This window comes from Haloarcula sp. CGMCC 1.2071 (genome assembly GCF_037078445.1).
GTDB lineage: Archaea > Halobacteriota > Halobacteria > Halobacteriales > Haloarculaceae > Haloarcula > Haloarcula amylolytica.
In genome coordinates this window covers 55,709-107,210 of record NZ_JAYMGY010000007.1, presented here as the reverse complement: position 1 = coordinate 107,210, position 51,502 = coordinate 55,709, and the positions used below count along the sequence as shown (strand labels likewise).

Annotated in this window: 68 protein-coding genes (2 of these 68 cut by a window edge); 40 read left to right on the top strand and 28 right to left on the bottom strand. The window is 65.7% G+C overall.

Annotated elements, in window-relative coordinates:
- The 5 genes in view from VI234_RS13995 to VI234_RS13975 are tightly spaced (at most 44 nt apart) and all read left to right on the top strand, a layout consistent with a single transcriptional unit that may run on beyond the window.
- A protein-coding gene (locus VI234_RS13995) for a transglutaminaseTgpA domain-containing protein (protein WP_336330357.1) crosses the window boundary here: on the top strand, positions 1 to 514 show its 3' end. The gene continues 2,264 nt to the left of window position 1, outside the view; 514 of the gene's 2,778 nt are visible here — the last part of the coding sequence; its start codon lies beyond the left edge, outside the window; it ends in the stop codon at positions 512 to 514.
- A complete protein-coding gene (locus VI234_RS13990) occupies positions 514 to 1,113 on the top strand; it encodes a DUF7269 family protein (protein WP_008311284.1) in 600 nt (199 codons plus the stop codon). Before VI234_RS13995 ends, VI234_RS13990 begins: the two co-directional genes overlap by 1 nt.
- Before the next feature lie 2 nt (positions 1,114 to 1,115).
- Positions 1,116 to 2,504 carry a DUF58 domain-containing protein gene (locus VI234_RS13985; protein ID WP_008311283.1) on the top strand — a complete coding sequence of 463 codons (1,389 nt, stop codon included), beginning with the start codon at positions 1,116 to 1,118 and terminating at the stop codon, positions 2,502 to 2,504.
- A 2-nt stretch (positions 2,505 to 2,506) separates the two neighbouring features.
- Positions 2,507 to 4,120, top strand: coding sequence for a DUF7519 family protein (locus VI234_RS13980; RefSeq protein WP_008311281.1), 1,614 nt, complete (start codon positions 2,507 to 2,509; stop codon positions 4,118 to 4,120).
- 44 nt (positions 4,121 to 4,164) lie between these two features.
- Entirely contained in the window at positions 4,165 to 4,560 is a 396-nt protein-coding gene (locus VI234_RS13975; RefSeq protein ID WP_008311278.1) for an SHOCT domain-containing protein, read from the top strand.
- 101 nt (positions 4,561 to 4,661) lie between these two features.
- Here VI234_RS13975 and VI234_RS13970 read toward each other — a convergent pair whose 3' ends face one another.
- On the bottom strand, positions 4,662 to 4,994 hold the full coding sequence (locus VI234_RS13970; RefSeq protein WP_049942979.1) for a DMT family transporter: 333 nt from the start codon (positions 4,992 to 4,994) through the stop codon (positions 4,662 to 4,664).
- 194 nt (positions 4,995 to 5,188) lie between these two features.
- Here VI234_RS13970 and VI234_RS13965 point away from each other — a divergent pair, with 194 nt between their 5' ends.
- Complete coding sequence (locus VI234_RS13965; protein ID WP_049942978.1) at positions 5,189 to 5,974, top strand: TrmB family transcriptional regulator; 786 nt, start codon at positions 5,189 to 5,191, stop codon at positions 5,972 to 5,974.
- Between the two features lie 27 nt (positions 5,975 to 6,001).
- Here VI234_RS13965 and VI234_RS13960 read toward each other — a convergent pair whose 3' ends face one another.
- A complete protein-coding gene (locus tag VI234_RS13960) occupies positions 6,002 to 6,961 on the bottom strand; it encodes an AAA family ATPase (protein ID WP_336330356.1) in 960 nt (319 codons plus the stop codon).
- A 143-nt stretch (positions 6,962 to 7,104) separates the two neighbouring features.
- On the opposite strand from VI234_RS13960, the gene VI234_RS13955 reads away from it, so the two are divergent.
- The 3 genes from VI234_RS13955 to VI234_RS13945 all read left to right on the top strand — a co-directional run bounded on the left by VI234_RS13955 (position 7,105) and on the right by VI234_RS13945 (position 10,011).
- Positions 7,105 to 8,391, top strand: a complete 1,287-nt coding sequence (locus VI234_RS13955) for an O-acetylhomoserine aminocarboxypropyltransferase/cysteine synthase family protein (RefSeq protein WP_336330355.1) — start codon at positions 7,105 to 7,107, stop codon at positions 8,389 to 8,391.
- Complete coding sequence (gene metX, locus VI234_RS13950; protein WP_008311271.1) at positions 8,388 to 9,596, top strand: homoserine O-acetyltransferase MetX; 1,209 nt, start codon at positions 8,388 to 8,390, stop codon at positions 9,594 to 9,596. The genes VI234_RS13955 and metX overlap by 4 nt, the downstream gene beginning before the upstream one ends.
- 112 nt (positions 9,597 to 9,708) lie before the next feature.
- The gene (locus VI234_RS13945; RefSeq protein WP_008311270.1) at positions 9,709 to 10,011 is read left to right on the top strand and encodes a DUF7130 family rubredoxin-like protein; all 303 of its coding nucleotides are present in this window, start codon (positions 9,709 to 9,711) and stop codon (positions 10,009 to 10,011) included.
- A gap of 24 nt (positions 10,012 to 10,035) precedes the next feature.
- On the opposite strand, the gene VI234_RS13940 is transcribed toward VI234_RS13945, so the two are convergent.
- Positions 10,036 to 10,593, bottom strand: coding sequence for a hypothetical protein (locus VI234_RS13940; RefSeq protein ID WP_008311269.1), 558 nt, complete (start codon positions 10,591 to 10,593; stop codon positions 10,036 to 10,038).
- A gap of 89 nt (positions 10,594 to 10,682) precedes the next feature.
- On the opposite strand from VI234_RS13940, the gene VI234_RS13935 reads away from it, so the two are divergent.
- The 3 genes from VI234_RS13935 (at position 10,683) to VI234_RS13925 (ending at position 13,721) form a co-directional block, all read left to right on the top strand.
- Entirely contained in the window at positions 10,683 to 11,567 is an 885-nt protein-coding gene (locus tag VI234_RS13935) for a ketopantoate reductase family protein (RefSeq protein ID WP_336330354.1), read from the top strand.
- 142 nt (positions 11,568 to 11,709) lie between these two features.
- Entirely contained in the window at positions 11,710 to 12,885 is a 1,176-nt protein-coding gene (gene dgoD / locus VI234_RS13930) for a galactonate dehydratase (protein WP_336330353.1), read from the top strand.
- 176 nt (positions 12,886 to 13,061) lie between these two features.
- Positions 13,062 to 13,721: a DUF502 domain-containing protein gene (locus VI234_RS13925; RefSeq protein WP_008311266.1), complete on the top strand. Its 660-nt coding sequence runs from the start codon at positions 13,062 to 13,064 to the stop codon at positions 13,719 to 13,721.
- A gap of 20 nt (positions 13,722 to 13,741) precedes the next feature.
- Here VI234_RS13925 and VI234_RS13920 read toward each other — a convergent pair whose 3' ends face one another.
- From VI234_RS13920 to VI234_RS13900, 5 genes are all read right to left on the bottom strand, one after another.
- Positions 13,742 to 14,674 carry a branched-chain amino acid transaminase gene (locus VI234_RS13920; RefSeq protein ID WP_336330352.1) on the bottom strand — a complete coding sequence of 311 codons (933 nt, stop codon included), beginning with the start codon at positions 14,672 to 14,674 and terminating at the stop codon, positions 13,742 to 13,744.
- A 176-nt stretch (positions 14,675 to 14,850) separates the two neighbouring features.
- A complete protein-coding gene (gene ribB, locus VI234_RS13915; RefSeq protein ID WP_014039325.1) occupies positions 14,851 to 15,525 on the bottom strand; it encodes a 3,4-dihydroxy-2-butanone-4-phosphate synthase in 675 nt (224 codons plus the stop codon).
- Entirely contained in the window at positions 15,512 to 16,210 is a 699-nt protein-coding gene (locus VI234_RS13910; RefSeq protein WP_008311261.1) for a DUF120 domain-containing protein, read from the bottom strand. The genes ribB and VI234_RS13910 overlap by 14 nt, the downstream gene beginning before the upstream one ends.
- Positions 16,211 to 16,407: 197 nt before the next feature.
- Entirely contained in the window at positions 16,408 to 17,388 is a 981-nt protein-coding gene (twy1, locus tag VI234_RS13905; RefSeq protein WP_008311259.1) for a 4-demethylwyosine synthase TYW1, read from the bottom strand.
- A gap of 74 nt (positions 17,389 to 17,462) precedes the next feature.
- Positions 17,463 to 17,600 (bottom strand): hypothetical protein, encoded by a 138-nt coding sequence (locus tag VI234_RS13900; protein ID WP_004964745.1) that lies wholly within the window; start codon positions 17,598 to 17,600, stop codon positions 17,463 to 17,465.
- Between the two features lie 143 nt (positions 17,601 to 17,743).
- Here VI234_RS13900 and VI234_RS13895 point away from each other — a divergent pair, with 143 nt between their 5' ends.
- Positions 17,744 to 17,911 carry an FmdB family zinc ribbon protein gene (locus VI234_RS13895; RefSeq protein ID WP_336330351.1) on the top strand — a complete coding sequence of 56 codons (168 nt, stop codon included), beginning with the start codon at positions 17,744 to 17,746 and terminating at the stop codon, positions 17,909 to 17,911.
- Between the two features lie 27 nt (positions 17,912 to 17,938).
- On the opposite strand, the gene VI234_RS13890 is transcribed toward VI234_RS13895, so the two are convergent.
- Entirely contained in the window at positions 17,939 to 18,511 is a 573-nt protein-coding gene (locus VI234_RS13890) for a peroxidase-related enzyme (protein WP_008311251.1), read from the bottom strand.
- A gap of 148 nt (positions 18,512 to 18,659) precedes the next feature.
- Here VI234_RS13890 and VI234_RS13885 point away from each other — a divergent pair, with 148 nt between their 5' ends.
- Positions 18,660 to 19,133 carry a DUF6789 family protein gene (locus tag VI234_RS13885; protein WP_008311249.1) on the top strand — a complete coding sequence of 158 codons (474 nt, stop codon included), beginning with the start codon at positions 18,660 to 18,662 and terminating at the stop codon, positions 19,131 to 19,133.
- A gap of 32 nt (positions 19,134 to 19,165) precedes the next feature.
- Here the strand turns inward: VI234_RS13885 and VI234_RS13880 are convergent, their stop codons facing one another.
- Positions 19,166 to 19,690 carry a helix-turn-helix domain-containing protein gene (locus VI234_RS13880; RefSeq protein ID WP_008311246.1) on the bottom strand — a complete coding sequence of 175 codons (525 nt, stop codon included), beginning with the start codon at positions 19,688 to 19,690 and terminating at the stop codon, positions 19,166 to 19,168.
- Positions 19,691 to 19,835: 145 nt separating this feature from the next.
- Between VI234_RS13880 and VI234_RS13875 the strand changes: the two genes are divergently transcribed.
- The 5 genes from VI234_RS13875 to VI234_RS13855 all read left to right on the top strand — a co-directional run bounded on the left by VI234_RS13875 (position 19,836) and on the right by VI234_RS13855 (position 23,730).
- Entirely contained in the window at positions 19,836 to 20,210 is a 375-nt protein-coding gene (locus tag VI234_RS13875) for a NifU family protein (protein ID WP_008311244.1), read from the top strand.
- 209 nt (positions 20,211 to 20,419) lie between these two features.
- Positions 20,420 to 20,965 (top strand): CDP-2,3-bis-(O-geranylgeranyl)-sn-glycerol synthase, encoded by a 546-nt coding sequence (locus VI234_RS13870; protein ID WP_008311242.1) that lies wholly within the window; start codon positions 20,420 to 20,422, stop codon positions 20,963 to 20,965.
- A 70-nt stretch (positions 20,966 to 21,035) separates the two neighbouring features.
- Complete coding sequence (gene hemC / locus VI234_RS13865; RefSeq protein ID WP_336330350.1) at positions 21,036 to 22,190, top strand: hydroxymethylbilane synthase; 1,155 nt, start codon at positions 21,036 to 21,038, stop codon at positions 22,188 to 22,190.
- The gene (gene cobA, locus VI234_RS13860) at positions 22,187 to 22,939 is read left to right on the top strand and encodes a uroporphyrinogen-III C-methyltransferase (protein ID WP_336330349.1); all 753 of its coding nucleotides are present in this window, start codon (positions 22,187 to 22,189) and stop codon (positions 22,937 to 22,939) included. The genes hemC and cobA overlap by 4 nt, the downstream gene beginning before the upstream one ends.
- The gene (locus tag VI234_RS13855) at positions 22,939 to 23,730 is read left to right on the top strand and encodes a uroporphyrinogen-III synthase (RefSeq protein ID WP_336330348.1); all 792 of its coding nucleotides are present in this window, start codon (positions 22,939 to 22,941) and stop codon (positions 23,728 to 23,730) included. The genes cobA and VI234_RS13855 overlap by 1 nt, the downstream gene beginning before the upstream one ends.
- A 36-nt stretch (positions 23,731 to 23,766) precedes the next feature.
- Here VI234_RS13855 and VI234_RS13850 read toward each other — a convergent pair whose 3' ends face one another.
- Positions 23,767 to 24,492, bottom strand: coding sequence for a PspA/IM30 family protein (locus tag VI234_RS13850; RefSeq protein WP_336330347.1), 726 nt, complete (start codon positions 24,490 to 24,492; stop codon positions 23,767 to 23,769).
- A 216-nt stretch (positions 24,493 to 24,708) separates the two neighbouring features.
- Here VI234_RS13850 and VI234_RS13845 point away from each other — a divergent pair, with 216 nt between their 5' ends.
- The 5 genes from VI234_RS13845 to VI234_RS13825 all read left to right on the top strand — a co-directional run bounded on the left by VI234_RS13845 (position 24,709) and on the right by VI234_RS13825 (position 27,822).
- On the top strand, positions 24,709 to 24,963 hold the full coding sequence (locus VI234_RS13845) for a hypothetical protein (protein ID WP_008311233.1): 255 nt from the start codon (positions 24,709 to 24,711) through the stop codon (positions 24,961 to 24,963).
- A 4-nt stretch (positions 24,964 to 24,967) separates the two neighbouring features.
- Positions 24,968 to 25,513, top strand: a complete 546-nt coding sequence (locus VI234_RS13840; protein ID WP_008311230.1) for a hypothetical protein — start codon at positions 24,968 to 24,970, stop codon at positions 25,511 to 25,513.
- Between the two features lie 75 nt (positions 25,514 to 25,588).
- Entirely contained in the window at positions 25,589 to 27,052 is a 1,464-nt protein-coding gene (locus VI234_RS13835) for a DHH family phosphoesterase (RefSeq protein WP_336330346.1), read from the top strand.
- Positions 27,053 to 27,147: 95 nt separating this feature from the next.
- Positions 27,148 to 27,381, top strand: coding sequence for a hypothetical protein (locus VI234_RS13830; protein WP_008311227.1), 234 nt, complete (start codon positions 27,148 to 27,150; stop codon positions 27,379 to 27,381).
- A gap of 123 nt (positions 27,382 to 27,504) precedes the next feature.
- A complete protein-coding gene (locus VI234_RS13825; protein ID WP_008311226.1) occupies positions 27,505 to 27,822 on the top strand; it encodes a DUF5783 family protein in 318 nt (105 codons plus the stop codon).
- A 78-nt stretch (positions 27,823 to 27,900) separates the two neighbouring features.
- Here the strand turns inward: VI234_RS13825 and VI234_RS13820 are convergent, their stop codons facing one another.
- Together VI234_RS13820 and VI234_RS13815 are read right to left on the bottom strand one after the other, a co-directional pair.
- Positions 27,901 to 28,983, bottom strand: coding sequence for a DUF4350 domain-containing protein (locus tag VI234_RS13820; protein WP_336330345.1), 1,083 nt, complete (start codon positions 28,981 to 28,983; stop codon positions 27,901 to 27,903).
- 1 nt (position 28,984) lies between these two features.
- Positions 28,985 to 29,911 (bottom strand): S49 family peptidase, encoded by a 927-nt coding sequence (locus tag VI234_RS13815; protein WP_336330344.1) that lies wholly within the window; start codon positions 29,909 to 29,911, stop codon positions 28,985 to 28,987.
- A gap of 123 nt (positions 29,912 to 30,034) precedes the next feature.
- Between VI234_RS13815 and VI234_RS13810 the strand changes: the two genes are divergently transcribed.
- Complete coding sequence (locus VI234_RS13810; protein ID WP_336330343.1) at positions 30,035 to 32,044, top strand: heme-binding protein; 2,010 nt, start codon at positions 30,035 to 30,037, stop codon at positions 32,042 to 32,044.
- Between the two features lie 19 nt (positions 32,045 to 32,063).
- Here VI234_RS13810 and VI234_RS13805 read toward each other — a convergent pair whose 3' ends face one another.
- Both VI234_RS13805 and VI234_RS13800 read right to left on the bottom strand, forming a co-directional pair.
- On the bottom strand, positions 32,064 to 32,825 hold the full coding sequence (locus VI234_RS13805) for a class I SAM-dependent methyltransferase (RefSeq protein WP_336330342.1): 762 nt from the start codon (positions 32,823 to 32,825) through the stop codon (positions 32,064 to 32,066).
- 57 nt (positions 32,826 to 32,882) lie between these two features.
- Positions 32,883 to 33,311, bottom strand: a complete 429-nt coding sequence (locus VI234_RS13800; RefSeq protein ID WP_008311217.1) for an iron-sulfur cluster assembly scaffold protein — start codon at positions 33,309 to 33,311, stop codon at positions 32,883 to 32,885.
- A gap of 160 nt (positions 33,312 to 33,471) precedes the next feature.
- On the opposite strand from VI234_RS13800, the gene VI234_RS13795 reads away from it, so the two are divergent.
- Positions 33,472 to 33,948 carry a dual specificity protein phosphatase family protein gene (locus VI234_RS13795; protein ID WP_336330341.1) on the top strand — a complete coding sequence of 159 codons (477 nt, stop codon included), beginning with the start codon at positions 33,472 to 33,474 and terminating at the stop codon, positions 33,946 to 33,948.
- Between the two features lie 24 nt (positions 33,949 to 33,972).
- Here VI234_RS13795 and VI234_RS13790 read toward each other — a convergent pair whose 3' ends face one another.
- From VI234_RS13790 to VI234_RS13770, 5 genes are all read right to left on the bottom strand, one after another.
- Positions 33,973 to 34,512: a cupin domain-containing protein gene (locus VI234_RS13790; protein WP_151102843.1), complete on the bottom strand. Its 540-nt coding sequence runs from the start codon at positions 34,510 to 34,512 to the stop codon at positions 33,973 to 33,975.
- A 109-nt stretch (positions 34,513 to 34,621) separates the two neighbouring features.
- A complete protein-coding gene (locus VI234_RS13785) occupies positions 34,622 to 35,869 on the bottom strand; it encodes an aminotransferase class V-fold PLP-dependent enzyme (RefSeq protein WP_336330340.1) in 1,248 nt (415 codons plus the stop codon).
- A gap of 77 nt (positions 35,870 to 35,946) precedes the next feature.
- Positions 35,947 to 36,393 carry a hypothetical protein gene (locus VI234_RS13780; RefSeq protein ID WP_336330339.1) on the bottom strand — a complete coding sequence of 149 codons (447 nt, stop codon included), beginning with the start codon at positions 36,391 to 36,393 and terminating at the stop codon, positions 35,947 to 35,949.
- A 62-nt stretch (positions 36,394 to 36,455) separates the two neighbouring features.
- Complete coding sequence (locus VI234_RS13775) at positions 36,456 to 36,746, bottom strand: DUF424 domain-containing protein (RefSeq protein WP_137683004.1); 291 nt, start codon at positions 36,744 to 36,746, stop codon at positions 36,456 to 36,458.
- Entirely contained in the window at positions 36,743 to 37,471 is a 729-nt protein-coding gene (locus VI234_RS13770; protein ID WP_336330338.1) for a tetratricopeptide repeat protein, read from the bottom strand. The genes VI234_RS13775 and VI234_RS13770 overlap by 4 nt, the downstream gene beginning before the upstream one ends.
- 84 nt (positions 37,472 to 37,555) lie before the next feature.
- Between VI234_RS13770 and VI234_RS13765 the strand changes: the two genes are divergently transcribed.
- The 3 genes from VI234_RS13765 to VI234_RS13755 all read left to right on the top strand — a co-directional run bounded on the left by VI234_RS13765 (position 37,556) and on the right by VI234_RS13755 (position 39,629).
- A complete protein-coding gene (locus VI234_RS13765; protein ID WP_336330337.1) occupies positions 37,556 to 37,954 on the top strand; it encodes a hypothetical protein in 399 nt (132 codons plus the stop codon).
- A 44-nt stretch (positions 37,955 to 37,998) separates the two neighbouring features.
- Positions 37,999 to 38,562, top strand: a complete 564-nt coding sequence (gene thpR, locus VI234_RS13760; protein WP_336330336.1) for an RNA 2',3'-cyclic phosphodiesterase — start codon at positions 37,999 to 38,001, stop codon at positions 38,560 to 38,562.
- A 254-nt stretch (positions 38,563 to 38,816) separates the two neighbouring features.
- Positions 38,817 to 39,629: a ZIP family metal transporter gene (locus VI234_RS13755; protein WP_336330335.1), complete on the top strand. Its 813-nt coding sequence runs from the start codon at positions 38,817 to 38,819 to the stop codon at positions 39,627 to 39,629.
- Here the strand turns inward: VI234_RS13755 and VI234_RS13750 are convergent.
- On the bottom strand, positions 39,626 to 40,078 hold the full coding sequence (locus VI234_RS13750) for a hypothetical protein (protein WP_336330401.1): 453 nt from the start codon (positions 40,076 to 40,078) through the stop codon (positions 39,626 to 39,628). The genes VI234_RS13755 and VI234_RS13750 overlap by 4 nt on opposite strands.
- A 186-nt stretch (positions 40,079 to 40,264) precedes the next feature.
- Between VI234_RS13750 and VI234_RS13745 the strand changes: the two genes are divergently transcribed.
- Genes VI234_RS13745 through VI234_RS13735 form a run of 3 tightly spaced genes read left to right on the top strand, consistent with a single transcriptional unit; the run spans position 40,265 to position 41,363 of the window.
- Complete coding sequence (locus VI234_RS13745; RefSeq protein ID WP_004518346.1) at positions 40,265 to 40,417, top strand: 50S ribosomal protein L39e; 153 nt, start codon at positions 40,265 to 40,267, stop codon at positions 40,415 to 40,417.
- A complete protein-coding gene (locus tag VI234_RS13740) occupies positions 40,417 to 40,695 on the top strand; it encodes a 50S ribosomal protein L31e (RefSeq protein ID WP_004518347.1) in 279 nt (92 codons plus the stop codon). Before VI234_RS13745 ends, VI234_RS13740 begins: the two co-directional genes overlap by 1 nt.
- A gap of 2 nt (positions 40,696 to 40,697) precedes the next feature.
- Positions 40,698 to 41,363 carry a translation initiation factor IF-6 gene (locus VI234_RS13735; protein WP_336330334.1) on the top strand — a complete coding sequence of 222 codons (666 nt, stop codon included), beginning with the start codon at positions 40,698 to 40,700 and terminating at the stop codon, positions 41,361 to 41,363.
- A 24-nt stretch (positions 41,364 to 41,387) separates the two neighbouring features.
- On the opposite strand, the gene VI234_RS13730 is transcribed toward VI234_RS13735, so the two are convergent.
- Entirely contained in the window at positions 41,388 to 41,552 is a 165-nt protein-coding gene (locus VI234_RS13730) for a hypothetical protein (RefSeq protein ID WP_336330333.1), read from the bottom strand.
- A gap of 89 nt (positions 41,553 to 41,641) precedes the next feature.
- Here VI234_RS13730 and VI234_RS13725 point away from each other — a divergent pair, with 89 nt between their 5' ends.
- The 6 genes from VI234_RS13725 (at position 41,642) to VI234_RS13700 (ending at position 45,306) form a co-directional block, all read left to right on the top strand.
- On the top strand, positions 41,642 to 41,779 hold the full coding sequence (locus VI234_RS13725) for a hypothetical protein (protein WP_336330332.1): 138 nt from the start codon (positions 41,642 to 41,644) through the stop codon (positions 41,777 to 41,779).
- Between the two features lie 129 nt (positions 41,780 to 41,908).
- Positions 41,909 to 42,082: a 50S ribosomal protein L18Ae gene (rpl18a, locus tag VI234_RS13720; protein ID WP_004594032.1), complete on the top strand. Its 174-nt coding sequence runs from the start codon at positions 41,909 to 41,911 to the stop codon at positions 42,080 to 42,082.
- The gene (gene pfdA / locus VI234_RS13715; protein WP_336330400.1) at positions 42,082 to 42,543 is read left to right on the top strand and encodes a prefoldin subunit alpha; all 462 of its coding nucleotides are present in this window, start codon (positions 42,082 to 42,084) and stop codon (positions 42,541 to 42,543) included. Before rpl18a ends, pfdA begins: the two co-directional genes overlap by 1 nt.
- Before the next feature lie 7 nt (positions 42,544 to 42,550).
- The gene (gene ftsY / locus VI234_RS13710) at positions 42,551 to 43,849 is read left to right on the top strand and encodes a signal recognition particle-docking protein FtsY (protein ID WP_336330331.1); all 1,299 of its coding nucleotides are present in this window, start codon (positions 42,551 to 42,553) and stop codon (positions 43,847 to 43,849) included.
- Positions 43,850 to 44,157: 308 nt separating this feature from the next.
- Positions 44,158 to 44,355, top strand: a complete 198-nt coding sequence (locus tag VI234_RS13705) for a hypothetical protein (RefSeq protein ID WP_336330330.1) — start codon at positions 44,158 to 44,160, stop codon at positions 44,353 to 44,355.
- Positions 44,356 to 44,751: 396 nt separating this feature from the next.
- Positions 44,752 to 45,306 carry a hypothetical protein gene (locus VI234_RS13700; protein WP_008311164.1) on the top strand — a complete coding sequence of 185 codons (555 nt, stop codon included), beginning with the start codon at positions 44,752 to 44,754 and terminating at the stop codon, positions 45,304 to 45,306.
- Positions 45,307 to 45,344: 38 nt separating this feature from the next.
- On the opposite strand, the gene VI234_RS13695 is transcribed toward VI234_RS13700, so the two are convergent.
- Genes VI234_RS13695 through VI234_RS13685 form a run of 3 tightly spaced genes read right to left on the bottom strand, consistent with a single transcriptional unit; the run spans position 45,345 to position 47,382 of the window.
- Positions 45,345 to 45,995 carry a bifunctional 4-hydroxy-2-oxoglutarate aldolase/2-dehydro-3-deoxy-phosphogluconate aldolase gene (locus VI234_RS13695; protein WP_008311163.1) on the bottom strand — a complete coding sequence of 217 codons (651 nt, stop codon included), beginning with the start codon at positions 45,993 to 45,995 and terminating at the stop codon, positions 45,345 to 45,347.
- Between the two features lie 55 nt (positions 45,996 to 46,050).
- Positions 46,051 to 46,425: a cupin domain-containing protein gene (locus tag VI234_RS13690; protein WP_336330329.1), complete on the bottom strand. Its 375-nt coding sequence runs from the start codon at positions 46,423 to 46,425 to the stop codon at positions 46,051 to 46,053.
- A gap of 48 nt (positions 46,426 to 46,473) precedes the next feature.
- A complete protein-coding gene (locus VI234_RS13685) occupies positions 46,474 to 47,382 on the bottom strand; it encodes an AEC family transporter (RefSeq protein ID WP_336330328.1) in 909 nt (302 codons plus the stop codon).
- 259 nt (positions 47,383 to 47,641) lie between these two features.
- Between VI234_RS13685 and VI234_RS13680 the strand changes: the two genes are divergently transcribed.
- Complete coding sequence (locus VI234_RS13680; RefSeq protein ID WP_008311158.1) at positions 47,642 to 49,051, top strand: signal recognition particle protein Srp54; 1,410 nt, start codon at positions 47,642 to 47,644, stop codon at positions 49,049 to 49,051.
- 109 nt (positions 49,052 to 49,160) lie between these two features.
- A complete protein-coding gene (locus VI234_RS13675; protein ID WP_336330327.1) occupies positions 49,161 to 49,559 on the top strand; it encodes a universal stress protein in 399 nt (132 codons plus the stop codon).
- An 8-nt stretch (positions 49,560 to 49,567) separates the two neighbouring features.
- On the opposite strand, the gene VI234_RS13670 is transcribed toward VI234_RS13675, so the two are convergent.
- The 3 genes in view from VI234_RS13670 to VI234_RS13660 are tightly spaced (each overlapping or abutting the next) and all read right to left on the bottom strand, a layout consistent with a single transcriptional unit that may run on beyond the window.
- Complete coding sequence (locus VI234_RS13670; RefSeq protein ID WP_008311154.1) at positions 49,568 to 50,251, bottom strand: thioredoxin family protein; 684 nt, start codon at positions 50,249 to 50,251, stop codon at positions 49,568 to 49,570.
- Positions 50,252 to 50,995, bottom strand: a complete 744-nt coding sequence (locus tag VI234_RS13665; RefSeq protein WP_336330326.1) for an ABC transporter ATP-binding protein — start codon at positions 50,993 to 50,995, stop codon at positions 50,252 to 50,254.
- Positions 50,992 to 51,502, bottom strand: partial view of an ABC transporter ATP-binding protein gene (locus tag VI234_RS13660; protein ID WP_336330325.1) — the 3' portion only. The gene runs 248 nt beyond the window's last position; the window shows 511 of its 759 coding nt (coding positions 249-759); the start codon falls outside the window, past its right edge; the stop codon is at positions 50,992 to 50,994. Before VI234_RS13660 ends, VI234_RS13665 begins: the two co-directional genes overlap by 4 nt.

The following is a 51,502-nucleotide window of genomic DNA, read 5'->3' as shown; positions in this document are numbered from 1 at the left end:
GGTGATGGCCGATGACCTGCTGGGCCGCCTCCGAACGCGACTCGAACGCACTGTCACGGCGCTCCGGGACCTGCTCGCCGGCCGCCGGTCCCCTTCGGCATTGCTCGACGCGTTGCGAGTGTGGGTCAACGAACGCCTTTCAGCGGCCGAAGAGGCAGCCAGCGATGCGGTGGCGGCCGTCTCCACCACTGAATCGAACGGGGGCGACGGAACGCCCGCGGCCCGCGTCACCATCCGCGAGGCGTGGACGCGTTTTCTGACCCACGTCTCGCTCCGTCGGTACTGGATGCGGACGCCCGGTGAAATCGCGACCCACGCCATCGAACGGGACGGCCTTCCGCCGGCCGCGGTTCGGACGGTCCGGGACGCGTTCCGGGCGGTCGAGTACGGTCAGCGAGACCCACAGGAGCACGTCGCGGCCGTCGAGGACGCGATTCGGACTATCGAGGCGGCCGCCGGGCAGCAGTCCAGCGCGACCGACGACACTGACGACGCGACGGAGGGGCGGCCCTGATGCGCTTGCGAACGGTCGTCTTCGGGACTGTGGGGCTGCTGGCGACCGCCGTCGCGGCCGCCCTCATTGTTGCGCCGACGGCCGCCGGCGAGTCCCTGGTCGCCGTGTTCGGCAGTGTTGCCCCGACGACCGCCCTCCTCGCCGGGAGCCTGACCGTTGGGCTCTGTGCGGTTCTTGCCGGCTGGCTCGGTGGGCTCTTCGGCGGTGGCTCGGCGACCGCCTTCGACGTGGCTATCGACACCCCGCCGGAAGACGTGACGGCCACGGGGAGTCGGCTGTTCGCCGCCGACATCGACGCGGCCATCGACGACGCGGTTGCGGGCGACGACGAGGCGATGGACACGGTCACCGAGCGACTCGCCGCGGCGGCGACGACGGCCTACGCTGTCGGCAGCAGTGTCTCGCAGGCGTCCGCCCACCAGGCAGTACGCGCAGGGACGTGGACCGACGACGCCGTCGCGGCGGCACTCCTTTCCCCGACAGAGTCTCAGTCGTTGCTGGCCCGGCTCCGGCTGTGGCTCGACCCGGAGAGCGAGCGCCGCCGCCGCATCCGCCGGACGGTCGACGCCATCGAGCGGATGTCGGGGGGTGAGCGCTGACGATGCATCGCCGCGTGCGGCGCTGGAGCGGCGGCCTCGCGGCGGCGCTGTTTCTCGTCAGCGTCTCGCTTTTGACCGCCGAGCCGCTGTTGCTCGCGGCGACCGCAATCCCCCTCATCTACGTCGCCTACGGCGCGTTGTCGAGGATGCCGGCGGGAACCGACTTGCAGGCGGCACGGTCCGTCTCCGACGCCCAGCCGACGCCCGGCGAACCGGTCGAGGTCGAACTCACCGTGACCAATACGGGCAGCAGTTCGCTGACCGACGTGCGGGTCATCGACGGCGTGCCCGAGGAACTGGCTGTCGTCGAGGGGTCGCCGCGGCTCTGTACGTCACTGCGGCCAAACGAGAGCGCCACGCTGTCGTACGCCGTGATGGCCAAGCGCGGGACCTACACGTTCGGCGCCGCCGCGGTGCGGGTGCGGACGCTGTCGGCCAGCGACGAGGTGACCGTCGACCTGCCCGTCGCCGGCGACGGGACGCTGACGTGCTCGAACACCGTCTCCGAAGTGCCGATGGCCGACGCCACGCTCCCGCGGGCGGGGACGCTTCCGACCGACTCCGGCGGGAGCGGCCTCGAGTTCCACTCCACGCGGAGCTACCAGCCCGGTGACCCGGTCAACCGCATCGACTGGCGGCGCTACGCCAAGACCGACGAGCTGACGACCATCGACTACCGGGAAGAACAGGCTGTCAGGACGGTGCTGGTCGTCGACGCGCGGCCGCCGGCCCGCGTGACACCGGAGCCCGGGTTCCCGACCGGAGCCGAACTGTCGGCCTACGCCGCCGAGCGCCTGTTCGATGCCCTCTCCCGGACCAGCGTCGTCGCGAGCGTCTGTGCCGTCGGACTGGCCCCGGAGGATGTCCCCGGCGGGCTCGGTCCCGATGGACTGGCGTGGGTCGACGCCTCGGGCGGCCACGCGGCCGCCCACGCGAGACAGATATTCGATAGCGTTGGCCGCGCTGCGGCCCGGCAGTCGGATACCGACGCGGCCGATGTCGCTGATGTGTCCGAGGACGAGTCCTCAGAGCAGTCCCAGGGCGGAGATGTGAAGGTGACGACAGCTGATGGCGGCACAATCGAGGACTCGGACCTGCTCGCCGTGCTCGCTCGGCTCCCGCCGACCGCGCAGGTGGTCGTGTTCTCGCCGGCCGCCGACGACTGGCCCGTCTCGCTGGTATCGTCACTTGCGGTCCGTGACTACCCGACGACCCTGGTCAGTCCGTCACTGGCCCGCGGGGACTCGCTCGGTGCAGCCGTCGCTGGCACCGAACGCACCGCCCGCCTACAGCGGGCTGAACTATCCGGCGCGACCGTCATCGACTGGGACCTCGACAGCCCCATCGACGTAGCGCTCCGTGCCTCGCTCGCGGACCTGTTCAGCGTGTAACTATGGACGACACGATCTCACTCCCGACCCGGATGCCCTGGACCAGCCTCGCAACCGTCGTCGGCGTGACGGCGCTGCTGGTCGCGGGACTGCTGGGGACCGTCTCCGCCGACCGGGCCGCGCTCGTCGGCGTGGCCACCGGCGTCTTGCTGGCGCTGTCGCTGTGGCTGAGCGGCTGGGACCGCTGGCAGGCGGTCGGGACGGCTCTGGCCAGCGCCCTCGCGCTGCCGGTCGCCGTCGGGCTCATGGTCGCCACCGGCGGCACGGTCGCCTCGCTCGGCGCCGAACTGTTTCCCGTCACCTCGCAGACTGGCGTCCGACCGGCGGTCGTCACACTGCTGTCGCAGGTGGTCGTCGTCCTCGGCTGCCTGACCGCCGTCTTCGGTGCGACCGCGGCCACCCGCGGCGTCGTCGACACTGAGCGGGTTGGGGCCTACGGCGGCCTCGTCGTGCGGACGACCGCCGTTCCGTTCGCTGTTGCCCTCGTGCTGTTCACGCGAGGGGCCGTCGACTTCCTGCAGTCCAACACTGGGACGCCGGGCGTCCAGCAACTGACCGGCGAACTGCTCACTCGGGTGCTGGAACCGATTTTCGACCCGGTTCCCGGGCGGACGCACATCGCTATCTTCAGCCTGCTGCTCGCCCTCGCCGCCGCGGCGCTGGCCCGCGGTCTCGACGCCTTGCCGCTTGCCGAACTCGTCCCGGAGACGAGCGACGCGCCCGACGTCGACAGGGCCGTCGCCGCCGTCGAGCGAACGCTCCGGTGGACGGGCCGGCTCGCCTTGCTGGTCGCACCGGTCGCCGGCCTGTTCGAACTGGGCCTCGGTCAGGAACCCATGGCCGAACTGCTCCCTGTCGGGCTGTACGACCTGCTCGTCACAGTTACGGCCGCGCCGGGCCTCCGCGGGCTCCTCTGGTGGCTGTTCCTCACTGGGACGGCCGTCTCGGTGGCTGTCTGGTTCCTCCGGCGGACGGTCCAGAGTTCGGCCGACCGCGTCGGGACCGTTCTCGCACCGTACGTCGGCGGCGGCGTCATCACGCTCGCCGCGGTGGGGGTCGCGGGGCCGGCAGTCGATGCCATCGAAACGGCGCTCCGGGCGACGCCGGCCGCGGCGGCCGCCGAACAGTTCTTCGTTCCGATACTGGACGTGTACGGCCCCGAGACCGTCACGCTGTCACTGGCCGTCGTGGCGCTGTTTACCGTCGTCGGCGCAGTTGGACAGCTGTGGCTGGCGCTGGCGACGAATTATCTGCGTGAGCGGACGGCCGGCGTCACGCTCGCCGCGGCCGGCCTGTTCGGTGCGAGCGCGTTCGCGGCGACGCTTGACACCTCGGCGTGGCTGGTGCTCGCGGGGCTGGTCGGTGCGGTCGTCGTCTGGGACGCCGGTTCCTTCGGGACGACGCTGGGACACGAGGTCGGCACCGGGGCCGCGACGCGCCGCACCGAACTCGTCCACACCGGCGGAACCGTCGCGGTCGGCGGCGTCGGCGCGGCGGTGACGCTGGGTCTGGCCGGCGTCGCCCGGGGTTCTATCGCTGTCGAGCCGTCGGTCGCCGTGGCTGGTCTCGTGGTCTGTCTCGTCGCCGTGCTGGCACTCGTGGCCGCGATACGGTAGGGCGCACCGAACAATCCATTGTGGTGTGGTGACAAGCAAGTAGCATGACCGACCGGTCCCCGCTGGAGCGAGCCAGAGACAACGTGACGGAACTCACCTCTCTGGCGGTCACCGGGTTCTGGCTCGTTGCTCTCCTCACCGGGCAGGAGTGGTGGCTCGTGGCGCTGCTCGTCGGCTACGTCGTGGTCGTTCCGCTGACCGAACTGCTGTACGGCGATGCGGACGAGGAGGCGGAAGATATCGAGGAAGCGGACCCAGCGCCGTCGAGCGATACTGGCGACGAAACACCGCTGGAGCGCCTGCGCTGCCGCTACGCCGAGGGCGAACTGACCGACGAGCAGTTCGAGCGGAAACTGGAGCGGCTGCTGGAGACGGAGACGCTGGAGGACGCCGAGGACGCGACTCGGGACGAGCGGGAACGGGAGTTCGAGCGGAGCTGAGTGGGTGTAGCGTAGCCGGTCGGTGTCGTTCTCAGTCCGAGCGGATGTCGGGCATCGACTTCCTCGGCGAAAGCGATGGGTTTCGCCGCCAATCCTATGAGTCAGTGGGCGGCCATCGAGGACAGGACGTTGAGGCAGTACACGCCGGCGACGATGAGCGCGATCCCGACGACGCCGACGGGGTCGACCGGTTCGTCGAACACGACGGTTCCGATGGCCGCGACACCGACGATACCCAGGGCGGCCCACGTCCCGTAGACGACGCCGATGGGGAGCTCCTCCAGGGTCAGCGAGACGAGGTAGAACGCCGCGCCGTAGCCGAGAACGACGCCGAGGCTGGGAACGGGCTTCGAGAACCCCTCCGAGAGCTTGAGCGCGGTCGTTCCGAGCAGTTCCGAGGCGATTGCCGCTCCGAGCAACACGTACGGATTCATAGTGAGAACGCCGGCCGACGGTGGGATGAATGTACTGAAACGCCCCGCCACTTTCGGTGTGTTTCGGCCGCTCGGCGGCCCTGGCGGCGCTTCCGGTGGCAGGGAATCCACGTCGGGGGCGCTCCTCGCGCCGGCCGCACCCGCGTCGAGTCCGGTCCTGTGGACCTTTGTACCGGCCGCTCGACCACCCGACGATGACCGAACTGGCCGAACTCGGGCTCTCGAACTACGAGGAGACGGCGTATCGGACGCTGCTGGTGACCGGTGCGGTGTCCGCGAGCGACCTCTCCGACGCGAGCGGCGTCCCTCGGGGGCGGATCTACGACGTGCTCAACGGCCTCGAAGCCCGCGGGATAGTCCGGACCCAGTCGACTGACCCGACGCGGTACACCCCCGTCGACCCGGAGACGGTTGTCGACAGGCTGCTCTCGGAGCGGACCCGCGAACTGGCGTCGGAGTTCGATCGGTACCGGTCCGTCGCCGCGTCCGTCAGGGCGGACCTCCTGCCCGCGCCGCCCGTCGACAGCAGTTTCTGGCTCGGATCGCTCGGAAGCGAGGAGATGCGGGCGGCGATGAACCGGCACGTCAGGACCGCCCGAGAGCACGTCCGGGCGACCGTCGGTCCGCCGTACGAGCGCGCGTCGTGGGAGACGCTCCAGACCGAGGTCGACGCGTTCCTCGACGGTGTGGGCGAGGACGTGCGGGTCGACCTGCTCTGTAGCGAGGCGGTACTCGACGTGCTTCCCGAGTCTTTCCCCGACCTGCTCGCCGACCGCAACGCGGCGGTCCGGGCGGTGCCGACGGTCGGGGTCTCCTTCGACGTGATCGACGCCGCGGCGGTGACGGTCGACGTTCCGGACCCGCTCTCGCCCGCCGACAGGCTCGGCGTGGTCGGGATCACCGATTCGGAGGTCGCGGCGGCGTTCGAGGCCCGCTTCGAGCGACTGTGGGTCGAGGCGGAGCCGTTGCTGGGGCGGTAATCCGGAACCGACTGACGGCCCCCCGTCTCAGCGGCCGGGGCTGACTGCGGGCACCTCGACGCGGTCCAGCACATCATCGACGACGGTCGCCGGGTCGACCCCGCGAACGCCCGCGTCGGCGGTCAGGACGAGTCGGTGAGCGAACGCTTCCTCGACGACGCTTTTCACGTCGTCCGGGACGGCGTAGTCGCGGCCGTCCAGAACCGCGGCGGCGCGAGTCGCCTCGAACAGCCGCTGAATACCACGCGGGGAGACGCCGACGTCCACGCGGTCGTCCTCGCGGGTGGCGCGGCCGAGTTCGACGACGTAGTCCCGGAGCGTGCCGTCGACGGTGACCGATTCGACTGTCCGCTGGAGCGCCGGCAGGCGCTCGCCGTCGATGACGCTGGTGACGCTCGGGGCCTGTGCCGTCCGGTCGGCCCGCCGGTCGATGAGTTCGCGTTCGCCGCCGAAGTCGGGGTAGCCCATCGTGGTTTTGACGATGAAACGGTCCCGCTGGGCCTCTGGCAGGCCGAAGGTCCCCTCCTGCTCGACGGGGTTCTGCGTGGCGATGACGAAGAACGGGTCGGGGAGGTCGTGGGTCACGCCGTCGACGGTCACTTGCTTCTCGCCCATCGCTTCCAGCAGCGCGGCCTGCGTCTTGGGCGGTGCGCGGTTGATCTCGTCGGCCAGCACGACGTTGGCGAAGACGGGACCGGGCTGGAAGTCGAACTCGCCGGTGGCCTCGTTGAACACGTTCGAGCCGGTGATGTCGGACGGCAGCAGGTCCGGCGTGAACTGCACCCGTTTGAAAGAGAGGTCAAGCGCCGTCGCGAACGACTGGGCGGTGAGCGTCTTCCCCGTGCCCGGCACGTCTTCCAGCAGGACGTGCCCCCGGGCGAGAATCCCGGTCATGACGGTTTCGAGGAAGTGGTCGTCAGCGATAACGGCACTGCCGACGGCGTCGAGAATCTGTCGGCTGGTTCGTCCGGCAGTGTCGTGGTCCATACCGGCGTGTAGACAGCCACCGACAAATACCCTCTCCCTCGGGTCCACAGGTCGGCGGACTGATACCGTGCTACCCTATCACAATAAGAGAGTATTGCCGTAACTCTGAGTTATAGATAGCTAGAGATATATGCATACTGCACATGACCGACGACTACGGATTCGGGACGCGCTGTGTCCATGCCGGCCAGGAGGAGCCGGATCCGGCCACAGGGGCACGCGCGCCGCCCATCTATCAGACCTCGTCGTACGTCTTCGAGGACGCCGACACCGCGGCCGACCGGTACGCTCTGGATGACGACGGCAACGTCTACTCGCGGTTCGACAACCCCACTGTCAGGATGCTCGAAAACCGCATTGCGTCGCTCGAAAACGCCGTCGACGCCGTCGCGACGGGGTCGGGGATGGCCGCGCTCGACGCCGGGACGTTCGTCCTCGCGGCCAACGGCGACAACATCGTGACGGCCTCCTCCATCTACGGCGGCACGCACTCGTACTTCTCGAAGGCCGCCAGTCGGCGGGGCATCGAGACGCGGTTCGTCGACACGCTCGACCCGGACGCCTACGCCGCGGCCATCGACGAGGACACGGCCTACGTCCACTTCGAGACCATCGGGAACCCCTCGCTCGTGGTCCCGCCGATGGAAGACATCGCCGAGGTGGCGCACGACCACGGCGTCCCCGTCTTCGTCGACAACACGTTCGGGACACCGGCGCTCTGTAACCCGCTCGATCACGGCGTGGACCTCCTCTGGGAGTCGACGACGAAGTGGATTCACGGCTCCGGCACAACTGTCGGCGGCGTCCTCGTCGACGGGGGCTCGTTCCCCTGGGACGAGTACCCCGAGAAGTTCCCGGAACTGGGCGGCGAGAACGAGGCCTTCGGCAAGAACTTCGCCGAGGCCTTCGGCGACCGCGCCTTTTCGGTCGCTGCCCGCCAGCGCGCCCTCCGATCGCTGGGCGACGGCCAGAAGCCCTTCGACGCGTGGGCGACGCTCCAGGGTGCTGAGACGCTCTCCCTGCGAATGGAACGCCACTGCGAGAACGCGATGACCGTCGCACAGCACCTTCAGGACCACCCCGAGGTCGCCTGGGTCACCTATCCCGGACTGGAGAGTCACGAGACCCACGACCTGGCACAGCAGTACCTCTCGGGTGGGTTCGGCGGCATCGTCACCTTCGGGCTGGAGGACGGCTACGACGCCGGCCGACGGTTCTGCGAGGAGACGGACCTCGCCCAGTTCCTCGCCAACATCGGCGACGCGAAGACGCTGGTCATCCACCCGGCCTCGACCACCCACGCCCAACTCAGCGAGGCGGAACAGCGCGCCAGCGGCGTGACGCCGGACCTCCTCCGGTTCAGCGTCGGCATCGAGGACCCGGAAGACATCATCGGGGACATCGACGACGCCATCGAACGAGTCACATGAACGTCGAACACAACACTGTCTCGCTGGGCGAGTTCGAGTTCGACTGCGGCGAGACGATTCCGGACCTCGAAATCACCTACGAGGCCTACGGCGAGTTCGACGGCGACAACGCGGTGCTGGTCTGTCACGCCCTGACCGGCAGCGCCCACGTCGCAGGCCGCGACCGGGTCGACAGCGCCGACCAGGCCCGCGCCTGGTGGGACGACATCGTCGGACCTGGCAAGGCCATCGACACCACGGAGTACTACGTCGTCTGTGCGAACGTGCCCGGCTCGTGCTACGGGTCGACGGGGCCGAAAAGCGAGAACCCGGAGACGGGCGAGCCCTACGGCACCGACTTCCCGCCGGTCACTGTCACGGACTGGACTGAGGCCCAGCGCGCGCTGCTTGACGAACTCGGGATTCCGCACCTCCACGCGGTCGTCGGCGGCAGCGTCGGCGGCATGAACGTCATCGAGTGGGCCAAGCGTCACCCGGACCACGTCGACCGCATCGTCCCCATCGCCGCGGCCGCGCGACTGGACACGCAGTGCCTCTCGCTCGACGCCATCGCCCGCCGGGCCATCACGACCGACCCGAACTGGAACCAGGGCCACTACTACGGCGAGGACCAGGACCCACCGAACGACGGGCTGGCGCTGGCCCGCCAACTGGGCCATGTGATGTACCTCTCGAAGGCGTCGATGGAGCGCCGCTTCGGCCGCCGCGCCGCTGGCCGGGACGCCGTCCGCACGTTCCCCACCGATGCCGCGGGCGCGTTCTTCCCGTACCGCGACGTGGAGTCGTATCTCGACTACAACGCCGAGAAGTTCACCGAGCGCTTCGACGCCAACAGCTATCTCTACCTGACGCGGGCGATGGACAACTACGACCTCGCCGCTGGGTTCGAGTCCGACGCGGACGCGCTGGCGGCGTTCGACGGCGACGCGCTGGTGATGTCTTTCACCGCCGACTGGCACTTCACCACCCAGCAGGCGGAGGCGCTGGCCGACTCGCTCCGGGAAGCCGACGCGAACGTCGCCCACCACGTCATCGACTCCGACCACGGCCACGACGCGTTCCTCGTGGAACCGGACAACGTCGGGCCGCCGCTCGCGGACTTCCTCGACGACGGCGTCGCGGGCAAGGCCGTCACCGATTCGGTGGTCGAGGACTCACAGGAGAGTGACTTCGCACCGGTCCACAATAGCCTCTTCTCGCGGTAGCGACGCGAGTGCCGTTCGCCGACAGGCGGGTTCGCTGGCCCCGATTCGGCTCGCTAATCATGCACAAATCCACGCTAGCATTTAACATATATCGGCACGACTAGTTCTATGTATGGCTGACATGACCACGAACATCGAAAGTGAAGAGTACTCGTTCGGACAGACGGTGTACGACGAGGACGGGGACGCACTTGGCACAATTCGCGGGTTCGACGAACACGGCTTCTACGTCACGGTCGAGGACGGCATCGAGTCGCTGTCGAGCGAGCATCTCAGCGCCGGGGCCGCGGGCGAGGCCGAACTGATGTGGCGCTGCTGGGAATGCGGCGAGATGGGCCAGATAGAGGACATCCCCGACGAATGCCCGTCCTGCAACGCGCCAAAAGAGGATATCTACTACTGGCAGGAGGATTGAGGCGACGCCCGCGTGACAGGCCGCTTACGCCTGCTCGAATCGCTCGGCGACGGCCGGTCCGACTGACTCCCGCACGGTCTCAACGGCCGACGACGGGAGCGAGAACCGCAGCGTCGTCCAGTCGAGTTCGAGAATTGCGTGCCCGTCCGCATCACCGATGACTACGTACACCAGTGTCCCCCCGTAGACCCGCGCCAGCGCGTCGAACGTTTCTGCCGTCACCGGCACCGCTCCGGTCGTGTGGGTGTCGGTAGCTGAAACGTCGGTGTGGCCCGCGAATGTCTCGACAGCGAACCGCTCGCGCTGGGGAGTGTCTCGCCGGCCGACACCGAGGTGGACAAAGGCCTTTTCGGGGGACCGCGGTGACGCGTCCAGCACCGCCGCGAGTACGTCTAGCCCGACCGCTTCGTCGGGCTCGGTCAGTTCGAACCGACGTATGGTTTCGTCTTCAGGCCAGGTCGGCCCCGGTTCGACGCCGCCGCCGATACCCTCCCACGCCGTGACGATTGTCTCGGTCAGCCGGCCGATGCCGATTTCGTCGATAGCCCGAACTACCGCCTCGGCGTCGTCGGAGTCGCCCATGGCCGCTCGTTCGTCGCTCGCGGCAAAGTGCGTGCTGATTCCGGCGCGCCGGTGGTAGGTTTTTGTCCCGGCCGTCCCTGCTCGTCGGTATGGATATCGTCGTCGTCGGGGCCGGAAGCCTCGGCAGCCTCGTCGGTGGCTTGCTCGCCCGCGAACACGACGTGACGCTCGTGGGCCGCGAGCCACACGTCGGCAGCGTTAGCGAGAACGGTCTGTCGGTAGTGGGAACCGAGGAGTTCCGGGTCCGGCCGGGCGCACAGACGACGATTCCGCAGCGTGCCGACCTCGCGCTGGTGACGGTCAAGGCCTACGACACCGCCGCCGTTGCGACGGACCTCGCGGACTGCACCCTCGACGCTTGCCTCTCGCTCCAGAACGGGATGGGCAACGAGGAGCGGTTAGCCGCCGAACTCGACTGTCCGGTGCTGGCGGGGACATGTTCCTACGGTGCGCGGCTCCGGGAACCGGGCACCGTCGCCTTCACCGGCCGCGGCGAAATCGTGCTGGGGGACCGCAACGGCGGCCGGTCCGCGGTCGCCGACGAGGTCGGGGCGGCGTTCCGTGCGGCCGGCATCGAGACGACCGTCGCAGTGGACATGCCGACCCGTCTCTGGGAGAAACTCGCGGTCAACGCCGGTATCAACGCTGTGACCGCGCTCGCCCGCGTGGCGAACGGCGCGCTGGCCGACTCGCCGGCCGACGCCATCGCCGCGGACGCCGCCCGTGAGACGGTCGCCGTCGCCCGCGAGCAGGGGATCGACCTCTCGGACGAGCGTGCAGTATCGCTCGTCGAACGTGTCGTCGGCGACACCGCCGCCAACCACTCGTCGATGTACCAGGACATCTCGGACGGCCGCCAAACGGAGATCGCCGCTATCAACGGGTACGTCGCCGACACCGCGACCAGGTCGGTCCCCGTGAACGAGACGCTTGCCGGGCTCGTCCGTACGTGGGAGCGACACCGCGAGCGGTAGGTTCTGGAATCACACAACGACTATATACACGTCTCCTATGTGTGTCTCACATGACTCCACAGACCGACGGAGCACGGCTCGATGCGCCGCGTAGTGCTCCCAGCGGGACTGCTTCGTGTACTACAGCGAGGAGGCCACTGGTATGACAGCCGACGACGCGGGCGGGAACCGCATCGTCGACTACGAACTGTTCGAGGTGCCGCCCCGGTGGCTCTTCCTGCGTCTGGAGACGGCCGACGGCACCGTCGGCTGGGGCGAACCCGTCGTCGAGGGCCGGGCCCACACCGTGCGTGCGGGCGTCGAGGAACTGCTCGACAGCTATCTCATTGGGGAGAACCCCGAGAACATCCAGGACCACTGGCAGGCGATGTACCGGGGCGGCTTCTACCGCGGCGGGCCGGTCCTGATGTCGGCCATCGCCGGCATCGACCAGGCGCTGTGGGACATCAAAGGGAAGCAACTCGGCGCACCCGTCCACCAGCTCCTTGGCGGCCAGGCCCGGGACCGGATTCGAGTGTACCAGTGGATCGGCGGCGACGAGCCCTCAGACGTGGCCAGCGCCGCCCGGGAGCAGGTCGATGCCGGATTCACGGCGCTGAAGATGAACGCGACGCCCGAAATCGAGCGCGTCGACAACCCGGCCATGGTCGAGGCCGCCGCGACGCGACTCCGAGAGGTCAGGGAGGCTGTCGGTCCAGAGGTCGACATCGGCGTCGACTTCCACGGCCGCGTCACGAAGCCGATGGTCAAACGGCTCGCGTCCGCGCTGGAGCCCCACGAGCCGATGTTCATCGAGGAACCGGTGTTGCCCGAACACAATGACGCGCTGCCGGCGCTCGCGGCCCACACTGACATCCCCATCGCGACCGGCGAGCGGATGTACTCCCGTTGGGACTACAAGGAGGTGTTCGAGGACGGTGCCGTCGACGTGATCCAGCCGGACCTCTCCCACGCCGGCGGCATCACCGAGGTGTACAAGATCGCGTCGATGGCCGAGGCCTACGACGTGGCGATGGCACCCCACTGCCCGCTCGGCCCGGTCGCGCTGGCGTCCTGTGTCCAGGTCGACGCCTGCTCGCCCAACGCTCTCATTCAGGAGCAGAGCATCGACATCCACTACAACGAGACCACCGACGTGCTGGACTACCTGGCTGACCCGTCGGTGTTCGACTACGAGGACGGGTTCGTTACGGTGCCCACCGACCCTGGCCTGGGAATCGACATCGACGAGGCGTTCCTCCGGGAGCAGTCCCAGCAGGACGTCGACTGGCACAACCCCGTCTGGCGACACGACGACGGCAGCGTCGCCGAGTGGTAGCCCGGTGGCTCCCCCTCGGTAACTGGCTAGGTGGCTCCCCCTCGGTAACTGGCTAGGCGGCTCCCCCTCGGTAACTGGCTATCCCCTCGCACTCTCTCACCGGACAACTGTGAGACCGGCAGCACGGACACGCACCAAAGGAAAGGGCTCATATTCCGCGCCCGATACGTACCTGTATGGCCTCCTCAACGTCGTGGAAGCGCGATTTCGCGAGCGGCCTTATTATCCTGTTGCCGCTGCTGGTGACGGTTTACGTTATCATCTATCTCTACTCTATCCTCGCGTCCGCGGCGGTCATCCCGGCGATTGACGGCGAACTGCTAGCGACGCTCGGACTCCCCTCGGGAACGTCGTCTGTCGAACTCGCACGGGTGTTCACGACGCTGATTATCTTCATCCTCATCGTGTTCTCCATCGGCTATCTGATGCGGACGGCCTTCGGCGACATCGTCGAACGGGCCATCGACGACGCGATGAACCACGTCCCCGGGCTCCGGGTGGTGTACAACGCCTCGAAGATGGCGGTCGAGACGGCTGTCGGTGGAACCGAAGAACTTCAGGCACCGGTGAAAATCGAAGTGTGGGACGGGATGCGGATGACCGCGTTCAAAACGGGACAGACGACCGAGGACGGCCGCGAGGTGCTTTTCCTGCCGACAGCGCCGAACATCACGACCGGCTACGTCGTCGAGGTCGAACCACACCGCTACGAGGAAATCGACGAGCGCGTCGAGGAAGCGTTGACGCGCATTCTCAGCGCCGGGTTCGGCGACACGGACCGGAGTACCGCCACGCCGATTCCGGTCGCCGACGAGGAAGACCTCGCGGACGACTAGCCGCGCGGTTCAGTTCCCGCTCAGACGTAGTGGAACCACTCTTCGCGGTCGCCGCTCTCGATGACGTCGAAGAAGGCCGTCTGGAGTTCGTCGGTGACCGGCCCCTTCGTCCCTTCGCCGATCTCGTTGTCGTCGACGCTTCGGATGGGCGTGACCTCCGCCGCCGTGCCGGTGAAGAACAGCTCGTCGGCGGTGTACAGCTCTCCGCGGGAGATGGTCGCTTCCTCGTGGACGGTGTAGCCCATCTCCTCGGCGAGCGTGATTGCGGTGTTGCGGGTGATGCCTTCGAGGATGCTCTCGGCCAGTCCGGGCGTGTAGATTTCGCCGTCTCGAACCATGAAGATGTTCTCACCCGGGCCTTCGGCGACGTTGCCTTCCTTGTTCAGGACGATAGCCTCGGTGTAGCCGTTCCGCCGGGCCTCCTCGCCGGCGAGCATGCTGTTGACGTACAGCCCCGTCGTCTTGATGTTCGTCGGAATCTGGCTGGAGGCGTGCTTGCGCCAGGACGACACCATCACGTCGACGCCCTCTTCCAGCGCTTCCTCGCCCAGATACGCGCCCCACGGCCACGCGGCGATGGTGGTCTTCGTCGGGCAACTCTTCGGGCTCACGCCCAGCGAGTCGAAGCCGTAGTAGACGATGGGGCGGATGTAACACGACTCGAACCCTTCCGTTTCGATGAGTTCCGTCGTCGCCTCGGTGAGTTCCGCTTTGCTGAACTCGATGTCGAGGTCGTACGGTTTCGCGGACTTGTACAGGCGGTCCAAGTGCTCTTCCCAGCGGAAGATGGCCGGCCCCTGCTCGGTGTCGTAACAGCGAACGCCCTCGAAAACGCCGGTCCCGTAGTGCAGCGCGTGCGTGAGAACGTGGGTCTGTGCGTCCTCGAAGTCGACGAACTCGCCGTCCATCCAGATGCGGTCGGTCCCCTCGAACATCTCTGGACGGTCACTCATCGCACGACCCCTCCGGTGAGTTGACAGTCGCGATGCCCGCGGGTGATGCCTCCTGCTGTCTCGTCGTGTGTCATATCTACCCCATTGATTCCCGTGGTTAAGAGTGTTGACGGTCCGAGGAGAGTTCGCCACCGAACCGACGCGGTACTGCGTTGACGCCCCTGACAGGCGCTGGTTCAGTCGAACCGCTCTAGCAGACTGGCCCCTTCGACGTACACGAGGCCCTCGCGGTCGGCGTAGGCCCGTGCCGCCGCCGGGGGTAACGCCGCGCCGGTCTCGTCGTCCAGCATCTCACAGACGACGGCGGCCTCGGGCTGGTCGGCCGCGGCCGCGAGCGCGAGCGCGAGTTCGGTGTGCCCTTCGCGGTCGGCCAGGCCGTCCGGGGCCGCACGGAGAAGGTGGACGTGACCCGGTGACCGGAAGGCATCGCTGAACGCGTCCGGGGCCGGGTCCGCCGCGACGGCGGCCAGTTCCCGAATCGTCAGCGAGCGGTCGTCGTCGGTGATCCCGGTGAACGTGTCGCGGTGGTTCACCGTCAGCGAGAACGAGGAGCGCTCGTCGTACGCGAGGTCGTGGTCGGCCGCCGTCGGATGGTCGAGGACCTCCTGCATGAACGGCAGTTCCAGCGCCTCGGCGACGCGGTCAGAGAGGGCGACACAGACGAGCCCGCCGGCGTCGTTTCGCATCCGGGCGACGGCGTCGGGGCTGACGGCACCGGCCGGATAGACGAGGTCGGTCTCGCCTTCGCGGTCGGCGGCGTCGTGGATCAGCACCGGCTCGCCGCGGGCGAAGGCGGCGACGGCGTCGGCCACGCTGTCGGCGTCGACGGCGGTTTCCTCACTCCGAGACATGCACGATCACCTCATCGCCGTCGGCCAGTTCCAGCACCTCGCGGAGCTTTTCCGGTGCAATCACTTCGAGTTGCTCCTCGCCGTGGTGGGTCCGCTCGGGCGCGATGACGTGGGCCGGCTCGTACTCGCCGTCGCTGCCCTCTATCGAGGCGGGGTAGCAGTACGCGGGGCCGTACGTCCGCTCGTCGTCCTCCCAGCCCTCGATGGTGACCGGTTCGATGGCGCTCATCCGCGCCCGCTTGCGGACGCTCTCGGCCGTGAGTTCGAGGTTGAGCGTGCCCGCGAACGGCTCGTACCCCAGCCGTTCGATGAACTGTTCCATGTAGCCCGGCAGCGTGATGTAGTGCCGCCCCTCTCCCATCCCCGAGGTGACCACGCCGGTCAGGTCGACGCTGGCGTCGGATTCGAAGATGCGCCGGTAGTCGGCGTACTCGGACTGGAGGCGTCGCTCGCCGTCCCCGGTCAGTTCGACCTCCTGTCCGTCACTGACGATGTCTCGGGCCAGCAGCCCGGCGTCTTCGAGCCGCTGGAGCCGCCGCGAGGCGGTCTGGTTCGAGGCGTCCAGTCGTTCCGCGAGATCGGCACAGGACACCTTTGCCGACTCGTCGAGCGCACCGTCGAGGGCGAGCAGTTTCAGCGTCGCCAGTTCGTCCCGACCGACGCCCTGTCCCGTTGATTCAGCCATGCACTGCAGTAGGGATTCCCGCCGGATAAGCATACCGAAGGTGGAATGCATTCCACTTTTGGAACGGAGAAAAACTGGTACGGGGTTGGTAGCAGAAGCGCGTCTTACCGTTTCTACTGGATACAATTCAAGCCGCTGCCTAACACGTTCGACCCTATCACACCGCTGTGATGGTGGTTCCTCGTCGCACGATACCGTTAGTATTCAACGAGCGAGTCCTGCTCCCAGAACTCGCTTGACTTCTCCAGTTTCGGAACCCATGTGTTCTCGTCCTCGGCGAGCATCGCCACGCGGGAGTCCTCGACCTCCTTCAGCACGTCGTGGTCGGGGAGGTACTCGCCCATCTCTCGGGTGAACTCCCGGACCTCGCTGTGGTCGGGCATGGAGTCCCGGTCGAGGCGGCCCCGCGAGTGGCCGACGTGCATGTATGCCTTCATCTCGACGAAGTCCGCATCGGCCCGGTCACACATCGCCGCGTACCACTCGGGGTGGTGCATGTTGTGGCCTTTGACCAGCGTCGTCCGGATGACGGTGCGGGTGTCGTCTTTCTCGGCCAGGACGTCCAGCGTGTCGATGAGCGAGTCCCAGGCGTCGTCGTCCATCGCCTGTACCGTCGAATCAAACGTCCCGCGGTCGGCGGCGTCGACGGAGACGTATAGCTGGGTCGGGTCACACCGCTCTAGCATCTCCGTGTTGGTCCCGTTGGAGACGAGGAACGTAGTGATGTCGCGGTCGTGGAACTCTTCGATGAGTTCCGGCAGATGCGGGTAGAGCGTCGGTTCGCCGTCCAGCGAGATGGCGACGTGGCGCGGCTCCATCGCCTGGTCGAACACCTCGCGCGGTACCTCGTCGTTGCCGCCGAAGCCGGAGAGGAGTTTCCGCTGGAGTTCCACGGAGGCGTCGGCGACCGCCGCGGGGTCGTCCCACTCCACGTCGCCGAGTTCGTAGGCGTGGCCGGCGTGGTCCCGCCAGCAGAACACGCACCGCTCGTTGCATTTGACGACCGGCGTCATCTGGATGCAGCGGTGGGACTCGATACCGTAGAAAATGTACTTGTAACACTTCCCCTCACCGCGAAGGGCGTTTTTCGTCCAGCCGCAGGTCTGGGCGGCCGTGTGGTTCTCGCTGTGGTAGGCCGGGTCCGAGACCTGTTTCGGACCGCCGTCGGCGTCACTCATTGGACACCAGTTTAACAGCCAGCGGCAAAAACTCCCGGATGTTGCGCGTCAGCCAGTTCGCTCCGTCGGGCAACTTACGTCAGCTTGACGATGGGGTTGCTCATGTGGTGGCCGACGACGTTGCCGTTCTCCATGATCCGGTCGTAGCCGTCGTCGTCAACTTCGATTCGGGTTTCGCTGTCCTTCTGCATCAGATAGAGTGTTTTGTTCATACACCTGTGGATGCCCCTGATAGGCAAGACCAGAACTACTAGGTGTATAGATACGCGCTGTGATGTATGCTATATGTATCAAACCCCGCCGAAAATGTATCTCAGCCGGAAGATTTTGGGGTTTCGACGCTGAGTGTACTAGTATGGGTGTGATTGACACAGTTTCCGAGCTGTTCGGTTCCGGGGACCAGCACTACCGGTTCCGCTGTGCTGACTGCGAGACCGAGTTCGCACAACGCGTGGCGACCGTTGAGGACCTGACCTGTCCGGAGTGTGGCGCTGGGGCGGTGCGGCCGGCCGAGGCGGCGTGAGAGTAGACAGCCAGCACGTCGGCCGTATCAGCGGCCCAGGTCGTAGAACTCGTCGTTCGGGCGGATGTCGGCGAGCTGTGCGAGGCGGTTCGAGAGATTGAAGAAGGCGGCGACGCTGCCGATGTCCCAGATAGCGCGGCGGCTGTAGCCGTGGTCCTCCAGCCGTTCGAGGTCTGCGTCCTCGATACGGGCGGGCGATTCTGTCAGCTTCACCGCGAAATCGAGCATCGCCTTGTGCGTCTCGTTGATGTCCGCAGTTCGGTGGTTCGCAGCGACCTGCTCGGCGAGTTTGGGCGCGTCGGCGTAGATCCGCAGCAGCGCACCGTGGGCGACGATGCAGTAGAGGCAGTCGTTGACGCCGCTGACGGCGACGATTATCAGCTCGACTTCCTCGCGTTCCAGCGCCGTCTCCTCGACCAGCGCGTCGTGGTACGCGAAAAAGGCCCGGAAGTGCGAGGGGCGATAGGCCATCGCCGGGAAGATGTTCGGCGTGAAGCCGGCGCGTTCGGTCTCCTCTTCGATGCGTTCCTGCAGGTCTTCGGGGAGGTCGTCGATGTCGGGGGTTTCGAACCGAGCCATCACTGTGTCGGAGTCTGCCATACCACACGTCCGTCCGGCCGCGGCTTGAAAGTTAGCTGCCTGCCTGGCCATGGCTGCCGAGAGCCGGTGTATAGTTCTTCCGGGGACGTGGCACGAGGTCGAACAGCCACGCCGGCTCTTTTGCTAGACGGCGCGACCGTTCACATGCATGTCAACGACGACAGAGACGACACAGACGTACGACGTCAGTACCGGCAACTGGAAAGCCGGCGTGCTCGGCGGTATCGCCGGGAGCGCCGTCATGGGGGCGCTGATACTGGTGATGAACACCGCGACGCTCGCCGTCGCGATCCCGTCCCTGTACGGACTCGCGCCGCCGCCGAGCCCGGCGGCCGGCCTCGTCGTCCACCTCTCCCATGGGGCTGTGATGGGCGTGCTGTTCGCCGGGCTAGCGCGGCTCCTCAGTCTGGAATCGCCCGGGGAACTGCTTGGACTCGGCGTCGGCTGGGGCGTCGCCACCTGGGCGCTCTTTGCCGCGCTCCTGATGCCAGTCTGGCTCGGCGCGGTCGGCTCGCCCGCCTCGCCGCCGTTCCCGAACTTCGCGCCGCCGTCGCTGCTGTGGCACGTCGTCTACGGCGCTGTCCTCGCGGTCGTTTACGCCGTGACCGCGGACCGCATCTGAGATCGGCCGTACCTGAGCCGTCGCGGTCGCCGCTACTGCTCCTGAAACACGGTCCACTGTCGTTCGTCGGTTCTGGCGTCGGCTATCGCCTCGACCTTCTCGCGCTGCAGGTCGTCCAACTGCGCAGTCGCCAGCCGAACCCACGACAGGAACTCCCCGCGGAGCCGCTCACGCACTACTTCGGGCGGCTGTGGCGTGTAGACGTACACATGCCCGCCCTCCGGCCTGATTCGCCGGCGCTTCTCGACGACACCGAGGTCGGCGAGGTGATTGAGATGCCGCGCGACGACGCTCCGGTCGTAGCCGATTTGTTCGGCCAGCGCCGTTACGGTCAGTTCGCCGCCTTCCATCACGCAGAGACAGACATCCAGCTCAGTGCCGGACATATCGAAGACGGTCTGCAGCAGGGTTTCGAGTGACGGCTCGCTGACCGCCGTCTCCCCTGTCTCGGTCGCCGCCATCGGCTTGCCACAGCACTCCGGCCGGTTGTCGCCGATGCCGACGCCGCCGCAGGTCTCACACTCGAACAGCCGCGGTTCGTCAGCGGAGGGTGTCATACGACGGGCTACTCACCCCGCCGGTAGAAGCTTCAGGTATGGTCGGAGTAACTACGGGCGGGTGCCGGCGGGTCGCGGTTTCTCGCCCGTCATATAGATGTTAGTCCAAAGGTCTAAGCCCTCCCGGGATGGAATACAATTCACTATGAGCACTGACACAGAGGACGCCAACGACCTGCGCGAGCGAATCACGAACTTCCTGCGCCGCAACTTCCCCCAGATCCAGATGCACGGCGGGAGCGCGGCCATCGAGGAGATCGACCGCGAGGAAGGCAGCGTCACGATCCGCCTCGGCGGCGCCTGTTCCGGCTGTGGCATCTCGCCGATGACCATCCAGGCCATCAAGACGCGCATGGTCAAGGAGATCCCGGAGATCAACGAGGTCACCGCGCGTACCGGGATGGAACAGCAGGAAGGAATGTCCGGCGGCAGCGGCGGCATGAGCCCGTCGTTCCCCGGCGAATCCCGCGGCGGCGACGTCGGCGGCGACGAAGACGAAGGCCCCGAAGCGCCGTTCTGAGGCCAGTTCTCGATCTTTTTTTAGATTCGTGGCTAGCCGCAGGTGTGGAAGCGTCTCTCTGAGTCGCCGTCTCTGTGCTCAACAGCCAGAAAGCTCCGACTGGCTCCGATCGGGGGCTTTCTGGCTCGTCGCATCCGAACCAACGCAAGCAACCATCACTGCAGCAGCGAGTCACACAGATTAAGACGACGGGACCAGACCGCGAGGATATGGAGACGGTCGACACGGTCGTCTGGGCGCTGTGGGCGATGTTGCCGGCGTATATCCCGAACAACGCCGCGGTACTCGCCGGCGGTGGCAGACCGATAGACGGCGGCCGAACGTGGGGCGGGCGGCGCGTGCTGGGCGACGGCAAGACCTGGCGCGGGACGCTCATCGGCACCGCCGCCGGGACGCTGCTCGCGCTCGGACTGACACAGGTCGCGCCCAGCGTGAGCGCCGCACTGGGGACTGACCTCCCGACGTTTCCGCTCCGTGCGGGGCTCGGACTCGCATTCGGCGCAATGCTCGGGGACATCGGGGCCTCCTTCCTCAAACGCCGGACGGGCCGCGAGCGCGGGGCCGCGTTCCCGGGGCTAGACCAACTGGACTTCGTCGTCGGAGCGCTGCTCTGTGCGCTCGTGGCTGCGCCGTCGTGGTTTGCCGAGACGTTCACGCTCCCGGTGCTGGTCGTCGTCGTCGTCGCGACGCCGGTGTTGCACGTCGTCACCAACGGCATCGCCTACCTGCTCGGGCTGAAAAACGAGCCGTGGTGAGCAGCGCTGGCGGGGCCGTGCGAACCGACGAAGAAGTGTGCTTTTACGCGCTGACCGAGGAGTGTCGGGTATGACAACACGCGGGGAGACACTGCAACTGGCGACGCGGGGCTCGGACCTCGCGTTGCGCCAGGCGGCGACGGTTCGGGATTCGCTGAGCAGTCGCCGGCTGTCGGTCGAACTCGTCGAGGTGGAGACGACGGGCGACCAGATACGGGACGAACTCATCCACCGACTGGGCAAAACCGGCGCGTTCGTTCGCAGCCTCGACGAGAAGGTTCTCGACGGCGAACTCGACGCGGCGGTCCATTCCATGAAGGACATGCCGACCCAACGGCCCGAACGCCTCGTCGTCGCGGCGGTCCCCGAGCGGGCCGCCGCCGAGGACGTACTGGTGACGCCGGACGGCCACTCGTTGGAAGAACTGCCGGAGGGTGCAACTGTCGGTACGTCGAGCCTGCGACGCAAGGCACAGTTGCTCGCCGAGCGCGACGACCTCACCGTGGAACCGCTCCGGGGCAACGTCGACACGCGCATCGCGAAACTGCTGGCCCCGTCGCTCCAGCAGGAACATCAGGAGCGCCACGAGGCCGAACAGGAGCGGAAGGGCAACGCCGGTGACCCCGACACCGACGAAGAGGACGAACACCCCTACGACCGCACGGTCGAGGAGTGGTTCGACGACCTCACCGAGTTTGAGCGTCGAGCGATGGAGCGGGACCCGGACGTGGAATACGACGCCATCGTGCTGGCGAAGGCGGGCCTCCACCGGGCCGGGCTCACGCGCTACGTCGGGATGTCCGACCTCGACCCCGACCGGTTCGTTCCGGCCCCGGGGCAGGGCGCGCTGGCGGTGACCGCCGTCGACGGCGACCTCGCGCTGGACATCAAAGACCGGCTGGACGACCCCCAGACGCGTGTCGAGACGACCGTCGAGCGGACGATTCTCGAAGAACTGGGCGGCGGCTGTGTCGCGCCCATCGGCGTCCACGCCCACCTGGAAGGCGGCGTCGTCCACACGCGGGTGCGCGTGCTCTCACAGGACGGCACCGAGGAGGTCTCGGTCGGCCGCGATGTCCCGGCCGAGTACCACATCGACGCGGCACAGGACCTCGCGGCGGAACTCGCCGAACAGGGCGCTGACGACCTCATTGCCGAGGCCAAGCGGGACTCGACGGAAGCCGACGACGACGCCTCGACGGCGCGGGAGGAGGACGAGGAATGACCACAGGCAAGGTGTACCTGGTCGGCTCCGGACCCGGCGACCCGGACCTGCTGACAGTCAAGGCAAAGCGCCTGCTGGAGGAGGCCGACGTGGTGCTCCACGACAAGCTCCCCGGCCCGGAAATCATCGGGATGATTCCCGAGGCAAAGCGCGAAGACGTGGGCAAACGCGCCGGCGGCGAGTGGACGCCCCAGGAGTACACCAACGCCCGGCTGGTCGAACTTGCCGAAGAAGGCAACACCGTCGTCCGACTGAAAGGCGGCGACCCGACGGTGTTTGGCCGCGGCGGCGAGGAACTGGCCCATCTCGCGGAGAACGGGATTCCGGTCGAGGTTGTCCCGGGTATCACGAGCGCGATAGCCGGCCCCGAAGCCGCCGGGATTCCGGTCACGCACCGCGATTACACCTCTTCTGTCTCTTTCGTCACGGGCCACGAGGACCCCACGAAGGACGAATCCGCTGTCGACTGGGCGGCGCTCGCGGCGACCGGCGGCACGCTCGTCGTCCTGATGGGCGTCGGCAAACTGCCACAGTACACCGAGGCGCTGCGCGAGGCGGGGATGGACCCCGACACGCCCGTGGCGCTCATCGAACGGGCGACCTGGCCGGACCAGCAGGTCGCCACCGGCACGCTCGACACCATCGTCTCGGTCCGCGACGAAGCCGGCATCGAACCCCCTGCTATCACTGTTATCGGCGAGGTAGCCGGCGAGCGCGAGCGGGTGGTGGAGTTCCTGGAGGGGTACTGATGCGAGAGGAACCCCGCCTTCGCGTGGCCGCCTTCCGCCCGGCCGACGACCGCCTCGACGACGCGGTCGAACTGCTGGAGTCGCTGGGTGCCGACCCGGTCCCGGACCCGATGCTGGCGGTCGAACCGGCAACGATGCCAAGCGCCAGTGACGAAAGCGATGACGACGACCGAGTCACGCCGCGCACCGACGCCGACTACGTCGTTCTGACGAGCAAGACCGGCGTCGAACTCGCCGCCGAAGCCGGCTGGGACCCCGGCGAGGCGACGGTGTGTGCCATCGGCGAGTCGACCGCCGGGGCGCTCCACGAGGCCGGCTACGGCGTCGACATCATCCCTGCAGAGTACTCTTCGACGGGACTGGTCGAAACGCTGGCCGGGGCGGTGGCCGGCGCAAGAGTCGAGGTCGCCCGGTCGGACCACGGCTCCGCGGTGCTGACTGACGGGCTGGAGGCCGCCGGCGCGTACGTCCACGAAACCGTGCTGTATCGGCTGGTCCGGCCGCCGGGATCGGGCGAATCCGCTGCACTGGCGGCCAGCGGGGACCTCGACGCGGCGCTGTTTACCTCCTCGCTCACGGTCGAGCACTTCCTCGATGCGGCCGCGGAGCGCGGCGTCCGCGAGTCCGCTATCGACGGGCTGAACGAGGCGACTGTCGGCGCGATCGGCGAGCCGACGCGGGAGACGGCCGAGGACGCCGGCATCTCGGTCGACGTCGTCCCCGACCAGGCCGATTTCGAGGCGCTGGCCTGCGAGGCCGTCGAGGCGGCAGCCCCGACACACTACGAGTAACGACACTCGGACGGCGGTTTCGGCGTTTCTTCGGAGCTATTCTGCGGCCTCTTCGACGGCGTCGCGCTCGTCCATCTCGGCCCGCAGCGTCGCCAGTTCGTTCTCGACGGCCCGCTCGCTGGAGAGCCGGTCGAGTTCCTGGTCGATGGAGTCACCGTCATCGAGTACCGATTCGAGCTGGCCGCTTTCTTCGAGTTCTTCGAGCGCGGCCGCGCGCGCCTCCATCTGCTCCGTGCGCTCCGTCGCGCGCTCGATGGAGCGGTGCACGTCGGCCATCGTATCGCCAGCGCCAGTAAACGCCTCCGAGACTCGGGCCGACGCCTCGGCGGCCTGATAGCGGGCTTTCATCGTCTCTTTTTTCGTCCGGAACTGCTCTATCTGGCTGCTGAGTTCGGCCCGTTTGCCGACCAGCCGGTCCTGTGTCTCCTGTAAGTCGTCGATCTGGCCCGTCAGCTCCGTGATCTGGCTGACGTTCACCTGCTTCTTCTCCAGCGCCCGGCGCGCGAGGTCGTCGCGCCCCTCCTGCAGGGCGGCCCGGGCCTGTGTATCGTGTTTCTCGACGTTCGACCGCAACCGGGTTCGGTGTATCTCCAGGCGTTTCTTCTGGGTCGTCACGTCGGCGATACCGCGGGTCACGTCCTGCAGTTCGTCCCGCATCTGTTCGTAGGAGTAATCCAGTTCTGCCGCCGGGTCCGCGGTCCGGTTTAGCAGGGCGTTGAGCTTGGCGCGGATCGCGAACGCGAACCGTCGGAGCAGACTCATCGGGCCTGCTCCGGTCGGACAGGAACTCGAAGCGATTCCGACTGCGGCTCGGTCGTGATAGCTCTCATGTTATCTCGTATGACTGTAGATATTATAATAACAGGGTATTACTCGATTTAATACGGGGTTAATCGGCTAAAACAACGGAAATCCGCGGTTATTCGAGCTTACCGTCTGGCTACTTGATGGGGTGCCGGAATCAATCGATGGACGACGATGACACGAACCCTACTGCGTACGGTCGGCACGCTGGTGCTCGCGCTGACACTCTTCACAGCGGCGGCCGCGGCTGCGCCCGCGGTGGACGGTGACGACGGGACGAACGCCGTCGGCCCGCCCGGCGGTCTCCCGGATCAGGTCCCTGACTTTGTGACAACGATCATCGAAGCGATTCAGGAGTTCCTCGCCGGTGGGAGCGACGACAGCCCCGGCTCGGACGTGAGTGGGGCGGCGACAGGGGTCGGGACGTAGACCGATGAACGGAAAGCTGCTCGCCGTCGGCGGCGCTGTCGTGCTCCTGCTCGCGGGTATCGGCGGCGCGTTCGTCGCCGGCCTCGGCCCGTTTCAGGCGGAAAGCAGCGGGCAGGACCTCTCGGAGTTCCCGACGGAGACGCCTGATAGCGATACCGCCAGCACCGAGGACGGAACCAATGCTGACGGCGGCGCGGCCAGCACTCCGCCGTTTGCGTTCACCGTCGATACTATCGAGGAGTGTGGCCAGACCTGCCGCGACGTGACCTCGACGCTGACGAATCAGCAGAACAGTACGGCGGCGGACATCACCGTCTACACGCGGATTTACGCCGGGAAATCCACTGATGACGGTGACGTGGTCTGGGAGGGCTCCGAGGACGTGGGGACGCTCGAAGCTGACGAGTCCTACACCACGACTCGGCGCGTCGACCTGTCGTTCGGTGACGCCTACGCTATCGAACAGGCGGACGGCTGGATAACGATCCGGACGACTGTCGAGACGGCCGACCGGACCGTCACGCTCAGCGACCAGCGGAAGGTCGCCTGACGGGGCACGCCGGTCTGGGACGACTGACCGCGCGTCTGAACGTTTTTATGCCGGAGCGCACCTATCCCCGGTACGATGACTACGACCGGCCCCGTTCCAGCGCTCGCCGACCGCGCGGCCGCCTGCGCCGACCGACTCCGGGCGGCCGACCGCGTGTTGCTGGCCTCCCACATCGACGCCGACGGGCTGACCAGCGCCGCCATCGCCACCGCGGCGCTGTCGCGGGCCGGCATCCCCGTCGAGACCGTGTTCAAGAAGCAACTCGACGCCGCTGAGATCGAGAGCATCGCCGCCCGGGAGTACGACACCGTGCTGTTCACGGACTTCGGGTCCGGCCAGCTCGACGTGATCTCCGAACACGTCGCCGCGGGCGACTTCGAGGCGGTCATCGCCGACCATCACCAGCCGGCGGCCCCGGAAGACTGCCACCCCGACGCGGTCGTCGACACCGACGGCTACGCCGACTTCGAGACGCATCTCAATCCGCTACTCGAAGGTATCAACGGCGCGTCGGAGCTCTCGGGTGCAGGCGCAGCGTACGTCCTCGCCCGCGCGCTCTCGACCGATGAGACGGACAACCGCGACCTCGCCGCGCTGGCGGTCGTCGGCGCAGTCGGGGACATGCAGGCCGTCGGCGGGGAACTCGTCGGAGCCAACGCCGGTCTCGTCGAGGAGGGCATCGCCGCCGACGTGCTGGAGGAGGGCACCGACCTCTCCCTGTACGGCAAACAGACCCGGCCGCTGCCGAAGCTACTTGAGTACGCCACGGAAGTTCCGATTCCGGGTATCTCGAACGACCAGGCCGGCGCGACGCGGTTCCTCGAAGGCCTCGGTCTGGACCTGAAAGCCGATGGAGACTGGCGGACGTGGGCGGACCTCTCCGACGACGAGCGCCAGACCGTCGCCAGCGGGCTGGTCCAGCGTGCCGTCGAGCGCGGCGTGCCGGCGGACAAGATCGAGACGCTCATCGGCACCACCTACACGCTGACTGCGGAACCGCGCGGGACGGAACTCCGGGACGCGAGCGAGTTCTCGACGCTCCTGAACGCCACGGCCCGCTACGAGCGGGCGGACGTGGGACTGGCGGTCTGTCTCGGCGAGCGCGACGCACCGCTGGAGCGGGCGCGGACACTGCTGTCGAACCACCGCCGGAACCTCTCGGAGGGACTCACGCTCGTCAAGGAGCGCGGCGTCACCCAGGCCGGGACCGTCCAGTGGTTCGACGCCGGTGACGCCATCCGCGAGACCATCGTCGGCATCGTCGCCGGGATGGCGCTGGGGACCGACGGCGTCGATTCGGACAAGCCAATCATCGCCTTTGCCAGCACCGACGAGGACGAGACGAAGGTGTCCTCGCGGGCGACCGGCCCGCTCGTTGGCCGGGGCGTCGACCTGTCGGTCGTGATGCGCGACGCCGCCCAGGCCGTCGGCGGCGACGGCGGCGGCCACGATATCGCGGCGGGCGCGACTATCCCGACCGGCAAGGAATCGGCGTTCATCGAGGCCGCCGACGAGATTATCAGCGAGCAAGTATCGTAGCCGAGACGTAGCAAGCTGTGCGGCAGAGCGATTGATGACGCTGCCACCAGTATCAGCAATAAAAGCTATACGTCCGCTTCTCCGAACACCCCACGATGGACTCTCGGGGCCTGTTCGATATCGTGCTCGTCGTCGTCGCCGGCCTGCTAGCCTACACTGAGACGTTCGGCTTCGCGAACCCGCGGACGTCGCTGCAAGAGATTATCGCAGCTATCGCCAGGCTAGACATCCGCGTCTTTCTCGTCCTGGGTGGCATCTTCGGCATCTGCTTCGTCGCGTACCTCACGATGTACCTCCCACAGAAGGACGCACGCACGATACAACGGTGATACTGTCGGCTGTAACTATCTCTGGATAGTCGACACCCCTGGGAGGCGAAATTCGTCACAGACGTACAGCCGACAGTATGAACATCGGGCCATCTTTATCCCCAGCCCTGTACCGTTCTGACAATGACAGAGTTCGACCCCGAGAAGTTCGAGGACAAGTACGCGAACTACTTCCCGGAGCTCCAGAAGGCCTACAAGAACGCCTTCGAGCGGATGAACGACACGTACGACTCCGAGCTAGTCCACGCGATCGACCAGCAGGTCCTCAACGAGTCGGAGCCGTTCTACGAGGACGGCGAGTTCAGTGTCGAACTGCCGGAGAACCCGACCGAGCGGCTCTCGGCGATCATCGTCGACGACGAGAAACTCGACGCCGTGCTCTCCGAATACGTCGACGAGATCGAGCGCGAACTGCGCCGCGTCTTCGACATCGACGACTGACTGCACTCGCCGCGGTTCGACAATTGCTGCGTTATTCCTGTTCTGCCGGTATCCCCGACGAGAGCGGGCGGTGACGCCCTACTCGTCGGCCCTCATCGTCTCGTTCGGTTCGGGCGTCAGGGTTGATTCCGGCTCGGACGGCAGTGCGCCGCCACCGCCCGTTCCGGCACCGGGGAGCGAGCCGCCAGGTCCGGACTCGCCGGTGTCTGCGGGTTGTGGTGCGTCTGCGGGTGATTTCTCGCCTGTGACGAGGAAGTCAAGCAGATTCCCGACTAGCTGTTCGTTGTCGGCCCGGTAGAGGAACTCCTGTGTGAAGACGTTCGTGTCACCGACGGTGACGACGTTCCCCGAGCGAGCAACGACGCCGTACGTGTCCTGTCGCCGGGTCTTCGAGAGCGTTGTCTGTTCCGTCGTAGTGAGTGCGGTGTCGCCGCCCTGAACGGGGATCGCAGCGTAGAAGACCGTTCGGTCGACGCCCTCTGTGAGTTCCGTATCGCCCGTCGGCGTCGCGTAGACGTTCTGGTAGTTGGTGTCGTACTCGTGCATGTTGTACAGGTAGCCGTTCCCGTACGAGAGGCCGTACTGACTCGCCAGTGGGGCCATCGGCTTGGTCACGCCATCCGAGGAAATCGGGCCGAAAAGCCCCAGTCCGGCGGGACTCGCCTGTGACGGCTCGTTCAGCAAGAGCACGCGACCGCCCGCGTCGCTGAACGCGGACAGACCGTTCAGTTCGCTCTCGGTGTAGCGCTGTTCCGCGCCGAGAACGACGAAGGCGTCAGCCGAACGCAGTGACTCGTTGAGCGGGCTCCCGTTCTGCCGCTCACCGACGTGGTACCGTACCGTTGCTCCGTTTTGGGTCAGGGTCGATACGAGCGGCGTGAGCGCTTCGCGGTCGATGTCGCCGGCGTGAGCGACGTCGATAACGACGACCTTCCCGGACGCGTCGGCCGACATCGAGAGGTCACCGCTCTCGGCTGCCGGCGTCGCGACGGACTCGTCGCTGTTGAACGACGGGGCGTTCACTTGGGTTACATCGGGGGCCGCCTGACTGCCGCCACCACCGCCGATTGCTACGGTGCCGACAATCACCGAGAGGACGAGTATCCCGACGAAAAACCCGGTTCGGGCGATCGAACTCGAACTTGAGCTATCAGATGCCATTTCAGGCACCTCCCTGTGCGCTGCTGTTGTAGACGACTTGCTGATTTTCCGGCGTGCCGTATATCATGAGGAAGTGGACTGTGTCGACGCCCTGGAACGTGTACGGTGCGCCTTCGGCGGCGACGGTAGCGTTCCCACCGGCTTCACTCCCGCCACTGAGGAGGAACAGCCCCTGTGGGTCCGCGGGGTTGTGGTACACGACCTGATACTCCGAGAGGTCGGCGGCTTCGGCCGCGCCGGCTATCGCGGCTTCGAGTCCACCGACTTCGTCCGCATAGCCGGTCTGGACCGCGCGACCGCCCTGATAGGCCGACGCTTCAGCGACAGTCTCGCGGGAGACGTTGAGCCTGTCACCGCGTTCGGTCATGACTGCACCGACGAAGGCCCGTTTCATCGATTCGAGGCTCGCGTAGTACTGGTCGCGCGTCATACCTCGATGAGCTTTGTCTGGTCCAGTAGTGGCGGACGAACTCAGACCGTCGCTCGGCGCGGTTCCGATGACGCCGACGTGGCCGACGAGACTGGCCGGCGTCACGTAGATGCGGTCGCTCGGGACCGCGGTGTAGTACGCGCCGGAAGCGGCGTACTGGTCGACGCTCGTGTACACCGGCTTTTCGGCCGAGAGCCGCTTGACAGCCAGATACATCGACTCACTGGAGGCGGCGCTCCCCCCGGGGCTCGACACCCGCAGGACGACTGCCTCGACTGACTCGTTACTGCGGAGTTCGCGGAGTTTCTGTACCGTGTCCTGTGAGCTAGAACTGGAAATCGTTTCGTCGATGTTCACTACAGCGACGTACTGTTCGTCACCCTCGGAGACCGACGCCGCATACGGTACGACGGCGGCACCAATGAGAATGGCAATAACCGCAAGTACCGTGTACGACTGGAGGGCAGTTGCGACCCGTCTATCGATTGGGTTATTCATGCGACAACATAGATTCGCTGTCACGTTAGCCTAATAAAAGCATAGCCTGAACTGCTGGGTCAGAAGTCGCCGGACCGGAACGACATGAGAAGTTTCCTTACTGTCGACCTGCAACCGATCTCTATGGACCAACGAAAGCCGCCAGCCACGGAAGAGGGCTGGTACGCGCTGCACGATTGCCGGAGCATCGACTGGGACGCCTGGCGCGAGGCCCCCCAGCGAGTCCGTGATCGTGCGCTCTCGGAGGGGATCGGCTTCCTCGACGCGTACGAAGCCGTCGAAGACGCCGAGGAGGGCCAGACGGCGGTGTACACCGTCATGGGTCACAAGGCCGACATCATGATCCTCCACCTGCGGCCGACGATGGGTGACCTCGACGCGGCCGAACGGCACTTCGAGCAGACGGAGTTCGCCGCCTTCACCGAACGGGAGTTCTCCTACGTCTCCGTGACGGAGGCGTCGGGCTACACCGAGAAGTCCCGCGAGTACTTCGAGGGCGAAGTGGACGACGACTCCGGGCTGGCCCAGTACATCCAGGCCCGACTCCACCCCGACGTGCCGGACGAGGAGTTCGTCTGCTTCTACCCGATGAGCAAGCGCCGCCAGCCCGACCAGAACTGGTACGACACCTCCTTCGAGGAGCGGGCGGCCCATATCAAACGGCATGGTGACATCGGCCGCACCTACGGCGGCGACGTGAACCAGATGATCGCCGGCTCCATCGGCTTCGACGACTGGGAGTGGGGCATCACGCTCTGGAGCGACGACATGCGCCACATCAAGGAGTTGCTGACCGAGATGCGATTCGACCCCTCGACCTCGCAGTTCGCCGAGTTCGGTCCGTTCTACGTCGGCCGGAAGTTCGACCCGTCGGAGTTGCCGGCCGTCCTGGCCGGTCAGCGCGTTCCGACCAAAGACGAGTCGGTTCCGGAGACGCCGGCGGACGTTGCGGAACACGAACACGCGCCGGCTGATGCCGGCACGAGTCACAGCCACGCCGAAGAGCCGACGGCGAGCGACGCACAGGCCGGGGCACACGCTGGCGGTGACACCGATAGCCACGGCGGTGCCCATCCCGGGAGCGCCAGCGAGGGCGACCATCCGCATTCCGAGGAATCCTCCGACGAAGACGACTCGGGATCGTCGAGCAGTTCGGGCGGCCGGCCGGACGTCTCGGCCGACTTCGAAGAGGTCGACGACGCACCACAGCGGCTCGGCCGACTGGGGCTGCACGAGGGCGATGCGTACGACGCCGGGGACTACGCGCTGGTGTTCCACTCCTCGGCGGATGCGGAGGACATCGTCGACGACGTGTCCGACCTCGAGAGCAGTTTCGACCACTACGACCGCCACGTCCGGACGGCCGTGCGCGCCGACAGCGGCCAGACCTACGTCGTCAGCATCTGGACGGCGAAAGACGCCGCCGAGACGGCGGCCGGGTTCCTGAAGGACATCGACGGCGTCGAAGAACAGTTCGGCGGCGCCCTCGGCGAGGGTGCCGAGAGCGCCGAGACCGAGGACGGCAGTGACGCCCAGACTGCCGAGTCGTCGCAGTCCATCCGAGAGACGCTCGAATCGGCGGGCGTCTATGCCGGCCAACCACACGGTGAAGACGTGTACGCGCTGGTCGTGTACTCCGAAGCCGACGCGGCGACGCTCGACGAGGAGGTCGCGGACCTCCGGAGCGCGTTCGACCGCTACGACACTCACGTCCAGACGACAGTGTACGGCGACACCGACGGCGACCTCTCGGCTGTCGCGTCACTGTGGGACACCGAAGACGCCGCCCAGACCGCCAGCGACTACCTCACCGACCTGCCCGGCGTTGTCGGCCGCCACGGAGAGGGCGACGGGTTCGGGACGATGGGGATGTTCTACACCGTCAAGCCCGAGTACCACGACGACTTCGTCGAGAAGTTCGACACCGTCGGCGGCCTGCTCGAAGAGATGGACGGCCACCGCGAGACTTCGCTGCTGTTCAACCACGACGACGAGAACGACATGTTCATCGCCAGCCAGTGGGACTCACAGGAGGATGCGATGGCGTTCTTCCGCTCCGACGACTTCTCGGAGACGGTCGACTGGGGTCGCGACGTACTGGCCGACCGACCGCGCCACGTCTTCCTGGCCTGAATCACAGGCCAGCTGTTCGTTATCGACTGGCGACGAACCGCAACCGCCGGTAGTCGACGGTCCACGTCTCGGTCTCTGTGTCGTATAACGCCGGTCGCAGCCGGTCCTCGATACTGTCCAGAACAGCTCCGTGGTCGCGTTCGGGGACCGGAGCCAGCACCGAATCGCCGAACATTTCGAGCCATTCTCTCAAGCCCGCGCTACCGCCTTCAAGCGGTGTCGGACGGTCAAACAGCCACGCCGCGGTGACCTCCAGTCCGTGCGCTTCGAGACGCGACGTGTACTCGCCGAGGCTCGGGAAATACCACGGGTTCTCGGTCTCGTAGCCCCGTTCGGCGAGTACCGAACGGACCGCTGTTTCGACCTGTGAGACGTTCCCCTGGCCGCCAAGCTCCGCGACGAAGCGACCGCCTTCGTCCAAGGCCTCGGCGACCATCGACAACACGGCGTCGTGGCCGTCGCTGGGTATCCAGTGCAGTGCGGCGTTCGAGAAGACAGCGTCGAACGTGCCGGGGTCGTAGTCCCGGGCGTTGGCGACCTCGAACGTCAGGTCGGGATACTGCTCGCGAGCCTGAGCGACCATCTCTTCGGCGGCGTCGATACCGACCACAGCCGCACCTCGGTCGGCGATTTCGGCTGTCAGGTGGCCCGTGCCACAGCCGATATCGAGGACGCGCTCGCTCGGCTGTGCGTCCAGCAACTCGACCACGTCCGCTCCGTACTCGGCGACAAAGCTGTGTCCCCCGTCGTAGTCGTCGGGGTCCCACTCGTTTTCCGGCATTGACTGGGCTATCTCCCGAGTGGCATGAAAAGCGTACTGACGGTGTGTGAGTCCGTCTCAGTCGTCGTCTTCGGTCGTCGTCCGGTCGATGTCCTTCTCGCCGAAGTAGATCTCCGCCCCGTCCTGAGCCACCTTCTCGGCGAGGACGGCACATTTCACCCGCATCGGCGAGATGTCGACACCCAGCATCTCTGTGATGTCGTCGCGGTCCATCGCTTCTAGGTCCTCGACCGCCATCCCGGCTAGCTCCTGTGAGAGCATCGACGCGGAGGCCTGGGAGATGGCACAGCCGTCGCCCTGGAAGGCGACCTGTTCGATTGTCTCCTCGCTCTCGTCGAGGACGACATCCATCCGTATCTCGTCGCCGCACATCGGATTCTCGCCGATGTGGGTAAACGTTGGGTCCTCGATCTCCCCGTAGTTCCGGGGGTTCTTGTAGTGATCGAGGATCTGCTGCCGGTACATGTCCGAGCCACCGATACCCATAATTGAACTAAGATACGGCTGTCAGTCGGAAAAGCGTTCCGAGGTATCGGTTCGCATGTATTTTGTTCTTCGGCGGGGCGGCTCCGACGGTCTGTGAGAACTGACCGCCGCTCTCCCATCAGTAGGCAGTATTTACTATCGCAGTCCGTTCTGTCAACACATGGGGCAGAACGACGCTTCGGCTTCAACCGACTGTGCTGTCCGACCTGTGGGGTTCGTCAGCGATGCGCCGGTGATCCGACAGATCGGCGACCGGCCGCTTTTTATCGGCAACAAACACGCGGCGCGGCCCGAAGCGCACGACCGTTCCTTCAAGCACGTCCTCTCGGCGACGGCCGAGGCGTACCCGCTCACGACCGCCCACCACCCGCTCACCGACGGCCCCGGCAACGAGTGGGCGGCGTTCGAGGCGGCCGTCGATACCGCCCGGCGCTTCGTCCGAGCGGACGGTCCGGCGCTGATTCACTGCAAGGCTGGCGTCTCCCGGAGTTCGACGCTGCTTGCGACGGCCATCGCCGCCGAGGAGGATCGCCCGCTCTCGACCGCGCTGGCGGCTGTACAGGAGGCCCGGCCGATTGCGACGCCGAACCCCGCTCTCTACGAGCTCGCTGTCATCTACCTCGCTGCGGACCCGTGATTTCCCGATACGTACCTATTGGACCTACTCCGTGACGGCGTTCTCGTCTTTCGTGACGACTTCGTCGCGGACTCGGTCGACCCACAGCGCAACCGGCCAGTCCTCTGTCTGGTACGGTTCATTCCCTTCGAGCAATTCGAGGCGTCCGACCGAGTCCGACGGCATTGCGACCAGTCCCTCGTGACTGGCTTCTCCCACAGATTCGATCTTGTGTCGTGCTCCACCGGGTAGATAGACGAACTCGCGTCGTTCAGCCCGGATTACTTGCTCGCTTCCGTCTTCGCGTTTCAGCGTGTATCTGGCGGCACCATCGAGGCACAGACACACCTCGTCGAAACTGGGTGCGTGCGTGTGCCAGTCAATGACTGCGCCGGGGTCCATCTCGAAGTACAGCAACTGGAATTCGTTCGTGATACACACAGGGTACGTCCGGATGTCGTCCCCGCCCTGTTCGAAGTGACTGGCGTCGTCGAGTGACACCTTGTACATCGTTTGATCGGGAAGGTGCGTGTAATCGAGCGCTTCCGGCGTCAGCGGCCGCTCCGCTTCATCGGTATCAGTCATTGTCCCGCCGAAAGTTATCGGTGGTGTGTCATATAGGTGGCGTGCGCCGCGGTAATATAAAAACTGTCAATAAACCGATCAGCAGCTCCGACGGAAACTGAGAGAACAACTACGCGAACAGCTGGCGGGCGTCGTCGATAGCCGAAACGAGCTTGTCCACTTCTTCCCGCGTGTTGTAGACGTAGAAGGAAGCACGCGCAGACGCCGGGACGCCCATCTTGTCGTGGAGGGGCTGGGTGCAGTGGTCGCCGGCGCGGATGGCGACGGCGGAGTCGTTGAGGATCGAGGAGAGGTCGTGGGCGTGGACCGAATCGAGGTTGAACGCGACCAGACCGCCCCGTTCCGTTCCCGCGGCCGGGCCGTACGTCTCCACGTCGCCTTCGTCCCGCAGTTGTTCCAGCGCGTACTGGGCGAGCTGCTCCTCGTGACGCTGGATTCGTTCCATGCCGATATCGTCGAGGTAGTCACAGGCCTCCGCCAGCGCGATGCCCTGGCAGATGACGGGCGTGCCGGCCTCGAACTTCCAGGGGAGGTCGTTCCAGGTGGCGTCCTCGAAGGTGACTTTCTTGATCATCTCGCCGCCGTAGAGGTACGGCTCCATCTCCTCCAGCAGGTGTTTCTTGCCGTAGAGGACGCCGATACCGGTCGGACCGGCCATCTTGTGGCCCGAGAAGGCCAGGAAGTCGGCGTCGATGGCTTCCACGTCGACCGGGCGGTTCGGGACCGACTGCGCGCCGTCGACGAAGATGTAGGACCCGTGGTCGTGGGCGATGTCCGCCAGTTCCGAGACGGGGTTGACCGTCCCGAGCGTGTTCGAGACGTGGACGACGCTGACCATCGCCGTGTCGTCGGTGATGATTTCACGGGCCTGGTCCATGTCGAGCGTGCCGTCCTCGTCGACGCTGATGTAGCGACAGGTCGCACCGGTCTTCTTGGCGATTTGCTGCCAGGTGACAAGCGAGGCGTGGTGTTCCATCTCCGTGAGGACGACCTCGTCTTCGGGCCCGAGTTCGTTCAGGCCCCAGGCGTAGGCGACGAGGTTCTCGCTCTCCGTGGTGTTCTTGGTGAAGACGATTTCCTCGCGCTCGCCCGATGCGCCGATGAACTCGGCGACGCGGTCGTGGGCGTCCTCGTAGGCGACGCTGGCCTCCTGGCTGAGCTGGTGGAGGCCGCGGTGGACGTTGGCGTTCGTCGTCCGGTAGTAGTCGGCGATGGTCTCGACGACCGGCTCGGGCGTCTGGGTGGTGGCCGCGTTGTCGAGATACACCACTTGTTCGCCGCCGAACTCGCGCTGGAGGATGGGGAAGTCCTCGCGGATACGCTCCACGTCCAGTAGTTCAGATTCAGCGTGTCCCATTGGTTCTGCTCAGGGGCTCAACAGGCAACATTCCTTCGGTTCACCTAAACTCCTCTGTCTGGCAACGCCAGCCCGCTTTATTCTGCGTCGCTATCAGCGGCCATCGCGTGCTGTTCCCGGTAGGTCTCCAGCAGGTAGTTGTCCCAGACGAGGTCCCCGAGGACGTGGGCGTACAGGACGAGGGCGGTAAACAGCGATAGCGGCTCGGAGACGAGCCAGAGACCGAACACGACCACGCCGCCGATGAGGTGGTGGCTGAGCAGTCGCTGGAGCGGCCAGAGGTCCTGCGGCCCGAAGATCTCGTCTTGGTCGAACACCGCGATCTTCGGGTTCCGGAGGCAGCGGCGGAGCGCGGCCCAGTCCCCGGTCTCCAGTCGGGCCACGGCGAAGTGGTCGAAGTCGATGGCGACGCCGACGACGACTGCGTAGCCGACGGCGGCCCACCACGGAAGAGGGACCGGTAGAACGGTGACGCCCACGGCCCCGACGGCTGCAGAGACGATGGCGTGGTCTCGAGAATACATACGTGCCCTCTCGATGGGCGCACCCAAAGACTGTCGGTGTCGGCTCGCGGCAGCGACCTGAATTACATCCAGAGCAGTTGCGCGTGGCGCGTCTCGCCCAGGTCGAGCACGTTCTCTTCGTCGACGAAGCCGTGCTCGACGGCGACGCTGACGGCGTCGTCGCCGACGATGTTGGCGACGGAACAGCGAGCGAGGCTGTCGACGATTTCGTCTTCGGTGGCCGATTCGCCGCCGTAGAACTCCTCGTTGACGGTGAGCGACACGGGACCGTTCTCGAACGTTTCGCCCATGATGTCGGGGTCACAGACCGAGACGAGCAACCCCTCGTCGGTGTCGCGTTCGTTGAGGATCATTCAAGCAGTTGCTGTTCGGCCTCCTCGCGCATCTCGTCGACTTCCTCGGCCAGTTCCTCGGCGCGGTCGAACTCGCCGACCTCTTCGAGGGCGCGGGCCTTCTCTTCGAGCACGTCGGCGTTGCGGAAGCCGAGGCGGACGGCGTTGTCGAAGGCGTCGATGGCCTCGTCGGCCAGCCCGCGTTCGAGCAGGAAGAAGCCACGGTTGTACCAGCCCTCGCCGAAGCGGGGGTCGATCTCGACGGCGCGCTCGGCGTGTTCCAGCGCCTGCTCGGAGCGGCCAGATTTCCACAGCGCGTACGCGAGGTTCGTCTCCGCCGTGGCGGCGTGGTCGGACTCCTCGTCGAAATTGAGCGCTTCCTTGTACGCGCCGATGGCGGCGTCCCACTCCTCGAGTTCCGCGTGGGCCGCGCCCTTGTTCGTCCAGGCCTCCTGTTTGAGCCGGTCGTCGTCCGTGTACTGGGCGACGCGCTCGAACGCCTCGGCGGCCTGTTCGTGGCGGTTGATGTGCATGTACTCCAGGCCGACGTCGAGCAGTTGCTCTGGGTCGACGGCGTCAGAGGAGATATTCCGCTGGTCCAGCAGGTCGGTGACGACACGGGAGTCGACGGGGTCGACCTTGTCCGGGTCCACCTCGAACTCCGGCGGTTCGAGATCGAACCCCTCGTAGGGGTCGTCGAACCCCTGGCCCTCGGAGAAGGCGTGGTCGTCGTCGTGGTCTGTCATGCCTCCTGATTGACGGCCAATCCGGTTAAGGGCTACGTCCACGGCTCGTGAAGATTTAGGTGTCCTGCGGTCGGATTCTCGGATATGCGGGACCCACTGGCAGTAGACGCGTTGCTCGTGTTCTTCGGGGGTGTGTTCGCGGTCGTTAGCTGGGCCGCTATCACCTCGAACGAGGCCCCGCTGTCACTGTCCGCCGCTGGAGTGGGCGTTGCAGGAACGGTCGTTCTGGCAGTTCTCGTCGGACGCTACTACGCGCAGCTACCGGCGTTCGGGCGCTGGGTATCCAGTCCGGCAGAGACGCCCCGGGCACGAGCGCGGGTAGCCCTCCTGATTGTGGCGGCCATTCTCGTCCGGCTATCTCTCGGTCTCCTTCCTGACACTGCTATCCCCGCTCTCTTCGGCGTCGCGGTCGCAATGGTCGCTCTGGGGCTCGGACATAGCCTCTGGCGGTGGTATACAGCCCCAGACCACAGCAGCCACTGACCTCCGTCGTAGCTTTCTTGCGGACACGACCGGAACCGCTAGCTATGGCCAAACGCCTGTTCGTCAGCGTCGATCTGGACGGGCTCAGCGACGCCGTAGCGGCCGTTCAGGACCGGTTCGACGGCGTCTCTGGGCTTCGGCTGACCGACCCCGCACAGGCCCACGTCACGCTGAAGTTCCTCGGCGACACCGACCCGGACCGCGTTGACGACATCGTCACTGCCCTCGAAGGGGCGGTCGAAGACAGCGGCGTCGAGCCGTTCGAAGCCGAGCTTGGCGGTCTCGGCGTGTTCCCGTCGCTGTCCTACATCAGCGTCGTCTGGGTCGGCGTCCGCGACGGACAGGGTGGCGCGGAACTGGCTGCGCTGCACAAGGCGGTCGAGGATCAGACCGTCGCGATGGGGTTCGACCCGGAGGACCACGAGTTTACGCCGCACGCGACCATCGCCAGAATGGACCACGCCGGCGGCAAAGAGACAGTACAGAACGCCGTCGAGAACGACGACCCTGACGTGGGACGCCTGCAGGTCGAGGAAATCCGGCTGAAAGAGAGTGAGCTGGGACCTGACGGCCCGACGTACCGAACCGTGGAATCAGTGTCGCTGTGAGTGTGTATCGACACGGCCAGGCAGTTGCTATCGGTGCGCGTTCTATGTGAACGGTATCAGTGGAATATATTAAATTTCTGTCAATAACTGCACGCCAGCGTCGGGACTATCGTAGCACTGGCCTATAACCGAGTGAGGGGGCGTCAATTAGCCACTTGAGAACCTATTTACAGCGTATCAGCAGACTGTTTAGGCCGACCAAAATAAATCAGGTTAGTGACAATTTTTATCGGTCCGAGCGGCGTAGGACCGATATGGTCGCCGTTGAGAACGTTGCTTTCGTGTTCGTTGCGGGGTTGCTTACGGCGCTTGCCACCGGCCTCGGTGCGATCCCGTTCTTTCTCGTCGATGAGTTCTCCGACAGATGGAACGTCCTGCTGTGGGGGTTGGCCTCGGGAATCATGGTCGCCGCATCGCTCTTCGGACTCGTCCGGGAGGGGCTGGCATACGGGTCGCCGCTTTTGATGGTTCCCGGCATTCTCGCTGGCGTCCTGCTCGTCGTCGTTGCCCACGAACTTCTGGATGACTTCGACCAGTCACCCGAGCAGTTCGAGCGGGCCGACTTCAAGAAGCTTCTGCTTATTCTGGGCATTCTGACTGTCCATAGCTTCCCGGAGGGCGTCGCCGTCGGCGTCTCCTTCGCGGAACTCGGGCTGGAGTCGGCCACGCCCGAATCCGCTGTGGGTATCCTCGGCGTCTCCGTCCCGCTGCTGGCTGTGTTCATGACTGTCGCCATCTCCATCCACAACGTCCCTGAGGGGACTGCCATCGCCATCCCGCTCCGTTCGCTGGGTGTCAGCGAGTGGAAGATGGTCTGGTGGGCGGTGTTCTCCTCTCTGCCGCAGCCGGTCGGAGCCGTCATCGCGTACTACTTCGTCACGCTGGCGAAGGCGTTTCTCCCGTTCGGCTTCGGCTTCGCCGCCGGGGCGATGGTGTATCTCGTGCTTACGGAGTTCGTCCCCGAAGCGCTGGAGTACGGCGACGGCTTGCCGGGTGGGGGCAAACGCGAACTAACCGCCGGCATCGCCGTCGGGGTGCTGGCGATGGTACCGCTGGCGTTCGTCTAGAAGGGCAGTTTGCTTCGGATGACGGTGAGGTCGACGAAGGCCTTCAGCGGGTCGTCGTAGTCGTCGACGCGGGTTTCCATCCGATAGTTCGAGTGGTCGACGGCGAAGAAGTACGGCCCGGGTTCGTCCAGTGCCTCCCGCGCGCCGCCGTCGTCCGTTGACGCTTCGTAGATATCTGACCCCTCGGGCTGGACCGCTGTCTGGCTGAATTCGGGGTTCCCCGGCGGTGTCTCGTCGGGCTCTTGACCCTTGAGGAACGTGTCGTACCGCTCGAACTGCTCGCGGTCAGTAAAGAAGTACACGTTGAACGGGATGTCCGCCTTGACGATATACTGTAGCTCACCGCCGGGGTCGGACACGTCCGGTATCTCCTCCTTGATCCACGCTTCGTGCGGCTTGACCCTAACGTCCTGTTGCACGCTGACGACGACTTCGCCGCCCCCACCCATGCAACCAGAACCGACGGCTGTCGCACTGACACCCATCGTCTGGAGGAATCTCCGGCGCTTCATCCATTGATAATCAGGGTCGCTCGCTACTTAGTTCTACGTCCGCAGTTATAGCCGCTGATAACGGGCTGTGACCGGCTCGAAAAGGAAGGAATTTAAACCACGGCGCGGAACAAGCACCATACCATGGGTAAGAAATCGAAGGCTACGAAGAAGCGACTGGCCAAACTCGACAACCAGAACAGTCGAGTCCCGGCCTGGGTCATGCTCAAGACGGACCGCGAGGTCCAGCGCAACCACAAACGACGCCACTGGCGGCGCAACGACACTGACGAATAATGAGCGCCAGTGACTTCGAGGAGCGTGTCGTCACCGTCCCGCTCCGAGACGCGCGAGCCGAACCGAACCACAAGCGCGCAGACAAGGCGATGATCCTCATCCGCGAGCACCTCGCCAAGCACTTCTCTGTCGACGAGGACGCCGTCCGCCTCGACCCCTCGATCAACGAGGCGGCCTGGGCCCGCGGCCGTGCCAACACGCCGAGCAAGATCCGTGTTCGCGCCGCCCGCTTCGAGGAAGAGGGCGAAGCCATCGTCGAAGCAGAGACCGCAGAGTAACGTTGCTCCGCGCGGCTTTCTCCGGGTCGTCGTACGTGGGTGTGTTCGCCCGTGCGACCGACGACTGCGTGCTGGTTCGCCCAGACTTAGACGAATCGCTGCTTGAGGACCTGAGCGACGAACTCGGCGTTCCGGCCGTGCCGACCACCGTCGGCCGCTCCGGGACCGTCGGCGCGCTCGCGACCGGCAACGAGAACGGGCTGGTCGTCTCCGAACGCGTCCGTGAGACCGAAATCGAACGGATTCAGGACGTCGTCGACGTGCCCATCACCCGAATGCCCGGCCGGATCAACGCCGCCGGCAACGTCGTCTGCTGTAACGATTACGGCGCGTACGTCCACCCCGACCTCTCCCGAGACGCCGTGCAAGCAGTCAAAGACGGGCTGGACGTGCCCGTCGAACGCGGCGTCATCGCCGGTGTCACGACTGTCGGGACCGCCGCCGTCGCCACCAACAATGGCGTGCTCTGCCATCCGAAGGCCACGGACGGCGAACTCGACGCCCTCGAGGACATCCTCGACGTGCCGGCCGACATCGGGACCATCAACTACGGCGGTCCGCTCGTCGGCTCCGGGCTGCTCGCCAACGACCACGGCTACGTCTGTGGCTCGGACACCTCCGGGCCGGAACTGGGCCGTATCGACGCGGCGCTCGGCTATATCGACTGACGCGGTTTTCGTTTTACCGCCCGCTCAGGACGGATGCTGGTGGCTGAGTTTCTCCGCCACTACGCCCGGAACGGGCAGTCCACAGTCCCCACACGCCCAGGACCGACTGGTCCCGCCACGCTCCAGCGTCAGGTCCTGCCTGAACCACAGGGTTGCACCGCACTGGCACTGGTAGGTCGTCCGACTCATAGGTCGACGTTCGCACCGCCCCGGCAAATGGTCGGCGACCATGATACTTCGTGTCAAAGACTAATATACTATGTGACATACTAGCACGTATGGCCCAGCAGAACCCAACTGCCGACGACCAGAACAGCCTCGTCTGCCGGAAGTGTGACTACTCGACAGGTGTACTCCGTCCGTCCTGTCCCGAGTGTGGCGGCGATATGCTGTACGCCCCGGGGACAGCGGAGTAGCCCGACGCTCCGCTTCCAGTTTTCCGCCGTGTCAGCCGCCGGACAGCCGCGGATCTTTCTTCCGGGTCGTGGAAATCGGAGAAGGGCGGAAGGGGAAGATACTTCCCTGCCCTGCCCGCACCTGCGTGTATGAGCACGTACACTGTTCGCGGTAGTTTCCCGGCCCGAGACGGCCCACAGCAGTTCGAGAAGGAGGTCGACGCGCCAAACGAGAACGTCGCTGAAGAGCGCGTTTACAGCGACTTCGGCTCCCAGCATAACCTCAAGCGCACGCAGATCACGATCGAGGAGGTGGCAGCATGATGGGCGGTGGCGGCGGTGGCGGCGGCGGCGGCCAGATGCAGCAGGTCGCACAGGAGATCGAGCAGATGGAGCAGGAAGTCGACGCTATCGACGAGGAGATCGAACGCCTCCGCGAGAAGCAGACTGACATCGACGAGGCCATCGAGGCCATCGAGACGCTCGACTCCGGGTCCACGGTCCAGGTCCCGCTCGGCGGCGACGCCTACATCCGCGCGACTATCGAGGACATCGACGAAGTCGTCGTCTCCCTCGGTGGCGGCTACTCCGCAGAGCGCGAGCAGGAAGGCGCTGTCAGCACGCTGGAAACCAAGAAGGAGACGCTGGACGACCACATCAGCGACCTGCAGGACGAGAAGGCCGAAGTCGAGACCGAGATGGAGGAGCTCGAACAGCAGGCCCAGCAGATGCAACAGCAGCAGATGCAGCAGATGATGCAACAGCAAGAGCAGGAAGACGAGTAAGGCCGCTATGTTCGACGGACTGAAGGACAAACTCAGCGGGTTCACGAGTGACGTCGAGGAGGACGTCGACGACGACGCACTCGAAGCGGAGGACGAACCGGACGCCGACGAGGCTGACGGGGAAACACCTGCCGACCAGGCGGCCGACGCCGAGCCCGCAATGGACGCGCAGCCGTCCGAAAACGACACGCAGGCGGCAGCGGCCGAGCCGACGGCCGAAAGCGACCAGCCACAGACTGGTTCTGAACCGCCGGCCGCTGACTCCGAGGCGACAGACGAGCCAGCCACAGCGTCGTCTACGGCAGTCGAAGACGCGGATGAGGTCCCCGAGGAAGCTTCTCAGTCGGACGACACCGCAGTGACTGATGACGACTCGGCATCCGAAGCCGATTCGGAGTCCGAAGAAGACGATGACGGCGGCCGCGGCCTCGCCGCGAAGGCGAAGCTCATGGCCACCGGGAAGACGGTCATCGAGGAGGAGGACTTACAGAGCCACCTCGACGACCTCGAACTGGCGCTGCTGTCGAGCGACGTGGAGATGAGCGTCGCCAACGAGATTCTCGACGGGGTCAAGGAGAACCTCACGGGTCAGACCCGCCGACGGCTCTCCAGCACGGGGAACCTCGTCCGGGACGCGCTCCGGGAGTCGTTGTACGATGTCATCAACGTCGGCCAGTTCGACTTCGACGAGCGCGTCCAGCAGGCAGACAAGCCGGTCACTATCGTGTTCACCGGGGTCAACGGCGTCGGGAAGACGACCTCGATAGCGAAACTCGCCCAGTACTTCGAGGAGCGTGGACTCTCGACGGTGCTCGCCAACGGCGACACCTACCGCGCCGGAGCGAACGAGCAACTGGAGAAACACGCCGAGAACCTCGACAAGAAGATCATCACCCACGAGCAGGGGTCGGACCCGACGGCGGTCGTCTACGACGCTGTCGAGTACGCCAAGGCCAACGACATCGACGTGGTGCTTGGCGATACGGCCGGCCGACTCCACACCTCGGACGACCTGATGGCCCAGTTGGAGAAGATCGACCGCAACATCGACCCGGACATGACGCTGTTCGTGGACGAGGCGGTCGCGGGCCAGGACGCCGTCAACCGGGCGCGCGAGTTCAACGACGCGGCCGAGATCGACGGGGCGATCCTGACGAAAGCCGACGCCGACCCGCAGGGCGGCGCGGCCATCTCTGTCGCGCACGTCACCGGCAAGCCGATCCTTTTCCTGGGGACCGGCCAGGACTACGGCGACCTCGAACCGTTCGACCCCGAGGAAATCGTCGACAGCCTCATCGGCGAGTAGGACTCGGCCTTCGCGGTTACTTTTGCTGCTACCCCGCGTTCTGAAACGCTACTGTCGACCCTGTTTGTGTAGAACCCGGCGAGTTCGCGCTCTTCCGACGGGAACGCACCGCGTGCGATGCGGCAAATACTGCCACTCCATCGCAGGTGTGGTCGTTTTCGCCGACAGGGGCGCGTTGAAGTCGTTTGGTGTTCATGACTGATCCACACAGTATCGTAGCATGACACCAATGCAGGCAATCGAACGACGCGACGTTTCCGGCGATGTGAGGAATGGGGCTGACAGTGGTCTCGCGGAGGGAGCCACCGATGTCTGATGGACGCTACTGCCGGCAGGTCGCGCCGGCTGATGTCGCACCCGAACTCATCGTGCTGTCGTCGGGTGACCGTGGTCTCCCGGTTGACGAGCCGCGGCTCGTAACTGACGGAGGCGTGCCGGTACCCGATGTCCCAGACGACGGCGGCGACAATTACGGCTACGGGAGTTCCCGCGGGGATGGGGACTGATCTGCCCACTGCGTTCAGGTTATGACGTTGCTAAACGGCGACTGAGCGATTTTGACCGCTAAAACGGCTGTCTGACTCACAATGCAGGGCCTGATATCGTTGCCCCAGGGGCGAAGATACCTATGCGCTCGATAACCGCTCGGGAACAGTACGATTAGTTGTAACTCGGGCCTCGAACCACACTGCAACAGACCGATGTTCGGCTATCGAAGTGTAGAACCACCCGTGAACTGGCCGAAATACCGGACTCGAACCAATCATGGTCTGAAACAGATCGTTTATGTTTGCTTTGCGAACCGGCCCACCTTCGGGTGTTGCTAAGCCGTTCTGTCGGCTCTCCGTCAGACGCTTAGTAGGTCATTCACAAACTGTCCGGCTTCTCTTCGGGCAAACGCTATGGGACGACCCACATCTCGACGGAACGTTATCAAAATCGCAGGCGGCGCACTCGTGGCGCTGGCTGGCTGTAGTGACACTGGCGGTAGCGGTACGGAGACTGGCGGTGGCGGCGGTGCCGAAGCTCCGGGCACATCGACGGCAGCAGAGACTGACGCGATGACGGAAGCCGGTACGGAATCGCAGACGGAAACTGAAGCCCAGACCGAAGAGGGAACCGGGATGGATACTGAGACGGAACTCGGCGAGAACGAAACCGATGCCCTCGGAAACGAGACCGAGATGCCGGATACTGAAACTGAACTGCCCGGCAATGAGACCGACGTACCGGGCAACGAAACCGAACTGCCCGGGAACGGGACCGAGGCCCCGGGCAACGAAACTGAAATTCCTGGAAACGAGACAGATATTCCGGGCAACGAAACGGACATACCCGGGAACGAAACCGAAATACCTAGCAACGAAACCGAACTGCCCGGCAATGAGACCGGCACGGTCGGGAACGAGACAGCGACGACTGGCAACGAAACGACCGCGAACGAAACCGGGGAATAAGCCGCCGTACCAGGTCCTTTTCCCACCGGTTGGGTGAGCTACTCTCGGGCGGCCTCGACGGCGTCGACGAACTCCGCGGCCTGTTCGCGGACGCCGTCCATGTCGTCGTTTTCGATTGCTTCGTAGTTGACCAGCGCCGAGCCCGCGCCGACGGCGACCGCGCCGGCATCGAAGAACTCGTCGACGTTGTCGGCCGAGACGCCGCCGGTCGGCATAATCGGGACGTCGCCGAGCGGACCCTGCAGCGCGCCGATGTGTGCCGGGCCGACCGTTTTCGCCGGGAACATCTTCAGGATGTCCGCACCCGCCTCCATCGCGTCGGCGGCCTCCGTCGGCGTCATGACGCCGGGGATGGCGAGGACGCCCTCGCGGTTACACACGTCGATAACGTCCTCGTTGAGGTTCGGTGCGAGGACGAACTCCGCGCCGGCCTCGATGACGTTGCGGGCGGCGGCGGCGTCCATGACCGTGCCGGCCCCGATGATGGCGTCGGTGTCGTCGAGCGCCTTGTCGACGGCAGCGATCATGTCCGAACAGCGCTTCGCGTCGGCCGTCAGTTCCAGCGCTGTGACGCCGCCTTCGTGGACGGCTGTCGCCACGTCGACCATCTTTTCCTCGGGAATCCCGCGGAGGACTGCCGTGACGCCGCTGTCGACCAGTTCCTGTTGTACCGCCTGTTTGCTCGTCATAGGCGCAACTGTGATGGGGTGGCTGAAAAGCGTGTCTGAACCGCCGAGTCCCTCGCTACGCGTTGGGGTCGTACGGGCGCGCGATATCGGTCGGTGGTGCGCCGACGCCCAGCACGGTAACTGACTCGTCGGCATCAGCGGGGTTGTGCGCGCGGTGTGGGCTCTCCGGCTCGGCGACGAACACCTCGTCGGCCGAAACGACGTACTCCCCGTCGGGCGTTTCGACGTGGAGCGTGCCGTCGAGCACGTAGAACAGTTCCTCGCGGGTCTCGTGGTAGTGGTAGGCCCGCGAGAGGTCTTCGCCGGGTGCCATCTCGTAGGTGGCCGCGTGGAGCGCGTGGAGTTCGGCGGCGTCGGAGACGCCGCGCCGGTCACAGGGGTAGTCCGCAGTTTCCGACAGGTCCTCGGGGTCGATCTGGTGGTAGCCCATACCGTCGGTGGGGGCACCGGCGGGCAAAAGCGTGACCACGGCGGGGCGTCAGGCGAACAGCCAGATCAGCACGGAGAGCGTTCCGATTGAGGCCACCGTCGAGGTGAAGACGTTCAGCGAGGCGAACGCGGCGTCGCCGCCGAGTTCCGTCGTGTAGACGTACGTCGACACCGCTGTCGGGGTGCCGAGCATCACGACCGCTGCGCCCAGCGCCGTCGCGTCCATCGCTAGCGAGGAGTACACCAGCCACGCCAGTGCCGGCATCCACAGCACCTTCAGCCCGACGACGCTGACGGTCTTCTGCAGGTCCGCCACCGGGAGGTCCGTGTCCAGCGTCGCACCGATACACAGCAGGGCGACCGGCAGCGCCAGTTCGGCCGGCGGGCCGAGCGCACCGATGAGTCGCTCCGGAACGGACAGCGACAGGACCGAGGCTGTGATGCCGGCCGCCAGCGCGATGAGCACCGGGTTCGTGAGGAGTTTCTTGCACTCGCCCAGCAGCGAGGCGTCGCTGCCGTTGATGCGGACCAGCAGGAACACCGTCACCGGGACGTGGGTCACCGCGCCGATCCCGAGGATGACGCTGGCGACGGCCGTCGCTTCGCTGCCCATCGTCGCTGCCACGAGCGGCAGCCCGAGAAACCCCATGTTGCTGTGATACGACTGGACGACGGAGACGCTGCGGCGGTCGGGGGATTCCAGCCCCCGGTGGACGAGCCAGCCCAGCGTTATCGTCAGCGCGATGACGGCCCAGAAGCCCCCGAGCAACGCCGGCGAGATAATCTCCCGTAGCGGGCGGTTGTACGTGGACCGGAATATGAGCGCCGGCAGGGCGACAGTAAAGACGAGTGTGGTGAGGATATCCGTCCGCCGGTCGGTCAACAGCCCGAAGTGGCCGGCGGCGACGCCGGCCGAAAGAAAGGCGACCATGAATCCGAGCTGCCCGAGCACGCCCATATTGTCGACCAGTCGGTTCGACCTCTTCACCCTTTCGCCACCGGTAGACGTGGAATTAATCGTGCAGATGTCGCATACAGATAGAACGTCTCGCCCGAAGATGGCCGGAAACGTGAGATGGACCTGCCGGTCTGCCTCGCTCCGATAGCAACGAGCGAATCAGCCCCAACCGAACGGATACGGCAGTCATCCCAGCGGTTAGCGGGCGACAGCATGACAACAAGCCTTTACCCGCGCCGTCGCGTATCTCGCGCTAACAATGGTACTCGACGATCTTGGGAGTTCGCTTCGGGGGACACTCGACGACCTCCGGGGGAAGTCCCGGCTCTCCGAGGAGGACATCGCGGACATCGTCAAGGAGATTCAGCGGTCGCTGTTGCAGGCCGACGTGGACGTCGGGCTCGTACAGGACCTCTCCAGCAGCATCGAGACGCGCGCGCTGGAGGAGGAACCGCCGGCGGGGACGACCCCACGCGATTGGGTCCTGCGAATCGTCTACGAGGAACTGGTCGACCTCGTCGGCGAGTCGACCGAACTACCGCTCGAAGAGCAGACCATCATGCTCGCCGGCCTGTACGGGTCGGGGAAGACGACCACGGCCGCGAAGATGGCATGGTGGTTCTCGACGAAAGGGCTCCGACCGGCCATCATCCAGACCGACACGGACCGGCCCGGTGCGTACGATCAGTCCAAGGAGATGGCCGAACGCGCCGAGGTCGACTTCTACGGCGACCCCGACGAGGACGACCCCGTGAAGATCGCCCGCGACGGGCTGGAAGCGACGGAGAACGCGGACGTTCGCATTGTGGACACGGCTGGTCGTGACGGCCTGAACGAGGAACTCATCGAGCAGATCGAGCGCATCGAGCAGGAGGTCCAGCCCGACCGGGACCTGCTCGTGCTGGACGCGGCGATGGGCCAGAGCGCCAAGAGCCAGGCCGCTGACTTCGAGGAAGCCATCGGCATCGACGGCGTCGTCATCACGAAACTCGACGGGACGGCGAAAGGTGGCGGCGCGCTCGCCGCCGTCAACGAGACCGACTCCACCATCGCCTTCCTCGGCTCCGGGGAGACGGTCAAGGACATCGAGCGGTTCGAGCCCTCCGGGTTCATCTCCCGCCTGCTCGGAATGGGCGACCTCAAACAGCTCACCGAGCGCGTCGAGCGCGCGATGGAGGAAACCCAGGAAGGCGACGAGGAGGACTGGGACCCCGAGGACATGCTGGAGGGGCAGTTCACCCTCAAGGACATGCGCAAGCAGATGCAGACGATGAACAACATGGGGCCGCTGGACCAGGTGATGGACATGATCCCCGGGCTGGGCGGCGGGCTGATGGACCAGCTCCCCGACGACGCGATGGACGTGACCCAGGAGCGGATGCGGGACTTCGACGTCATCATGGACTCGATGACCGAGGAGGAACTGGAGAACCCCCGCGTCGTCGGCCAGTCCCGGACTAGGCGCATCTGCCGTGGCTCCGGCAAGCCCGAGGAGCGGGTGCGTGAACTCCTCCAGCAGCACAAGCAGATGGAGCAGATGCTCAAGCAGTTCCAGGGCATGGGCGACGGCGACATGGAGCGGATGATGAAACAGATGCAGCAGGGCGGCGGAGGCGGCGGTGGCATGGGTGGTATGGGCGGCGGCGGTATGGGGCCGTTCGGCGACTGACGCCGCTTTCTCGGTCCGCGAGACGTGAGACGCGACGTTATTTTTGATGATTGATGTTCGAAATCCGGGCCAGAACTAAGGGTTGGCCCGTCCTACGGACGAAGCGAGCATGTACGAAATTGTCGCTGGGATAGACAAAAGTGAGGCTCGTGGGACCGCCATCGCGGAAGCGATAACCGAGATTCCGATGGACGCCAGCGAGGTTCGCGTCACGCTGCTGCACGACTTCGAGGAGAACCCCGAAGGCGCGTCCGTCGATCAGGTGGCCTCCGTGCGCCGGGCCCGGGAAGTCCTCGAGGAGGCAGGCGTCGAGGTGGCGCTGGAGGAGTCAAGCGGCGAACCGGCCGACGCGATCCTCCGGCTGGCTGACGAGCACGACGCCGACATGATCGTTGTCGCCGGACGCAAGCGGACGCCGACGGGCAAAGTGCTGTTCGGCAGCGTCACACAGAGCGTGATTCTGGGCACGGACCGCTCCGTGCTGGTCTGCAGCGGCAAAGAAGAGTAACGCCGCAGTCAGACGCCGTACACTTCTTCGACCCGTTCAGCGAGCGGCGACGGGTCCGTCCGGCCAGTGATCCGCTCGACGGGCTCGCCGTCCTCGAACAGCACGACGGCGGGTGCCGCGTTGACACCGACCGACTGACAGAACTCCGGGGACCGCTCGCCGGCGAGACCACCGACTGGAACGCCCTCGGGGAACGCGGCCAGCACGTCGTCTAATTCCGCTTTCATCGCTTCGCAGGGCTCACAGAACAGTTTCCATACGGTGACGACACACCGGTCGTGGGCGTCGACGAAGGCCGCGTAGCTGTCGTCGTCTAAGTGTTCGACTGCGTCGGGGACCGGCGTCTCCGGCCCCAGTTCGGTCGCCATCTGTGCCATCGTCGTCAGTTCCACGGAGGTGTAGGAGCCGTCGACGTTCGACCGCAGCGTCAGGAACGTGGCGAACTCCTCGCGCGACACGTCGAGTTCGTCGACCCGCTCGGCTGCTTCGGCGGCCGAATCGAGGCCGAACACGTCGGCGACGGACTCGTGGAACTCCGCGTCGCCCATCGTGACGTAGGTGTCGTAGTACACCCCGCGGTCGGCCTCGAACGCTTCCGTCGTGCTGACTTCGTCCGTTTCCTCGTCGATGACGACGACACCTTCCGATTGCAGTGCGTCGAGCAACGCTTCGGCGGATTGTGTGTTCGACATTCAGACACCTAGGTACTTGTCGCGGGTCTCTTGGTCGTTCTGCAGTTCCTCGGCGGCCCCCTCGAAGACCACCTGGCCGCGGTCCAGCACGTAACACCGGTCGGCGATTTTCATCGCCGCGACGGCGTTTTGCTCGACCAGCAGTATCGTCGTGCCGTCCTCGCTGATGCGTTCGATGGCGTTCTCGACGGACTCGATGATCTGCGGTGCCAGCCCCTCGTATGGCTCGTCGAGCATCAACAGGTCGGTGCTCTGGTGGAGCGCGCGGGCGATGGCGAGCATCTGCTGTTCGCCGCCCGAGAGCGTGCCGGCCTTCTGGGACCGTCGCTCGTCGAGCCGCGGGAAGTACTCGTATATCTCGTCCGTCGACATCCCCTCGTCGCGGAAATCGAGCTTCCGCCGCCAGGTGTTCGACTTGTTGCGGACGGTGTCCGCGAGGTGGAGGTTCTCGGCGACGGTCAAATCAGTGAACACGCGCCGTTCCTCCGGGACCAGCGAGATGCCGCGGACGGCGATGTCCTCCGGCGGGTCGTTGGTGATGTCCGTTCCGTCGAACTGGATCGTGCCGCTCCGGACGTCGGGCGGCGTCGCCCCGGAGATACACCGGAGCGTCGAGGTCTTCCCCGCTCCGTTGCGGCCCAGCAGGGCCGTGATCTCGCCGTCGTCGACGTTCATCGACACGTCCTGAATGATGTGGCTCTCGCCGTAGTAGCCGTTGATGTTGTCCACGTCGAGCAGCGTCATTCCTCGACACCTCCCAGGTACGCTTCCTGCACAGCGGGGTCGTCCTGCACTTGGTCGGGGGTCCCCTTCGCGATGACTGACCCGCGGTTGAGGACGATGATACGGTCGGAGATGTCGAAGACGATCTCCATGTCGTGTTCGACCAGCAGGAACGTCAGGTCGAGTTCATCCTTGACTCGCTTGATAAGGTCGACGGTCGATTTCGTCTCCTCGGGGCTCATCCCGGCGGTCGGCTCGTCCATCAGCAGCATATCCGGTTCGGCGGCCAGCGCAATGCCGAGTTCGAGCCGGCGCTTGTTCCCGTAGTCGAGGCTGGCGGCCTCGTTCTCCCGCTCGTCGTACAGCCCGACCGACTCGAGGACCTCGTTCGCCAGTTCGTCGACCGCCGGATAGCTGTTTTGGTTGCGGAAGAAGTTGAACCGGAACGAACCGTGTTCGGCCGCCAGCGCCGCGATAGTCGCGTTCTCCTTGACGGTCAGTTCGGGGAAGATAGAGGCCGTCTGGAAG

Excerpts from the sequence above, each read along its gene's own strand:
- VI234_RS13990 (WP_008311284.1), top strand. The coding sequence starts at position 514 with ATGCGCTTGCGAACGGTCGTCTTCGGGACTGTGGGGCTGCTGGCGACC.
- VI234_RS13985 (WP_008311283.1), top strand. The coding sequence starts at position 1,116 with ATGCATCGCCGCGTGCGGCGCTGGAGCGGCGGCCTCGCGGCGGCGCTG.
- VI234_RS13980 (WP_008311281.1), top strand. The coding sequence starts at position 2,507 with ATGGACGACACGATCTCACTCCCGACCCGGATGCCCTGGACCAGCCTC.
- VI234_RS13975 (WP_008311278.1), top strand. The coding sequence starts at position 4,165 with ATGACCGACCGGTCCCCGCTGGAGCGAGCCAGAGACAACGTGACGGAA.
- VI234_RS13970 (WP_049942979.1), bottom strand. The coding sequence starts at position 4,994 with ATGAATCCGTACGTGTTGCTCGGAGCGGCAATCGCCTCGGAACTGCTC.
- VI234_RS13965 (WP_049942978.1), top strand. The coding sequence starts at position 5,189 with ATGACCGAACTGGCCGAACTCGGGCTCTCGAACTACGAGGAGACGGCG.
- VI234_RS13960 (WP_336330356.1), bottom strand. The coding sequence starts at position 6,961 with ATGGACCACGACACTGCCGGACGAACCAGCCGACAGATTCTCGACGCC.
- VI234_RS13955 (WP_336330355.1), top strand. The coding sequence starts at position 7,105 with ATGACCGACGACTACGGATTCGGGACGCGCTGTGTCCATGCCGGCCAG.
- metX (WP_008311271.1), top strand. The coding sequence starts at position 8,388 with ATGAACGTCGAACACAACACTGTCTCGCTGGGCGAGTTCGAGTTCGAC.
- VI234_RS13945 (WP_008311270.1), top strand. The coding sequence starts at position 9,709 with ATGGCTGACATGACCACGAACATCGAAAGTGAAGAGTACTCGTTCGGA.
- VI234_RS13940 (WP_008311269.1), bottom strand. The coding sequence starts at position 10,593 with ATGGGCGACTCCGACGACGCCGAGGCGGTAGTTCGGGCTATCGACGAA.
- VI234_RS13935 (WP_336330354.1), top strand. The coding sequence starts at position 10,683 with ATGGATATCGTCGTCGTCGGGGCCGGAAGCCTCGGCAGCCTCGTCGGT.
- dgoD (WP_336330353.1), top strand. The coding sequence starts at position 11,710 with ATGACAGCCGACGACGCGGGCGGGAACCGCATCGTCGACTACGAACTG.
- VI234_RS13925 (WP_008311266.1), top strand. The coding sequence starts at position 13,062 with ATGGCCTCCTCAACGTCGTGGAAGCGCGATTTCGCGAGCGGCCTTATT.
- VI234_RS13920 (WP_336330352.1), bottom strand. The coding sequence starts at position 14,674 with ATGAGTGACCGTCCAGAGATGTTCGAGGGGACCGACCGCATCTGGATG.
- ribB (WP_014039325.1), bottom strand. The coding sequence starts at position 15,525 with ATGTCTCGGAGTGAGGAAACCGCCGTCGACGCCGACAGCGTGGCCGAC.
- VI234_RS13910 (WP_008311261.1), bottom strand. The coding sequence starts at position 16,210 with ATGGCTGAATCAACGGGACAGGGCGTCGGTCGGGACGAACTGGCGACG.
- twy1 (WP_008311259.1), bottom strand. The coding sequence starts at position 17,388 with ATGAGTGACGCCGACGGCGGTCCGAAACAGGTCTCGGACCCGGCCTAC.
- VI234_RS13900 (WP_004964745.1), bottom strand. The coding sequence starts at position 17,600 with ATGAACAAAACACTCTATCTGATGCAGAAGGACAGCGAAACCCGAATC.
- VI234_RS13895 (WP_336330351.1), top strand. The coding sequence starts at position 17,744 with ATGGGTGTGATTGACACAGTTTCCGAGCTGTTCGGTTCCGGGGACCAG.
- VI234_RS13890 (WP_008311251.1), bottom strand. The coding sequence starts at position 18,511 with ATGGCAGACTCCGACACAGTGATGGCTCGGTTCGAAACCCCCGACATC.
- VI234_RS13885 (WP_008311249.1), top strand. The coding sequence starts at position 18,660 with ATGTCAACGACGACAGAGACGACACAGACGTACGACGTCAGTACCGGC.
- VI234_RS13880 (WP_008311246.1), bottom strand. The coding sequence starts at position 19,690 with ATGACACCCTCCGCTGACGAACCGCGGCTGTTCGAGTGTGAGACCTGC.
- VI234_RS13875 (WP_008311244.1), top strand. The coding sequence starts at position 19,836 with ATGAGCACTGACACAGAGGACGCCAACGACCTGCGCGAGCGAATCACG.
- VI234_RS13870 (WP_008311242.1), top strand. The coding sequence starts at position 20,420 with ATGGAGACGGTCGACACGGTCGTCTGGGCGCTGTGGGCGATGTTGCCG.
- hemC (WP_336330350.1), top strand. The coding sequence starts at position 21,036 with ATGACAACACGCGGGGAGACACTGCAACTGGCGACGCGGGGCTCGGAC.
- cobA (WP_336330349.1), top strand. The coding sequence starts at position 22,187 with ATGACCACAGGCAAGGTGTACCTGGTCGGCTCCGGACCCGGCGACCCG.
- VI234_RS13855 (WP_336330348.1), top strand. The coding sequence starts at position 22,939 with ATGCGAGAGGAACCCCGCCTTCGCGTGGCCGCCTTCCGCCCGGCCGAC.
- VI234_RS13850 (WP_336330347.1), bottom strand. The coding sequence starts at position 24,492 with ATGAGTCTGCTCCGACGGTTCGCGTTCGCGATCCGCGCCAAGCTCAAC.
- VI234_RS13845 (WP_008311233.1), top strand. The coding sequence starts at position 24,709 with ATGACACGAACCCTACTGCGTACGGTCGGCACGCTGGTGCTCGCGCTG.
- VI234_RS13840 (WP_008311230.1), top strand. The coding sequence starts at position 24,968 with ATGAACGGAAAGCTGCTCGCCGTCGGCGGCGCTGTCGTGCTCCTGCTC.
- VI234_RS13835 (WP_336330346.1), top strand. The coding sequence starts at position 25,589 with ATGACTACGACCGGCCCCGTTCCAGCGCTCGCCGACCGCGCGGCCGCC.
- VI234_RS13830 (WP_008311227.1), top strand. The coding sequence starts at position 27,148 with ATGGACTCTCGGGGCCTGTTCGATATCGTGCTCGTCGTCGTCGCCGGC.
- VI234_RS13825 (WP_008311226.1), top strand. The coding sequence starts at position 27,505 with ATGACAGAGTTCGACCCCGAGAAGTTCGAGGACAAGTACGCGAACTAC.
- VI234_RS13820 (WP_336330345.1), bottom strand. The coding sequence starts at position 28,983 with ATGGCATCTGATAGCTCAAGTTCGAGTTCGATCGCCCGAACCGGGTTT.
- VI234_RS13815 (WP_336330344.1), bottom strand. The coding sequence starts at position 29,911 with ATGAATAACCCAATCGATAGACGGGTCGCAACTGCCCTCCAGTCGTAC.
- VI234_RS13810 (WP_336330343.1), top strand. The coding sequence starts at position 30,035 with ATGGACCAACGAAAGCCGCCAGCCACGGAAGAGGGCTGGTACGCGCTG.
- VI234_RS13805 (WP_336330342.1), bottom strand. The coding sequence starts at position 32,825 with ATGCCGGAAAACGAGTGGGACCCCGACGACTACGACGGGGGACACAGC.
- VI234_RS13800 (WP_008311217.1), bottom strand. The coding sequence starts at position 33,311 with ATGGGTATCGGTGGCTCGGACATGTACCGGCAGCAGATCCTCGATCAC.
- VI234_RS13795 (WP_336330341.1), top strand. The coding sequence starts at position 33,472 with ATGGGGCAGAACGACGCTTCGGCTTCAACCGACTGTGCTGTCCGACCT.
- VI234_RS13790 (WP_151102843.1), bottom strand. The coding sequence starts at position 34,512 with ATGACTGATACCGATGAAGCGGAGCGGCCGCTGACGCCGGAAGCGCTC.
- VI234_RS13785 (WP_336330340.1), bottom strand. The coding sequence starts at position 35,869 with ATGGGACACGCTGAATCTGAACTACTGGACGTGGAGCGTATCCGCGAG.
- VI234_RS13780 (WP_336330339.1), bottom strand. The coding sequence starts at position 36,393 with ATGTATTCTCGAGACCACGCCATCGTCTCTGCAGCCGTCGGGGCCGTG.
- VI234_RS13775 (WP_137683004.1), bottom strand. The coding sequence starts at position 36,746 with ATGATCCTCAACGAACGCGACACCGACGAGGGGTTGCTCGTCTCGGTC.
- VI234_RS13770 (WP_336330338.1), bottom strand. The coding sequence starts at position 37,471 with ATGACAGACCACGACGACGACCACGCCTTCTCCGAGGGCCAGGGGTTC.
- VI234_RS13765 (WP_336330337.1), top strand. The coding sequence starts at position 37,556 with ATGCGGGACCCACTGGCAGTAGACGCGTTGCTCGTGTTCTTCGGGGGT.
- thpR (WP_336330336.1), top strand. The coding sequence starts at position 37,999 with ATGGCCAAACGCCTGTTCGTCAGCGTCGATCTGGACGGGCTCAGCGAC.
- VI234_RS13755 (WP_336330335.1), top strand. The coding sequence starts at position 38,817 with ATGGTCGCCGTTGAGAACGTTGCTTTCGTGTTCGTTGCGGGGTTGCTT.
- VI234_RS13750 (WP_336330401.1), bottom strand. The coding sequence starts at position 40,078 with ATGGGTGGGGGCGGCGAAGTCGTCGTCAGCGTGCAACAGGACGTTAGG.
- VI234_RS13745 (WP_004518346.1), top strand. The coding sequence starts at position 40,265 with ATGGGTAAGAAATCGAAGGCTACGAAGAAGCGACTGGCCAAACTCGAC.
- VI234_RS13740 (WP_004518347.1), top strand. The coding sequence starts at position 40,417 with ATGAGCGCCAGTGACTTCGAGGAGCGTGTCGTCACCGTCCCGCTCCGA.
- VI234_RS13730 (WP_336330333.1), bottom strand. The coding sequence starts at position 41,552 with ATGAGTCGGACGACCTACCAGTGCCAGTGCGGTGCAACCCTGTGGTTC.
- VI234_RS13725 (WP_336330332.1), top strand. The coding sequence starts at position 41,642 with ATGGCCCAGCAGAACCCAACTGCCGACGACCAGAACAGCCTCGTCTGC.
- rpl18a (WP_004594032.1), top strand. The coding sequence starts at position 41,909 with ATGAGCACGTACACTGTTCGCGGTAGTTTCCCGGCCCGAGACGGCCCA.
- pfdA (WP_336330400.1), top strand. The coding sequence starts at position 42,082 with ATGGGCGGTGGCGGCGGTGGCGGCGGCGGCGGCCAGATGCAGCAGGTC.
- ftsY (WP_336330331.1), top strand. The coding sequence starts at position 42,551 with ATGTTCGACGGACTGAAGGACAAACTCAGCGGGTTCACGAGTGACGTC.
- VI234_RS13705 (WP_336330330.1), top strand. The coding sequence starts at position 44,158 with ATGTCTGATGGACGCTACTGCCGGCAGGTCGCGCCGGCTGATGTCGCA.
- VI234_RS13700 (WP_008311164.1), top strand. The coding sequence starts at position 44,752 with ATGGGACGACCCACATCTCGACGGAACGTTATCAAAATCGCAGGCGGC.
- VI234_RS13695 (WP_008311163.1), bottom strand. The coding sequence starts at position 45,995 with ATGACGAGCAAACAGGCGGTACAACAGGAACTGGTCGACAGCGGCGTC.
- VI234_RS13690 (WP_336330329.1), bottom strand. The coding sequence starts at position 46,425 with ATGGGCTACCACCAGATCGACCCCGAGGACCTGTCGGAAACTGCGGAC.
- VI234_RS13685 (WP_336330328.1), bottom strand. The coding sequence starts at position 47,382 with ATGGGCGTGCTCGGGCAGCTCGGATTCATGGTCGCCTTTCTTTCGGCC.
- VI234_RS13680 (WP_008311158.1), top strand. The coding sequence starts at position 47,642 with ATGGTACTCGACGATCTTGGGAGTTCGCTTCGGGGGACACTCGACGAC.
- VI234_RS13675 (WP_336330327.1), top strand. The coding sequence starts at position 49,161 with ATGTACGAAATTGTCGCTGGGATAGACAAAAGTGAGGCTCGTGGGACC.
- VI234_RS13670 (WP_008311154.1), bottom strand. The coding sequence starts at position 50,251 with ATGTCGAACACACAATCCGCCGAAGCGTTGCTCGACGCACTGCAATCG.
- VI234_RS13665 (WP_336330326.1), bottom strand. The coding sequence starts at position 50,995 with ATGACGCTGCTCGACGTGGACAACATCAACGGCTACTACGGCGAGAGC.